At 72.3% G+C, this 56,092-nt stretch carries 55 protein-coding genes (1 of these 55 running past the window's edge); 26 read left to right on the forward strand and 29 right to left on the reverse strand.

Going from position 1 to position 56,092, the window contains the following annotated elements:
• Window positions 1-263 precede the first annotated feature (263 nt).
• A complete protein-coding gene (locus tag ACFY29_RS12595; protein WP_328422894.1) occupies window positions 264-473 on the forward strand; it encodes a PspC domain-containing protein in 210 nt (69 codons plus the stop codon).
• A 293-nt stretch (window positions 474-766) separates the two neighbouring features.
• Here the strand turns inward: ACFY29_RS12595 and ACFY29_RS12600 are convergent, their stop codons facing one another.
• The 7 genes from ACFY29_RS12600 to pdxH all read right to left on the reverse strand — a co-directional run bounded on the left by ACFY29_RS12600 (window position 767) and on the right by pdxH (window position 6,898).
• On the reverse strand, window positions 767-1,558 hold the full coding sequence (locus ACFY29_RS12600; RefSeq protein WP_386986696.1) for a DUF4230 domain-containing protein: 792 nt from the start codon (window positions 1,556-1,558) through the stop codon (window positions 767-769).
• Window positions 1,559-1,654: 96 nt separating this feature from the next.
• Window positions 1,655-2,818, reverse strand: coding sequence for an acyl-CoA dehydrogenase family protein (locus tag ACFY29_RS12605; RefSeq protein WP_386985539.1), 1,164 nt, complete (start codon window positions 2,816-2,818; stop codon window positions 1,655-1,657).
• Window positions 2,819-2,862: 44 nt separating this feature from the next.
• A complete protein-coding gene (locus ACFY29_RS12610; RefSeq protein ID WP_007454850.1) occupies window positions 2,863-3,168 on the reverse strand; it encodes a type II toxin-antitoxin system VapB family antitoxin in 306 nt (101 codons plus the stop codon).
• A 187-nt stretch (window positions 3,169-3,355) separates the two neighbouring features.
• The gene (locus ACFY29_RS12615) at window positions 3,356-3,958 is read right to left on the reverse strand and encodes a nitroreductase family protein (protein WP_386985541.1); all 603 of its coding nucleotides are present in this window, start codon (window positions 3,956-3,958) and stop codon (window positions 3,356-3,358) included.
• Window positions 3,959-3,980: 22 nt separating this feature from the next.
• Entirely contained in the window at window positions 3,981-4,910 is a 930-nt protein-coding gene (locus ACFY29_RS12620; protein ID WP_386985543.1) for an aldose 1-epimerase family protein, read from the reverse strand.
• Between the two features lie 18 nt (window positions 4,911-4,928).
• Window positions 4,929-6,227, reverse strand: a complete 1,299-nt coding sequence (locus tag ACFY29_RS12625) for an MFS transporter (protein ID WP_386985545.1) — start codon at window positions 6,225-6,227, stop codon at window positions 4,929-4,931.
• Window positions 6,224-6,898: a pyridoxamine 5'-phosphate oxidase gene (pdxH, locus tag ACFY29_RS12630; protein WP_386986699.1), complete on the reverse strand. Its 675-nt coding sequence runs from the start codon at window positions 6,896-6,898 to the stop codon at window positions 6,224-6,226. The genes ACFY29_RS12625 and pdxH overlap by 4 nt, the downstream gene beginning before the upstream one ends.
• Before the next feature lie 280 nt (window positions 6,899-7,178).
• Here pdxH and ACFY29_RS12635 point away from each other — a divergent pair, with 280 nt between their 5' ends.
• The 4 genes from ACFY29_RS12635 (at window position 7,179) to ACFY29_RS12650 (ending at window position 12,006) form a co-directional block, all read left to right on the forward strand.
• A complete protein-coding gene (locus tag ACFY29_RS12635) occupies window positions 7,179-8,285 on the forward strand; it encodes a citrate synthase 2 (protein WP_328422882.1) in 1,107 nt (368 codons plus the stop codon).
• 266 nt (window positions 8,286-8,551) lie between these two features.
• Window positions 8,552-9,679 carry a phosphoserine transaminase gene (gene serC, locus ACFY29_RS12640; RefSeq protein ID WP_386985547.1) on the forward strand — a complete coding sequence of 376 codons (1,128 nt, stop codon included), beginning with the start codon at window positions 8,552-8,554 and terminating at the stop codon, window positions 9,677-9,679.
• A 185-nt stretch (window positions 9,680-9,864) separates the two neighbouring features.
• Window positions 9,865-10,941: a septation protein SepH gene (gene sepH / locus ACFY29_RS12645; protein WP_328422878.1), complete on the forward strand. Its 1,077-nt coding sequence runs from the start codon at window positions 9,865-9,867 to the stop codon at window positions 10,939-10,941.
• Between the two features lie 78 nt (window positions 10,942-11,019).
• Window positions 11,020-12,006, forward strand: coding sequence for an aldo/keto reductase (locus ACFY29_RS12650; RefSeq protein WP_328422876.1), 987 nt, complete (start codon window positions 11,020-11,022; stop codon window positions 12,004-12,006).
• Window positions 12,007-12,028: 22 nt separating this feature from the next.
• Here the strand turns inward: ACFY29_RS12650 and thpR are convergent, their stop codons facing one another.
• The 5 genes from thpR to ACFY29_RS12675 all read right to left on the reverse strand — a co-directional run bounded on the left by thpR (window position 12,029) and on the right by ACFY29_RS12675 (window position 16,678).
• The gene (thpR, locus tag ACFY29_RS12655; RefSeq protein WP_386985550.1) at window positions 12,029-12,607 is read right to left on the reverse strand and encodes an RNA 2',3'-cyclic phosphodiesterase; all 579 of its coding nucleotides are present in this window, start codon (window positions 12,605-12,607) and stop codon (window positions 12,029-12,031) included.
• A 12-nt stretch (window positions 12,608-12,619) separates the two neighbouring features.
• A complete protein-coding gene (locus tag ACFY29_RS12660; RefSeq protein ID WP_328422872.1) occupies window positions 12,620-13,129 on the reverse strand; it encodes a hypothetical protein in 510 nt (169 codons plus the stop codon).
• A 147-nt stretch (window positions 13,130-13,276) separates the two neighbouring features.
• A complete protein-coding gene (locus tag ACFY29_RS12665; protein ID WP_386985552.1) occupies window positions 13,277-14,560 on the reverse strand; it encodes an MFS transporter in 1,284 nt (427 codons plus the stop codon).
• Between the two features lie 73 nt (window positions 14,561-14,633).
• On the reverse strand, window positions 14,634-15,083 hold the full coding sequence (locus ACFY29_RS12670) for a MarR family winged helix-turn-helix transcriptional regulator (RefSeq protein WP_386985554.1): 450 nt from the start codon (window positions 15,081-15,083) through the stop codon (window positions 14,634-14,636).
• Window positions 15,084-15,199: 116 nt separating this feature from the next.
• On the reverse strand, window positions 15,200-16,678 hold the full coding sequence (locus ACFY29_RS12675) for an NCS2 family permease (RefSeq protein ID WP_386985556.1): 1,479 nt from the start codon (window positions 16,676-16,678) through the stop codon (window positions 15,200-15,202).
• 88 nt (window positions 16,679-16,766) lie between these two features.
• On the opposite strand from ACFY29_RS12675, the gene ACFY29_RS12680 reads away from it, so the two are divergent.
• Window positions 16,767-17,012, forward strand: coding sequence for a DUF2530 domain-containing protein (locus ACFY29_RS12680; RefSeq protein WP_328422861.1), 246 nt, complete (start codon window positions 16,767-16,769; stop codon window positions 17,010-17,012).
• Between the two features lie 36 nt (window positions 17,013-17,048).
• On the opposite strand, the gene ACFY29_RS12685 is transcribed toward ACFY29_RS12680, so the two are convergent.
• Complete coding sequence (locus tag ACFY29_RS12685) at window positions 17,049-17,978, reverse strand: DUF3027 domain-containing protein (RefSeq protein ID WP_355600477.1); 930 nt, start codon at window positions 17,976-17,978, stop codon at window positions 17,049-17,051.
• On the opposite strand from ACFY29_RS12685, the gene ACFY29_RS12690 reads away from it, so the two are divergent.
• Together ACFY29_RS12690 and ACFY29_RS12695 are read left to right on the forward strand one after the other, a co-directional pair.
• Window positions 17,977-19,566, forward strand: a complete 1,590-nt coding sequence (locus tag ACFY29_RS12690; protein WP_386985558.1) for an MFS transporter — start codon at window positions 17,977-17,979, stop codon at window positions 19,564-19,566. The genes ACFY29_RS12685 and ACFY29_RS12690 overlap by 2 nt on opposite strands.
• On the forward strand, window positions 19,563-20,213 hold the full coding sequence (locus ACFY29_RS12695) for a futalosine hydrolase (RefSeq protein ID WP_386985560.1): 651 nt from the start codon (window positions 19,563-19,565) through the stop codon (window positions 20,211-20,213). Before ACFY29_RS12690 ends, ACFY29_RS12695 begins: the two co-directional genes overlap by 4 nt.
• 17 nt (window positions 20,214-20,230) lie before the next feature.
• Here the strand turns inward: ACFY29_RS12695 and ACFY29_RS12700 are convergent, their stop codons facing one another.
• Window positions 20,231-21,106, reverse strand: coding sequence for a helix-turn-helix domain-containing protein (locus ACFY29_RS12700; protein ID WP_386985562.1), 876 nt, complete (start codon window positions 21,104-21,106; stop codon window positions 20,231-20,233).
• Window positions 21,107-22,067: 961 nt separating this feature from the next.
• On the opposite strand from ACFY29_RS12700, the gene ACFY29_RS12705 reads away from it, so the two are divergent.
• Complete coding sequence (locus ACFY29_RS12705) at window positions 22,068-22,916, forward strand: 1,4-dihydroxy-6-naphthoate synthase (RefSeq protein ID WP_328422849.1); 849 nt, start codon at window positions 22,068-22,070, stop codon at window positions 22,914-22,916.
• On the opposite strand, the gene ACFY29_RS12710 is transcribed toward ACFY29_RS12705, so the two are convergent.
• Window positions 22,877-23,263, reverse strand: a complete 387-nt coding sequence (locus tag ACFY29_RS12710; RefSeq protein WP_030329652.1) for a cold-shock protein — start codon at window positions 23,261-23,263, stop codon at window positions 22,877-22,879. The genes ACFY29_RS12705 and ACFY29_RS12710 overlap by 40 nt on opposite strands.
• Before the next feature lie 28 nt (window positions 23,264-23,291).
• Window positions 23,292-23,915, reverse strand: coding sequence for an HAD family hydrolase (locus ACFY29_RS12715; RefSeq protein ID WP_386985565.1), 624 nt, complete (start codon window positions 23,913-23,915; stop codon window positions 23,292-23,294).
• Between the two features lie 84 nt (window positions 23,916-23,999).
• Here ACFY29_RS12715 and ACFY29_RS12720 point away from each other — a divergent pair, with 84 nt between their 5' ends.
• The gene (locus ACFY29_RS12720) at window positions 24,000-26,483 is read left to right on the forward strand and encodes a helicase-associated domain-containing protein (protein WP_386985567.1); all 2,484 of its coding nucleotides are present in this window, start codon (window positions 24,000-24,002) and stop codon (window positions 26,481-26,483) included.
• A 36-nt stretch (window positions 26,484-26,519) separates the two neighbouring features.
• Here the strand turns inward: ACFY29_RS12720 and ACFY29_RS12725 are convergent, their stop codons facing one another.
• Window positions 26,520-26,756: a hypothetical protein gene (locus ACFY29_RS12725; protein ID WP_386985569.1), complete on the reverse strand. Its 237-nt coding sequence runs from the start codon at window positions 26,754-26,756 to the stop codon at window positions 26,520-26,522.
• A gap of 96 nt (window positions 26,757-26,852) precedes the next feature.
• The gene (locus tag ACFY29_RS12730; protein WP_386985571.1) at window positions 26,853-27,740 is read right to left on the reverse strand and encodes a L,D-transpeptidase family protein; all 888 of its coding nucleotides are present in this window, start codon (window positions 27,738-27,740) and stop codon (window positions 26,853-26,855) included.
• Window positions 27,741-27,914: 174 nt separating this feature from the next.
• Here ACFY29_RS12730 and ACFY29_RS12735 point away from each other — a divergent pair, with 174 nt between their 5' ends.
• Entirely contained in the window at window positions 27,915-29,594 is a 1,680-nt protein-coding gene (locus ACFY29_RS12735; protein ID WP_386985573.1) for a DNA repair helicase XPB, read from the forward strand.
• Window positions 29,595-29,735: 141 nt separating this feature from the next.
• Here the strand turns inward: ACFY29_RS12735 and ACFY29_RS12740 are convergent, their stop codons facing one another.
• Window positions 29,736-29,963: a winged helix-turn-helix domain-containing protein gene (locus ACFY29_RS12740; RefSeq protein ID WP_355600497.1), complete on the reverse strand. Its 228-nt coding sequence runs from the start codon at window positions 29,961-29,963 to the stop codon at window positions 29,736-29,738.
• 367 nt (window positions 29,964-30,330) lie between these two features.
• On the opposite strand from ACFY29_RS12740, the gene ACFY29_RS12745 reads away from it, so the two are divergent.
• Window positions 30,331-30,606, forward strand: a complete 276-nt coding sequence (locus ACFY29_RS12745) for a DivIVA domain-containing protein (RefSeq protein ID WP_386986701.1) — start codon at window positions 30,331-30,333, stop codon at window positions 30,604-30,606.
• Window positions 30,603-30,866, forward strand: a complete 264-nt coding sequence (locus tag ACFY29_RS12750) for a hypothetical protein (RefSeq protein WP_386985575.1) — start codon at window positions 30,603-30,605, stop codon at window positions 30,864-30,866. The genes ACFY29_RS12745 and ACFY29_RS12750 overlap by 4 nt, the downstream gene beginning before the upstream one ends.
• Before the next feature lie 506 nt (window positions 30,867-31,372).
• Here ACFY29_RS12750 and ACFY29_RS12755 read toward each other — a convergent pair.
• Both ACFY29_RS12755 and ACFY29_RS12760 read right to left on the reverse strand, forming a co-directional pair.
• On the reverse strand, window positions 31,373-32,335 hold the full coding sequence (locus ACFY29_RS12755) for a zinc metalloprotease (protein ID WP_386985577.1): 963 nt from the start codon (window positions 32,333-32,335) through the stop codon (window positions 31,373-31,375).
• A 187-nt stretch (window positions 32,336-32,522) separates the two neighbouring features.
• Window positions 32,523-33,275, reverse strand: coding sequence for a TIGR03089 family protein (locus ACFY29_RS12760; protein ID WP_386985579.1), 753 nt, complete (start codon window positions 33,273-33,275; stop codon window positions 32,523-32,525).
• A gap of 141 nt (window positions 33,276-33,416) precedes the next feature.
• Here ACFY29_RS12760 and ACFY29_RS12765 point away from each other — a divergent pair, with 141 nt between their 5' ends.
• Both ACFY29_RS12765 and ACFY29_RS12770 read left to right on the forward strand, forming a co-directional pair.
• A complete protein-coding gene (locus ACFY29_RS12765) occupies window positions 33,417-34,496 on the forward strand; it encodes a hypothetical protein (protein WP_386985581.1) in 1,080 nt (359 codons plus the stop codon).
• A gap of 60 nt (window positions 34,497-34,556) precedes the next feature.
• A complete protein-coding gene (locus ACFY29_RS12770) occupies window positions 34,557-36,860 on the forward strand; it encodes an esterase-like activity of phytase family protein (protein ID WP_386985583.1) in 2,304 nt (767 codons plus the stop codon).
• Between the two features lie 130 nt (window positions 36,861-36,990).
• Here the strand turns inward: ACFY29_RS12770 and ligD (ACFY29_RS12775) are convergent, their stop codons facing one another.
• Window positions 36,991-37,905 carry a non-homologous end-joining DNA ligase gene (gene ligD, locus ACFY29_RS12775; RefSeq protein ID WP_386985585.1) on the reverse strand — a complete coding sequence of 305 codons (915 nt, stop codon included), beginning with the start codon at window positions 37,903-37,905 and terminating at the stop codon, window positions 36,991-36,993.
• On the reverse strand, window positions 37,895-38,836 hold the full coding sequence (ligD, locus tag ACFY29_RS12780; RefSeq protein ID WP_386985587.1) for a non-homologous end-joining DNA ligase: 942 nt from the start codon (window positions 38,834-38,836) through the stop codon (window positions 37,895-37,897). The genes ligD (ACFY29_RS12775) and ligD (ACFY29_RS12780) overlap by 11 nt, the downstream gene beginning before the upstream one ends.
• An 85-nt stretch (window positions 38,837-38,921) precedes the next feature.
• On the opposite strand from ligD (ACFY29_RS12780), the gene ACFY29_RS12785 reads away from it, so the two are divergent.
• The 6 genes from ACFY29_RS12785 to ACFY29_RS12810 all read left to right on the forward strand — a co-directional run bounded on the left by ACFY29_RS12785 (window position 38,922) and on the right by ACFY29_RS12810 (window position 44,370).
• A complete protein-coding gene (locus tag ACFY29_RS12785; RefSeq protein WP_386985588.1) occupies window positions 38,922-39,956 on the forward strand; it encodes a Ku protein in 1,035 nt (344 codons plus the stop codon).
• Window positions 39,957-40,029: 73 nt separating this feature from the next.
• On the forward strand, window positions 40,030-40,668 hold the full coding sequence (locus ACFY29_RS12790) for a DUF4241 domain-containing protein (RefSeq protein ID WP_355600516.1): 639 nt from the start codon (window positions 40,030-40,032) through the stop codon (window positions 40,666-40,668).
• A 112-nt stretch (window positions 40,669-40,780) separates the two neighbouring features.
• Complete coding sequence (locus tag ACFY29_RS12795; RefSeq protein ID WP_328422809.1) at window positions 40,781-41,491, forward strand: FKBP-type peptidyl-prolyl cis-trans isomerase; 711 nt, start codon at window positions 40,781-40,783, stop codon at window positions 41,489-41,491.
• Between the two features lie 188 nt (window positions 41,492-41,679).
• The gene (locus ACFY29_RS12800) at window positions 41,680-42,504 is read left to right on the forward strand and encodes a hypothetical protein (protein ID WP_386986704.1); all 825 of its coding nucleotides are present in this window, start codon (window positions 41,680-41,682) and stop codon (window positions 42,502-42,504) included.
• A gap of 32 nt (window positions 42,505-42,536) precedes the next feature.
• On the forward strand, window positions 42,537-43,193 hold the full coding sequence (locus tag ACFY29_RS12805) for an HAD family phosphatase (protein WP_328422807.1): 657 nt from the start codon (window positions 42,537-42,539) through the stop codon (window positions 43,191-43,193).
• A gap of 166 nt (window positions 43,194-43,359) precedes the next feature.
• Window positions 43,360-44,370, forward strand: coding sequence for an NADPH:quinone reductase (locus tag ACFY29_RS12810; RefSeq protein WP_386985591.1), 1,011 nt, complete (start codon window positions 43,360-43,362; stop codon window positions 44,368-44,370).
• Between the two features lie 189 nt (window positions 44,371-44,559).
• On the opposite strand, the gene ACFY29_RS12815 is transcribed toward ACFY29_RS12810, so the two are convergent.
• Entirely contained in the window at window positions 44,560-46,209 is a 1,650-nt protein-coding gene (locus ACFY29_RS12815; RefSeq protein ID WP_386985593.1) for a fatty acid--CoA ligase, read from the reverse strand.
• A 56-nt stretch (window positions 46,210-46,265) separates the two neighbouring features.
• On the opposite strand from ACFY29_RS12815, the gene ACFY29_RS12820 reads away from it, so the two are divergent.
• Entirely contained in the window at window positions 46,266-46,757 is a 492-nt protein-coding gene (locus ACFY29_RS12820) for an NUDIX domain-containing protein (RefSeq protein ID WP_386985595.1), read from the forward strand.
• Window positions 46,758-46,810: 53 nt separating this feature from the next.
• Here the strand turns inward: ACFY29_RS12820 and ACFY29_RS12825 are convergent, their stop codons facing one another.
• Window positions 46,811-47,842, reverse strand: a complete 1,032-nt coding sequence (locus tag ACFY29_RS12825; protein ID WP_386985597.1) for an aldo/keto reductase — start codon at window positions 47,840-47,842, stop codon at window positions 46,811-46,813.
• A gap of 118 nt (window positions 47,843-47,960) precedes the next feature.
• On the opposite strand from ACFY29_RS12825, the gene ACFY29_RS12830 reads away from it, so the two are divergent.
• Window positions 47,961-48,593: a TetR/AcrR family transcriptional regulator gene (locus ACFY29_RS12830; RefSeq protein ID WP_386985599.1), complete on the forward strand. Its 633-nt coding sequence runs from the start codon at window positions 47,961-47,963 to the stop codon at window positions 48,591-48,593.
• A gap of 44 nt (window positions 48,594-48,637) precedes the next feature.
• Here the strand turns inward: ACFY29_RS12830 and ACFY29_RS12835 are convergent, their stop codons facing one another.
• The gene (locus ACFY29_RS12835; RefSeq protein WP_386985601.1) at window positions 48,638-50,314 is read right to left on the reverse strand and encodes an MDR family MFS transporter; all 1,677 of its coding nucleotides are present in this window, start codon (window positions 50,312-50,314) and stop codon (window positions 48,638-48,640) included.
• Window positions 50,315-50,559: 245 nt separating this feature from the next.
• Between ACFY29_RS12835 and rfaE2 the strand changes: the two genes are divergently transcribed.
• Window positions 50,560-52,452, forward strand: coding sequence for a D-glycero-beta-D-manno-heptose 1-phosphate adenylyltransferase (gene rfaE2 / locus ACFY29_RS12840; RefSeq protein WP_386985603.1), 1,893 nt, complete (start codon window positions 50,560-50,562; stop codon window positions 52,450-52,452).
• The gene (locus ACFY29_RS12845) at window positions 52,449-53,327 is read left to right on the forward strand and encodes a glycosyltransferase family 2 protein (protein WP_386985604.1); all 879 of its coding nucleotides are present in this window, start codon (window positions 52,449-52,451) and stop codon (window positions 53,325-53,327) included. Before rfaE2 ends, ACFY29_RS12845 begins: the two co-directional genes overlap by 4 nt.
• Before the next feature lie 20 nt (window positions 53,328-53,347).
• Here ACFY29_RS12845 and ACFY29_RS12850 read toward each other — a convergent pair whose 3' ends face one another.
• Genes ACFY29_RS12850 through ACFY29_RS12860 form a run of 3 tightly spaced genes read right to left on the reverse strand, consistent with a single transcriptional unit; the run spans window position 53,348 to window position 55,533 of the window.
• The gene (locus tag ACFY29_RS12850) at window positions 53,348-54,469 is read right to left on the reverse strand and encodes a glycosyltransferase family 9 protein (RefSeq protein WP_386985606.1); all 1,122 of its coding nucleotides are present in this window, start codon (window positions 54,467-54,469) and stop codon (window positions 53,348-53,350) included.
• A 9-nt stretch (window positions 54,470-54,478) separates the two neighbouring features.
• On the reverse strand, window positions 54,479-55,030 hold the full coding sequence (locus ACFY29_RS12855; protein WP_386985608.1) for an Hsp20/alpha crystallin family protein: 552 nt from the start codon (window positions 55,028-55,030) through the stop codon (window positions 54,479-54,481).
• On the reverse strand, window positions 55,030-55,533 hold the full coding sequence (locus tag ACFY29_RS12860) for a DUF2231 domain-containing protein (RefSeq protein WP_386985610.1): 504 nt from the start codon (window positions 55,531-55,533) through the stop codon (window positions 55,030-55,032). Before ACFY29_RS12860 ends, ACFY29_RS12855 begins: the two co-directional genes overlap by 1 nt.
• 184 nt (window positions 55,534-55,717) lie before the next feature.
• Between ACFY29_RS12860 and ACFY29_RS12865 the strand changes: the two genes are divergently transcribed.
• Window positions 55,718-56,092, forward strand: partial view of a pyridoxamine 5'-phosphate oxidase family protein gene (locus tag ACFY29_RS12865; RefSeq protein ID WP_328422782.1) — the 5' portion only. It continues 243 nt past the right edge of the window; only the first 375 of its 618 coding nucleotides appear in the window; it begins with the start codon at window positions 55,718-55,720; its stop codon lies off the right edge, out of view.

The following is a 56,092-nucleotide window of genomic DNA, read 5'->3' on the forward strand; positions in this document are numbered from 1 at the left end:
GCGCGAGGCGCGAGGCGCGAGGCGCGAGGCGCGAGGCGCGAGGCGCGAGGCGCGAGGCGCGAGGCGCGAGGCGCGAGGCGCGAGGCGCGAGGCGCGAGGCGCGGGGCGGGGCGGGGCGCGGGAGGCGTTGGAGCGGGGCCGCACGGGTAAGTACCTACGGGTCCACGGGTTGCCGATCCTCCTCGCGACGGAGGGCAGGGTGGCCGCACTTTTCTACCGTGGATTGCAGACGCGGCGTACCGCCGCAGAGTGGGAGTACGACGATGAGTCGCAAACTGGTCCGGCCCCGCCAGGGGCGCATGCTCGCCGGTGTCTGTGCTGGCCTCGGTCAGCGGTTCGGCATGTCCGCCGGGATGGTTCGGCTGCTGTTCCTGCTGTCGCTGCTGCTGCCCGGCACCCAGGTGATCGTCTACCTGATCCTCTGGATCCTCATGCCGAACGAGGACCGCTACCTCGCGTCGACCCGGCACTGACCCACCCCGCTGCACGCAGCACTGCCCCACCCGCGCCGCACCACCGGGCTGAGACCGCACCGACGGGCTGAGAGGCCACAACATCGGGGATGTTGTCGCTTGCCGAGCGTCGCAGGCAGCAACATCCCCGATGTTGCGCGGATCTTGCGCCCGAGCCCGAGCCCGCGGCGCGAGGCGCGAGGCGCAAGCGATGCGGATCTTGCGCTGAGGCGTTGGCGAGCACCGGTGGGCTCGCACGGAATCGCCCGTCCCGACGAACGTCGGGGCGGGCGATTCGGCGTACGGGGTGGGGGTCAGGGGGCGGTGTAGGTGACCGTGATCCGCTGGTAGCCGAGGGAGCGCAGCAGCCCCTCCAGCATCTTGCGGGTGTTCTCCTCGGCCCGGGCCGAGAGCCCGCTGTCCCGGGCGGCGGCGGTGATCCGTTCCTCGGCGAGCTGGTAAACCTGCTGCTGCCGGTTGGGGTCGTTGCCGACCAGGTCACCGAGCCGGTTGAGCAGGCCGCGCTGCTCGGCGAAGACGTAGCTCTTCTCCAGGTCGAGGTTGGTCTGGCCGAGCTGCGGCGCGGGCAGCTTGATCTCGACCGAGGTGCCGTCGGCGGACTCGACGATCGCACCATCACCGATCTTGGCGAAGTCGACGTACGCCTCGACGCTGCCCGCCCCGACGAACAGGGTGCGCTCGTTGAGCAGGAAGTCCGGAACGTTGCGCCGGTCGTTCTGGGTGTCGACCACGACCTGGAAGTTGCCCTCCGCGGCCACGTAGCGGCTGAGGTCCTGGATGGACTTCAGCAGCGGCGGCTGGCTGCGGTCGGTCTGCTCCTTGGCGAACGGGTTGCGGAACTCCGGCAGGAGGCCGGTCGCCTGGACGCCGAGCAGCACCACCACGGCAAGCGCGGCAGCCCCGAGCAGCAGGAGCAGACCACGTGCCGGCCCACCGTTGCCACCGGTCGTCGGGTCGCCGGAGCCGCCCGGTGTATCCGTGGTCGACTCGGGTGTCACGGCCGACCGCTCCTTGAGGTCGTCGCCGGTCGGGTAACCGGGGAACTCCCTCGTGGGCTCGTTGATGCCAGCGTCGCGGGCCATCACGCTCACCGTCCTCGTCAGACACGTCGTCTGTCAATGACGGTACGGCCCCGGTACGACAGCCGCGCGTCGAGCGACCGGAATGTGCAGACGGGCAGGTCAGGCGAAGGCGGAGAGCCCGGTGAGCCGCTGCCCGACGACCAGTTGGTGGATCTCCGAGGTGCCCTCGTACGTCAGCACGCTCTCCAGGTTGTTCGCGTGCCGCATCACCGGGTACTCACCGGAGACGCCGTTGGCGCCGAGGATGGTGCGGCACTGCCGGGCGATGGCCAGGGCCTCCCGCACGTTGTTCAGTTTGCCCACGCTGACCTGCTCGGGCCGCAGTCGACCAGCGTCGCCGAGCCGGCCCAGGTGCAGAGCGAGCAACTGCCCCTTCACCAACTCGACGGCCATGTCGGCGAGCTTGGCCTGGGTGAGCTGGAAGCCGGCCAGCGGACGACCGAACTGGGTGCGGGTGGTGGCGTACGTCAGGGTGGTTTCCAGGCAGTCCCGGGCTGCGCCGACCGCGCCCCAGACGATGCCGTACCGGGCCTCGGTGAGGCAGCTCAGCGGGGCCTTGAGCCCGACCGCCTCGGGCAGTTGGGCGTCCGCCGGGAGCCGGACGTCGTCGAGCACGATCTCGCCGGTCACCGACGCGCGCAGGGACATCTTGCGGCGGATCTCCCGGGCCGTGACACCGGGGGTGTCCATTGGTACGGCGAAACCCCGCACGCCGGCGTCGGTGCGCGCCCAGATCACCGCGACATCGGCGATCGGCGCGTTGGTGATCCACATCTTGCCGCCGCTGAGCACCCAGTCGTCGCCGTCGCGGCGGGCCCGGGTGGCCATCGAGGCCGGGTCGGAGCCGTGGTCCGGCTCGGTCAGGCCGAAGCAGCCGATCGCCTCGCCGGTCGCCATCGACGGCAGCCAGCGCTGCTTCTGCTCCTCGCTGCCGTAGCGCCAGATGGCGTACATGGCCAGCGACCCCTGCACCGAGACCAGCGAGCGGATGCCCGAGTCGCCGGCCTCCAGTTCCTGGCAGGCCAGCCCGTACGCGACCGCGGAGGCGCCAGCGCAGCCGTAGCCGGTGAGGTGCATGCCGAGCAGCCCGAGCTTGCCGAACTCCCGGGCCAGCTCGCGGGCCGGCACCCGACCCTCCTCGTACCAGTCGGCGACGTGCGGCCGCACCCGGTCGTCGATGAGCTGGCGTACGACGTCGCGGATCTGCCGCTCCTCCTCGGTGAGCGACGGGTCCAGGTCGAGCAGGTCCAGCGGTGCGGTCATGGACGCCACCTTAACGAAGACTCAGGCCAGCGGGTGGGGGCGCGTCACTCGATCGGTTCGGAGAGCACCAGCACGCGAGCGTGGATCTGGTTGCGCTGTTGCAGGGCGGCGCGCAACGCCCGGTGCAGCCCGTCCTCCAGGTAGAGCCCGCCGTTCCACTGCACCACGTGCGGAAACAGGTCGCCGTAGAAGGTGGAGTCCTCGGCGAGGAGCTTGTCGAGCGCCAACTCACGCTTGGTGGTGATCAACTGGTCCAGGCGCAGCGGTCGCGGCGGAATCTCCGCCCACTGCTTGAGCGTCAGGTTGTGCTCCGGATAGGGACGCCCGTCCCGGACCGCTCTGAAGATCACGACGGCACGCTCCCCTCCCCGTGGCCGGGCCGACCGACGGCGCCGAGCCGGGCCGCGGCGGGCACCGCGCGGCGCGGCACCGATGACCGTGCCAGCCTAGCCGCCCGGCGCACACTGCGTTCTGCTCCCTGATGTCAGTTTCGCTACCGCTCGTCCGATCCTTAACGGGATGAACGGGACGCCGCGCTCAACTCCACCGGCCGCGCCGCACCACCTCGTCCACCGGACGACGCCCACGGCGCAACGATGGTGACCGATGGTCGGGTGCTCGGTAACCGATTGTGACGGCACCGATGGGTTGGTACTCCGTCGGCACCCCGAACGCGTCGCGGTAGGCGGCCAGCCGTTGCGGCGGGATGCCGAAGAAACACGCCCCCAGACCCTCGTCCACGGCGGTGAGCAGCATCAGCAGCGCGGCGAAGCCGCTGTCCACGTACCAGTAGGGCACCGGCCAGCGGTCGGTGGACCGGTCCGTCCAGCCCTTGTCCGGCTCCGCGTACCGCTGCAGGTAGGCCGACTCGTTGGCGTGCGGCACCACGATCAGCGGCGCCCGGCGCATCCCGGCCAACCAGCGCTCCCGCCCGCCGGTGTCGGGCGTGGTGGCGGCCCAGAACCGCTCCCGGTCGGCGGCCTCCTCCAGCACCAGGAAGCCCCAGCCCTGGGCGAACCCGGCCGACGGGGCGCGGACCGCGTGGTCGAGCAGCCGGTCGACCACGTCGGGCGGGACCGGGCGGTCCGGGTCGTAGTTGCGCACCATCCGCCGGCGCCGGACGACCTCGGCGAACTCCATTCCGCTCCCCCCGCCGGCTCGGTCAGGCCCCGGGCCGGATGCCCCAGGCACCCCGCCAGGTCGTGCCGGGCTTGAGCGTGAGCAGGTCCTTGCCGGAGCGGAACGCGTCCGGCGGGCAGGTCATCGGCTCGATCGCCACCGAGCGGCGGTGCCGAACGCCCGTGAGCGCGTCCCCGGTGAACACCTGCCACCAGCCGAACTCCTGGTCCGCCCAGATGCTCACCCCGGCCGAGCCGTCCGGCGCCGCCAGGCTCACCGACGAACCGCCGTCGGCGTCGGGGATCACCTGGCCGAAGCAGAGATCCAGCCGGGCAGCGCCGATCCGGCGCGGGCTGGTCCAGTCGTACTCGGTGCCGGCCACCGGGGTCGCCCCGACCGGCAGCAGCCGCCCGTCCACCAGCAGCCGGGTACGGGTCGGCAGCCGCATGACCAGGTCGTCCACCGCGACGCCCGGCAGTTGCAGGTACGGGTGCACGGAGAAGCCGAACGGCGCCAGCTCACCACCGGTGTTGGTCACCTCGTGCTCGGCGCGCAGTCCGTCCGCGCCGATGCTCCACCGGCTGCGCAGCCGCAGCGGCCACGGGTAGCCGGGCTGCGGCGGCAGGTCGTAGCCGACCGTCACCGCGTCCGCCGACTGCTCCAGCAGCCGCCACGGCACCCAGTTGACCAGCCCGTGGATGGCCACGTGCCGCTCCGGCTCGGTCAGCGGGAGCTGGTGGGTCCGATCCCCGAACGGGTAGCGACCATCCCGGATCCGGTTCGGCCAGGGGGCCAGCACCTGCCCGGCGCAGCCGGGGCAGACCTCGTCGACCTGGTACCCGTCGACCAGGTCGACACCGTCATGCCGGTACGTCCGCAACCCGCCGCCGACCTCCACGATGACGGCCTCGTGGCCGGCCGCGGAGATGGTCCACTGAGCGCCGGAGAACGGACGCTGATCGGGGCTTTCCATGCCGGCGACCCTAACCGGTCACGTCCGGTCGCCGCTCGACGCCGTGGCGGCGCGGTAGCGCAGCAGCGCCGGGAAGGCGACCGCGAGCACCACCACGAGCACCGCCGAGGCGAGCCCGCCGGCCACCCAGGCCACCCCGCCACCGAATCCGGCGGCCATGGTGCCGGCCCGCAGGTCACCCAGGCGCGGACCACCGGCCACCACCACCGTGTTGACGCCCTGGAGTCGGCCGCGCATCCGGTCCGGCGCGTACACGAGCAGCATGGACTGACGCAGCACCGCGCTGACCAGGTCGGCGGCACCGGCCACGGCGAGCAGCAGGACCATCAGCCAGAACTGGTGGGCCAGCCCGGCCGCGGCGATCGCGAGCCCCCAGGCGACCACCGCGACCACCAGGCCGAGCCCCTGCCGACGGAGCCGACCGATCCAGCCGGAGGTGAGCCCGCCAATCATCGACCCGATGGCGATGGCGGCGTAGAGCAGGCCGACCGCGCCACCGCCGCCGAACCGCTCATGGGCGATCTCCGGGAAGAGCGCCCGCGGCATGGCCAGGATCATGGCGATCAGGTCCACCCCGAAGGAGAGCAGCAGCACGGGCGTGGTGGCCAGGTAACGGAACCCGTCGATCACGCTGGCCAGCCCGGCGCGGCGGGGCTCGCCGTCGGCGGTCGGCTCGGGGGGCAGTGAGGGCAGGCGCAGGGCGGCCCAGAGCATCGCGGTGAACAGCAGCGCGTCGACCCCGTACGCGATCGGCAGGACCACCGCGGTGTCCGGCGAGGCGGCAAGGATCAGGCCGGCGGCGAGCGGGCCGGCCACCGAGGCGGCGGTGAAGGTGGTGTAGTTCAGGGTGCTGGCGGCTGGCACCAGGTCCGCCGGGACCAGCCGGGGCAACATGGCGCTGCGGGCCGGTGAGCTGATCGCGAACGCCACCGACTGCACCGCCATCAACGCCAGCAGCAGCACTGGGCTGCCCACGTCCAGCAGCGCCTGGACCAGCAGACCGATAGTGGACGCCCAGAGCAGCACCGACCCGCCGAGCAGCACCACCCGGCGGTCGCGGGCGTCGGCGACCGCGCCACCCCAGAGCCCGAAGACCAGCAGCGGCACGAAGGCGGCCACGCCGAGCAGGCCGACCCAGAACGAGTCCCTGGTCAGCGCGTACATCTCCACCGGCACCGCGACGGCCGTGAACTGGAAGCCGAACATGGCCACGGTGTTGCCGAGCCAGAGCCGCCGGTACGCCGGCACGCGAAGCGGACGTACGTCGATCGCCCAGCGGCGCGCTCCGCGCGGCCGGGCCTCCTGCACCCCCGTCACGGCGCCAACCGCTCGACGGTCCAGCTCTCGCCCTCGGTGCCCGGGCCGTCGGGCGGACCGTCGCCGGGTGGGCCGTCGTCAGTGCGGCGGAAGCGGAGCCGGTCGTGCAACCGGCCGGCCCGGCCCTGCCAGAACTCCACCGACTCGGGCCGGACCCGCAACCCACCCCAGTGCGGCGGGGTCGGGATGACGCCCTCGTCGGCGAACCGCTCGGCCGCCGCGCGGTAGCGCTCCTCCAGCGCGGCCCGGTCCGGCACCACCTGCGACTGCGGGCTGGCCCAGGCGCCCAACTGGGAGGCGCGCGGGCGGCTGGCGAAGTACGACTCGACCGCCGCCCGGTCGACCGGCGCGATCCGCCCGGTGACCAGCACCTGACGCTGCATCGGGAACCACGGGAAGACCAGGCTGGCGTACGGATTGGCCGACGCCTCGACGCCCTTGCGGGAGAGGTGGTTGGTGAAGAAGACGAAGCCGTCCGGGTCGTACCCCTTGAGCAGTACGGTCCGCCCGCTCGGCCGGCCGGCGGCGTCGGCGGTGCCGACCACCATCGCGTTCGGTTCGGGTAGCCCGAAGGCCACCGCGTCGGCGAACCAGCGGTCGAACTGGGTGTGCCAGTCGGCGGCCAGGTCAGCTTCGGTCAGGCCCAGGTCCGCGGCGTACTCGTTACGCATCGCGGCCGGGGCGGGTGTGTCGCCCGTCACGTCCCCACTCCTTCTCGGCGGCCTGGTCGGCGCCCTCCCGCGCTGGCCAGCCCGCACCGCCCAGTCTCACTGAGCCGCGCGGAGAATGCGCGTCCGGGGATGTCATGTGCAGCACAGTCGCAGCGGGTCGCGTATCCGGTTACTCACCAGGCAAGATGTTCCGAACACATCCCTGAGGGTCGCCTAAGGCGCTCGGCCGACCGGGCCGGATGAGCTGATCGGGCGCACCGACCAGATCCAGGAGAGCGACATGGCCGATTTCAAACCCGGGCTGGAGGGCGTAGTCGCCTTCGAGACCGAGATCGCCGAACCGGACCGTGAGGGTGGCGCGCTGCGCTATCGCGGGGTCGACATCGAGGATCTGATCGGCCAGGTCTCGTTCGGCAACGTCTGGGCGCTGCTGGTCGACGGCCGGTTCGGGCCGGGCCTGCCGCCGGCGGAGCCGTTCCCGGTGCCGGTGCACTCCGGCGACATCCGCGTCGACGTGCAGTCCGCGGTCGCCATGCTGGCCCCGTACTGGGGGCTCAACCAGCTGCTGGACATCTCCGACGAGCAGGCCCGCGAGGACCTCGCCCGGGTCTCGGTGACCGCGCTCTCCTTCGTCGCCCAGTCCGCCCGGGGCCTCGGCCTGCCGGCGGTGCCGCAGAAGGAGATCGACAAGGCACAGACCATCGTCGAGCGGTTCATGAAGCGCTGGCGGGGCGAGCCCGACCCGCGGCACGTCAAGGCCGTCGACGCGTACTTCATCTCGGCCGCCGAGCACGGCCTGAACGCCTCCACCTTCACCGCCCGCATCGTCGCCTCCACCGGGGCGGACGCGGCGGCCTGCATCTCCTCCGGCATCGGCGCCCTCTCCGGCCCGCTGCACGGCGGGGCCCCGTCCCGGGTGCTCAGCATGCTGGAGGCCGTGGAGCGCAGCGGTGACGCGGAGGGCTACGTCAAGGGCGTGCTGGACCGCGGCGAGCGGCTGATGGGCTTCGGCCACCGGGTCTACCGGGCCGAGGACCCGCGCGCCCGAGTGCTCCGGCGCACCGCCAAGGAGCTGGGCGCGCCGCGCTTCGAGATCGCCGAGGCGCTGGAGAAGGCGGCCCTGGCCGAGTTGCAGGCCCGCCGCCCGGACCGGGTGCTGGCCACCAACGTCGAGTTCTGGTCGGCCGTGGTCCTGGACTTCGCCGAGGTGCCGGCGCACATGTTCACCTCGATGTTCACCTGCGCCCGGATGGGCGGCTGGAGCGCGCACATCCTGGAGCAGAAGCGCCTGCAGCGGCTGGTCCGTCCGTCCGCCCGGTACATCGGCCCGAACACCCGCAAGCCCAGCGAGGTCGAAGGCTGGAGCGCCATCCCGCACGGCGTCTGAGCGGCAAGGAAGGGCCCCTCCTGAACGTCCGTCGTGCAGGAGGGGCTTTTTCCAACCGCCGTCCGGGCGGTCTGCGCCGGGTGTGGCGAAGGACTCAGGCCGTCCCTCGGGACCCCGCCTGCCCCGCGCGGGTCAGGGTGCGAGGATGAGGGTCGGCAGTGTCGCCGGATCGCCGGTCGGATCCCGGCTGCCGTGCGCCCGCGTACGCGCCCGCCGCCGGTCCGCACCGAGCCCGCCCTCGCCCTTGCGGAAGGACCTTCAAGACCGTGGCTGACGCACCGCTCATCCGGATTCCCGACGAGATCAAGCCCGCCGACGGACGCTTCGGCTGCGGCCCGTCCAAGGTCCGGCCGGCGGCCGTGTCCGCCCTCGCCGAGGTGGCGACCAGCTACCTGGGCACCTCGCACCGGCAGAAGACGGTCCGCGACCAGGTGGCCCGGCTGCGCGCCGGCATCGCCGAGTTCTTCTCGCTGCCCGAGGGCTACGAGGTGGTGATCGGCAACGGTGGCACCACCGCGTTCTGGGAGGTCGCCACCTTCGGCCTGATCCGGGACCGGGCGCAGTTCGCCAGCTTCGGCGAGTTCGGCGCCAAGTTCGCCAAGTCGGTCAAGGACGCCCCGTTCCTGGGCGAGCCGACCCTCCGCAAGGCCGACGCGGGCACTGCGCCGACCCTGGTCGCCGAGGCCGGCGTGGACGTCTACGCGACGCCGCAGAACGAGACCTCGACCGGCGTGGCGGTGCCGATCAGCCGGGTGGCCGGGGCGGACGACGACTCGCTCCTGCTGGTCGACGCCACCTCCGGCGCCGGCGGCCTGGAGGTCAACGTCGGCGAGACCGACGTCTACTACTTCGCGCCGCAGAAGTGCTTCGGCTCCGACGGTGGTCTCTGGCTGGCCCTGATGTCGCCGGCCGCGCTGGACCGGGCCGCCGAGATCAAGGCGTCCGGGCGGTACATCCCCGCCTTCCTCGACCTGGTCACCGCGATCGACAACTCGCGGCTGGAGCAGACGTACAACACCCCGGCGCTGGCCACCATCTTCCTGGCCGCCGAGCAGACCGACTGGATGAACGCGCAGGGCGGGCTGGCCTGGGCCGCCAAGCGCACCGCCGAGAGCGCCGCCACGGTGTACGGCTGGGCGGAGCGGTCCACGGTGGCCACCCCGTTCGTCACCGACCCGGCGCTGCGGTCCAACGTGGTCGCCACCATCGACTTCGCCGACGGGGTGGACGCCACCGCGATCGCCAAGGCGCTGCGTGCCAACGGCATCGTGGACACCGAGCCGTACCGCAAGCTCGGTCGCAACCAGCTGCGGGTGGCGTTGTTCCCGGCCATCGAGCCGGCCGACGTCGAGGCGCTGACTGCGTCCATCGACTACGTGGTCGAACGACTCTGAGGATCGTCACGGACGGTGTTCGTCGGGGCCCCGGCGGACACCGACCGTGATCATCGTTGCAGCTCAGTCGCGACATGCGGGGTGTCGCTTCCCCCACCCCGAGACAGATGCGCGTACGGTGGTCCGAGACGCCTGGGTGGCCGACTCGTGGCGTGCGGCCAGCGAAGCGGGACGGAGGCAACGCTATGCGCCCAGTACGCTTCGTCGCCCTCTCCGAGGACGGCCATGCCCTGGTTCTCGCCGACGAGGTCGGGCGGCTGCTCGCCCTGCCGATCGACGAGCGGATCGCCGGCGCGATGCACGCCGAGCCGGGTGCCCCGCCGCTCGCGGCGGCACCGACGGCTGCCGACCCGATCCCGTCACTGTCCCCTCGGGACATCCAGGCCCGCATCCGCTCCGGTGAGTCCGCCGAGGACGTCGCCCGGATCGCCGGGGTGCCGGTCGACCGGGTGCTGCGCTACGCCGGCCCAGTGCTCCAGGAGCGGGCGATGCTCGCCCAGCATGCCCGCCGCACCCGGCTCAAGGGCGCGGAGAAGCCCACCCCGCTCGCCGAGGTGGTCAACGGCCGGCTGAGCCAGCACGGCATCGACACCGAGAAGATCTCCTGGGACGCGTACCGGCGCGACGACGGCACCTGGCGGATCATCGCCACCTGGCCGTCCGGCAAGGCCACCGCGCAGGCGATCTGGGATCTCGACAAGACCCGGCAGGCGGTCACCCCGCACGACGACATGGCGCAGTACCTGTGCGCCGAGCGACCCACGCCGATCCTCGGCCAGGAGCCGGCGCCGGAGCGGGGCGGGCACTCCCTGCCCGGTCCGTCGCGCGGTGAGCCGAGTCGCGGCGGGCACGGGCTGCCGGCGGCGTCCGAGCACCCGCGCACCGGCCGGGACCCGATCCGGGCCGGGCGGGACGCGCTGCTCGCCTCGCTGGACCGCCCGCTCGGCGCCTCGTCGGGCCGCGGCCTGGAGCCGCGTACCCCGGCCGCCCTTGCCGGGTCGGACGCACCCCGGCAGCGGCCGGTCGGCGGTGGTGCCGCGGCACTGCTCGGCGGCGGCCAGGGGTCGGCCTTCGACGACGACTCGGACGCGCCCAAGGAGGTGCCGGCCGTGCCGTCGCTGGCGGTGCTGCGGCCCCGCCGGACTGGCGCGGCGGCGGCCGGTGGCGAGTCCACCGACGCCAACGGCAAGCCGCGCAAGCGGCTGCCGAGCTGGGACGACGTGCTCTTCGGCAGCGGTCCGGCCGCCCGCGAGTCCTCCTGACGCTTCGCGTTGACGGGTGGCGGTTCGCCACCCGTCGGCGCGAGGCACTCGAAGTGCCCCCGTGGCAGTGTGGGCTTCATGGAGTACACGAATCTGGGCCGCACCGGTCTCTCGGTCAGTCGGCTCTGCCTGGGAACGATGAACTTCGGGCCGCAGACGAGCGAGCCGGACAGCTTCGCGATCATGGATCGCGCGCTGGAGCACGGGATCAACTTCTTCGACACCGCCAACGTCTACGGCTGGCAGACCGGGGAGGGGATCACCGAGCAGATCATCGGCCGCTGGTTCGCCCAGGGCGGCGGCCGGCGGGAGAAGGTCGTCCTGGCCACCAAGGTCTACGGCAAGATGGGCACCTGGCCCAACGAGCAGGGCCTCTCCGCCCGGCACATCATCCGGGCCTGCGAGGACTCGCTGCGCCGGTTGCAGACCGACACCATCGACCTCTACCAGATGCACCACATCTCCCGGAGCACGCCATGGGAGGAGATCTGGCAGGCAATGGAGACGCTCGTGGCGCAGGGCAAGGTGCTCTACGTCGGGTCGTCCAACTTCGCCGGTTGGCACATCTCAGTGGCGCAGGAAGCCGCCGGCCGGCGCAACTTCCTCGGGCTCGTCTCCGAACAGTGCATCTACAACCTGCTCACCCGACACGTCGAGTTGGAGGTGGTACCGGCCGCGCAGCACCACGGCCTGGGCATTATCCCCTGGTCGCCGCTGCACGGTGGGCTGCTCGCCGGAGTGCTGCGCAAGATGGCCGAGGGCGTTGCCGCGCGCGGCACCAGCGGCCGCGCGGCCGACTCGCTGGTTGAGCACCGGCCGACCATCGAGGCGTACGAGAAGCTCTGCGCCGATCTCGGCCACGACCCGGCCGACGTGGCGCTCGGCTGGCTGCTGAGCCGGCCGGGGGTGACCGCACCGATCATCGGCCCGCGCACCACCGAGCAGTTGGACCGGTCGCTCGGCGCGCTGGAGGTCACGTTCGACGAGGCGACGCTGGGTCGGCTGGACGAGCTGTTCCCGCCGGTCGGCAAGGGCGGCCCCGGCCCGGAGGCGTGGGCCTGGTGACCATCCGCCACCGTGGGCTGAGTCAGAGCGGCCAGGCGGCGAGGCGGTCGTAGCGTGGCCCGGGGCCGAGGTGGCTGCGTACCAGCAGCAGCTCGGTCGCCGGCCACGGCAGCCCCTGGTAGCGATCCAGGGTGGCCTGGTCGGCCTCGATGTCGGCCGAGTCCACCCGGTCGCCGGGCCGGGCGACGGTCAGGTGCGGGCGGTACGGCTTGTCGTCGTACGGCAGCCGGGCGTGCCGTAGCCGGGACCGGATGAGCCGGGCCAGTGCGTGCAGCGACTCGACGTCGCCCTGGAGGTCCACCCAGAGCACGGTGGACCGACCCTGGCCGAACCGGCCGCCACCGCCGAGGCTCAGTCGGGGCGAGGCGTCCCGGCCGTCGCGGAACCACTCGGCGGCCAGCCCGAGCGCGCTCTCCACCTCGACCAGCCGGGCCGTCTCGACCTCACCGAGGAAGGCCAGGGTGAGGTGCAGTTCGGCCGGGTCGGCGAGCCGGACGTTGGTGCCGGCGGCGGCCGCCGCGCCGATCCGCAGTCGGGCGACCTCTGCGCCGAGGTGGGTAAGGGCCTCGAGAGGCGGGCAGACCGCCACGAAGAGCCGCAACCGTCGGGCCTCTCAGCGGTGCCGTTGCCGGTGCCCGGCCCGGGCCGCCGGCAGGGCCAGCCCGGCGGCGTGCAACACGCCCTCTACCCGGACCCGCTCGATCTCCTGGTCGACGCCGGTCAACTCGGCGAGATGTTCGGTGATGCCGAGGGCGCGGCAAGCCAGCCGGAGCCGGTCGTCGTACGCCTGGAGCACCGCGCCGTGCCACACCATCGACCGGCCGGTCCCGCCGAGCCGTTGGCCGCCGAGGCGACGCAGGTCGGCGGCGAGTTGTTCGAGAGGGCGTCGGTCGATCCGGTCGAACTCGCTGAGGTCGATGTCCCGGGTCAGTGCGTCGGCTTCGATGGCACGGTCGAGACGGGCGATGGTTCGTCGTTCCCGCCGGCGCTCACGCCACTCGGACCAGCCGCAGACCACCCGGTCCAGGATCTCGTCGGCGCAGAAGAGCAGGGCGAAGGCCGCCGGCAGACTGGCCACGGCGAGGAACGCCAGGGCCAGCATCAGCGCGCGTCCGACTCCCACGTATCGACGCTAAGCCCCGTCGTGCCGCCCCGCCACCGAATTGGCCGCATCCGCGCCATCCGCTCAACGGGACCTGCCCTGGCTCGACAGTGCGGAAAGGGCCCCCTGTTACGCGGAATCCGATAACAGGGGGCCCTTCCCCACACCTCAGCAGTCGGTGGAGGTGACGTAGAAGCGGGGCATCGGCAGCACCCGGAAGCGCAGCCGGGCACCCGAGCGGCGCAGCTGCCAGGTGAGCGCGATCAGCGCAGTGGTCAGCGAGATCAGACCACCCATCCAGATACTCGCGCCGGCACCGTAGTGCTCCGCGACCCAGCCGATCAGCGGCGCACCGACCGGGTTGGTACCCAGGAACACCAGCACCCACAGGGCCATCACCCGACCCCGGAAGGCCGCGTCCACACCCAACTGGACCCGCTGGTTGGCGGCCTGAGCGAAGAAGACCATGAAGAAGCCGGTCGGCACCAGCAGCGTCACGACCAGCCAGTACGCCGAGGCGAAGCCGACCATGGTGCCGAAGCTGGCGCAGGCGATCGCGGCACCGAGCACCAGCCAGACCGACGGTCGACTGCGCCGGCTGGTGCCGCTGAGCGCGCCACCCAGCGCGCCGACCGCGAGCGCGGTGCTGAACAGGCCGAAGGAGGCGGCACCGGTGTGGAACACCGTCTTGGCCAGCGCGGCCAGGGTGAGCTGGAAGTTGAACAGCGACATGCCGATCACCGACATCACCGCCATCGGCAGCAGCAGGTCCGGGCGGCGCCACACGTACCGCAGCCCGTCGATCACCCGGGCCGACGCCCGCTCGTCCCGGGGCAGCAGGGCGTCGCGGTGCAGCTCGGCCGTGCGCATCCGGACCACGTTGACCAGCGGCGCGATCGAGCTGAGCGCGGTGAAGAGGAAGACCGGCCCCACGTCGAAGGCGGCGATGGCCAGACCGGCGACGGCCGGGCCGACGATCCGGGCGGAGTTGAACACGGCCGCGTTGAGCGACAGCGCGTTGGGCAGCAGTGGCGTACCGACCAACTCGGAGACGAACGCCTGGCGGACCGGGGTCTCCACGGCATTGGCGGTGCCGAGCAGCGCGGCGAAGGCGAAGACGTGCCAGAGCTGCACCAGGTCGGTGAGGACCAGCACGGCCATGCCGAGCGCCAACACGGTCCAGAAGGCGTTCGCGGCGAAGAGCAGCACCCGCTTGTCGTACCGGTCGGCGAGCCGGCCGGAGAGCAGCGTGAGCAGCAGCACCGGGGTGAACTGGAGTGCGGTGACCACGCCGAGCGCGGTGGCCGAGTTGTCGGAGAGCTCGAGGACGAGCCAGTCCTGGGCGATGAACATCATCCAGACGCCGATCAGCTTGATCAGCTGCCCGGATGCGAAAAGGCGGTAGTTGCGGACCTGTAGGGACTGGAACATCGTGCTCAGCTTGGACTGCACTCTTAGTGCGCCTCCTCCGGGACGTACGCGTCATCGACACGTGACGGCACGGCCCGGTGGCGCGGGCGCGGGCTCAGGCGCGAGCGAGCTGCTGAAGAATCCCGGCGGCCCTGTGCAGGGTCTCCCGTTCGTCCTCGTCGAGCGCGGCCAGCCGGTGGGCCAACCACTCATCGCGGGCCCGCTCGAACTGGTCGAGCACGGCCTGCCCTCCTTCGGTCGCCGCGAGGATGACCTGCCGGCCGTCGGTCGGATGGGGGGTCCGCTGCACGAGGCCGCGGTCCTCCAACTTCGCAACGATCTTGGTCATCGTCGGTGGCTGCACCCGCTCCACGTCGGCCAGTTCCCGGGGCGTCAGCGCGCCAGCCAGCCGCAGGCTGGTGAGCGCAGAGACCTGGGTGACCGTGAGGTCGCCGACCGGTCGGGCCTGGCGGACCCGTCGGTTGAGTCGGGTGATCGCATCACGCAACTGGGGAGCCAGTTGCGCCGGTGGCACGCGTCTCGCCGTCACCGTCCGCTCCGTCACAATAGTTAGCTTAACTAATGAGCCTGGCTAACGACATCCGATATGATCAGGCTCACGAGGAAGTTTGTGCTGGCCCGGGCGGGGAATCCGATTGGGCTCCCCGCCCGGACGTGCGGTCAGCGCACCAGAGACTCGATCGGCCCGCGCAGGAAGTACAGCACGAACAGCGCGGCCACCCCGTACAGCAGCGGGTGGATTTCCCGGGCCTTACCCCTGGCCAGCTTGACCACCACGAAGGTGATCAGGCCAGCGCCGATGCCGTTGGAGATCGAGTAGGTGAACGGCATCAGCACGATGGTGAGGAACGCCGGGATGGCGATCTCGTAGTCGGACCAGTCGATCGTCCGCACGGCGGTCATCATCAGGAAGCCGACCACCACCAGGGCCGTCGAGGCCGCCTCGAACGGCACGACCACCACCAGCGGCGCCAGGAACATCGCCAGTAGGAAGAGCACGCCGGTGACCAGGTTGGCCACCCCGGTCCGGGCGCCCTCCGCGACACCGGCGGCGCTTTCGATGTACGACGTGTTGCTGGACGTGCTGGCCGCGCCGCCGGCCGCCGCGGCGATCGAGTCGACCAGCAGGATCTCCTTGGCCTTCGGCGGGGTGCCCTTCTCGTCGAGCAGGCCGCCTTCCTGGCCCACCGCGACCATCGTGCCCATGGTGTCGAAGAAGTCCGTGATCAGCAGCGTGAAGACGAACATCAGCACGACCAGCCAGCCGGCCCGGCCCCACGAGTCGAGCACGTTGAACTTGCCGAGCAGCGACAGGTCCGGCAGGTCCACCACCGTCTTCGGCAGCTCCGGCACGTTCAGCGACCAGCCCTTCGGGTTGGGCTGACCGTTGACGAACGACGGGCCGATGTTGCCGATGGCCTCCACGATCACCGCCAGCACCGTCGAGGCGAGGATGCCGATCAGGATCGCGCCCTTCACCCGGCGGACCACCAGCACCAGGGTGATCAGCAGACCCACCACGAACACCAGCATCGGCCAGCTCACCAGCTTGCCGCCGATGCCCAGGCCGACCGGGACGGTGGTGTTGGCGGCGTCCGGGATCCGCCGGACGAAGCCGGCGTCCACCAGGCCGATGATGGTCAGGAAGAGGCCGATGCCAACCCCGATCGCGGTCTTCATCTGGGTCGGCACCGAGCGGAACACCGCAGTCCGCAGGCCGGTGAGCACCAGTACCGCGATGATCACACCTTCGATCACCACCAGGCCCATGGCGTCGGCCCAGGTCATCTCGGGGGCGATCTCGTACGCCACCAGCGCGTTGACACCGAGACCGGCGGCGAGCGCCAGCGGGAACCGGCCCACCACACCCATCAGGATGGTCATCAGGCCGGCGACCAGCGCGGTCGCCGCGGCCAGCGCGGGGATCGGGAGGGTCTTGCCATCACCGTCGACGGCACCGCCCAGGATCAGTGGGTTGAGCACTACGATGTACGCCATCGTGAAGAAGGTCGCCAGGCCACCGCGTACCTCACGGCTCACCGTCGAGCCGCGGGCGGAGATCTCGAAGAACCGGTCGAAGCCGTTACGCGGGTGAGCGGGGTCGGGTGGTGTGCCGTTCTCGGGCGGCTCTACTGCCATCAGGTCCTCGCAGGTGATCTTCCGGTTGTCGCGCGCATCGTCCCAGATCGCGGGTCGGCAGGGGAAGTTGATCGCGTACGCTTGCGCGATGCCGAACGAGCAGCCACCGCGGCCCGCGCCGCTGGACCCGCCGATGGTGCCGTTCGCCGTCGCCGGGCTGATCGCGTGGGCAGTGGCCGGGCTGGTCCTGTTGATCTTCTTCCGGGGCTGGCTCACCGAGCACGATCACGAGAACTGGCTGTGGACCTGCCTGGCCGGCTTCCTGTGGGGCTTCCCCGGTCTCGCCGTGATGCTGCGGCACGACGCCAACCGACGCCGCCGCCGCGCGAGCTGACCCGGGCGGGTGCGCCGGGACACCCGGCGCAGACCGTCAGGAGTGCCCGTACGGCTCCGCCGGCTCGGCGGCCTCCACCGAGCCCGGGGCGCGACTGACCGACATGGCCTCCACCGCGCTGTCGTCGTACACCGTGGGCAACTCCTCGACGGCGGTCTCGGCCGCCTCGATCAGCGTCTCGGAGTGGGCGCCGCAACCGTGGTCGGCACTCACCACCCGGCCGTCATCGGGGGCGTAGAAGTTGCCACACGCGCCAAAGGCCTGCCGCATGGCACCGGCCAGCGGCAGGTAGAACCCGCAGGTGCCGCAGCGGGCGGCGGACGGCGCCGAAGCGGAGATGGCTGCGGCGGGGCCGTGGTCACCCTCGTACCAGCGCTGCGCGGCATCGGCGCGGCCCTCCCGGGAGAGCACCCGGGCTCGCCCGAGGCCCAACTCCCAGGCGGTCTCCTCGACCGCCGGGTCGTCGGAGAGCAGGTAGCCGGGGACCAGCCGGTCATCGTCCGGCGAGGTCGGCAGCAGGTCACCCGGGCCCAGGTCGCCCGGCTTGAGCCGCTCCTGCCAGGGCAGCCACCCCGGCGCGAGCAGCGCGTCCGGGCCGGGCAGCAGCACCGTCTCGCAGATGGTCACCGTGCGGCTGCGCGGCACCCGGGTGACGGTGACCGCCCACCGCCAGCCGCGGTAGCCGGCGAGGCGGCATTCGAAGTAATGGGTGACCAGGCGATCACCCTCGGCCACGACCTGCAGGTGGTCGCCGACATCGTCGGCGTCCACCTCGGTGATGCCAGCGCGGGCCACCTCGACGGCAGCGGCGCAGACCTGGTCGAGACGGGCGGCACGGGTGGAGACGGGCCTGGTCACCTCACCATTGTTCCCCATGCGCCCCGCAGGGGTGACAGGGACTCCCGGGGAACCTTTCGCCGCAGTGGTGCGGCGTACCTGGATCAGATGGGCAAGGATGGTGCACATGCCGTCGTACTCCCGCTCCGGGCGATCCGTCCTCGGGCGGACCGTCGGCACCGGCATCCGCGCCGTCCGTCTGCTGCTGCGTGGTTCGGTGGGCAGCGGGCGCTGGATGACCCGCCGAGCCGGCCGGGCCCGGGCCCGGGGCGCCGGCGGCGAAGTCGGCATGGTCCGGCTGTTCGACCTGCACGCCGTCTCCTGCGCTGGCGACACTCTGATCGCCATCGGCCTGGCCGGGACGATCTTCTTCAACGTGCCGCTGGGTGAGGCCCGCAGCAAGGTCGCGCTCTATCTGCTGGTGACCATGGTGCCGTTCGCGATGCTCGCCCCCGTGGTGGGTCCGCTGCTGGACCATTTCCGGCATGGCCGGCGATACGCCCTGGCCGCCACCATGCTCGGCCGGGCGTTCCTGGCCTGGTTGATCTCCGACTACATCCACGGCTTCGGGCTCTATCCGGCCGCGTTCGGGGTGCTCGCGCTCTCCCGGGCGTACGGCGTGGCCCGGTCGGCGGCCGTGCCCCGGCTGTTGCCGGAAGGGCTCGGCCTCTCCCAGGTGGGCGCCCGGGCCAGCGTCTACGGCACGGTGGCGGGCGCACTGGTGGCGCCGATCGGGCTGGCCGCGTTCTGGTTCGGGCCGCAGTGGCCGCTTCGGGTCGCTTCGGTGATCTTCCTGGTCGGCATGGTGATCTCCCTGCGCCTGCCACCGAAAGCCGACTCCGAGCCACCGGAAAGAGTCCCTCGGGCGCTGCGCGCGCTGGGCCGACGCCGGGGCGACCGGCCACTGGGTCGGGGCCGCCCGGCCGGCCGGCTGGTGATCGCCACCCTGATCGGTGCCGCGACCCTGCGCGCGGTCTACGGCTTCCTGCTGCTCTTCCTCGCCTTCGCGATCAAGAAGGGCGACCTGACCACCGTCGTGTTCGGCCGGGACCTGGGTGCCGAGTGGGCGCTCGGGTTGGTCGGCGGCGCGCTGGCGGTCGGCACCTTCCTGGCCACCGCCATCGGCACCCGGCTGCGCATCCATCGGCCGACCGCCATCCAGTCCAGCAGCATGGTCATCGTGGCCGGGGTGGCCGTGCTCGCCGTCATCCAGTTCTCGCTGCCGATGGTCGCCCTGCTCTGCCTGGTCACCGCTCTGGCCAGCGGTGTCTCCAAGCTGGCCGTGGACGCCTCGATCCAGGAGCGCATCCCGGAGCGGCTGCGGGCCAGCTCCTTCGCCCACTCCGAGACGGTGCTGATGCTCGCCTTCGTCGCCGGTGGCGGGCTCGGGCTGGTCCCGTTCGACGGTCGGATGGGCATCGCGGTCGCCGGCGGGGTGGGCGTACTGGCCGCCGTCCGGGGTGTGCTGGTCGCCGCCCGGCTGCGCGGCGAGAAGCTGGCAGGTCGGCCGCTGGGCGACGACGAACTGGCCGACGACGAGCCGACGGACCCCACGCCCACCTCGCCGGCACCCAACCAGGCTGGCTCGCCACAGTTCGACGACCCGGGCCTGGCCCCACCGGGCTACCACATCTACCGCCCCTCGTCGGCGGTCGGCGGACCGGGTGGCGGCGCGGACGACGACACCCGCCGGGAGTCCCCCGGGTCCGTCTCGTGACCGGCCTGCTGGTGGTGACCGCAGTGCCCGCCGAGGCGGACGCGATCCGGGCCGGGCTGACCGACGCCAGTGTGACCGTGGCTCCGGTCGGGGTGGGCCCGGCCGTGGCCGGCGCCGCCACCGCTCGAATGCTGGCGCTGGCCGAGGCGGCCGGCCGGCCGTACCGAGCGGTGGTCAGCGCCGGTGTGGCCGGCGGCTTCGCCGGTCAGGCCGCGGTCGGGGACACGGTGCTCGGCACCGCCAGCATCGCCGCCGACCTGGGCGCCGAGTCACCGGACGGCTTCATCCCCGTCGACGAGCTGGGCATGCCGCCCGCGCTGCTCGGTAGCGGCAGCGTGGTGCCGGCCGACCCGCGGCTGCTGGCGACTCTGCGGGCCGCCCTGCCGGCCGCCACGGCCGGCCCGGTGCTCACGGTCAGCACGGTCACCGGCACCGCCGCCAGCACCGAGGAGCTGCGCCGGCGGCATCCGGAAGCGGTCGCCGAGGCCATGGAGGGGTACGGGGTGGCGGTCGCCGCGGCGCAGGCCGGGGTGCCCTTCGCCGAGTTGCGCACCATCTCCAACCCGATCGGCCCCCGCAATCGGGACGCCTGGCGGCTGCGTGCGGCCCTCACCGCCCTCACCGCGGCAGCCCCGGCCCTGCGTTGACCCGGCGGACGCCGAGATCAGAGCCGTAGGGCCAGCGCCGACGGCCGGGCCGCCTCCAGCTCGAACCCGCAGGCCAGCAGGAAGTCGACGATGCTGTACTCGGCAATGGCGTGGACGGTCCGGATGCTGGTCCCGGTCATCTCCGCCACCAGCAACTCGACCAGGCGGCGCCCGATACCCAGCCATCGCAGCTCGGGCACCACGACCACGCTCTCCAGCACCAGCTCGCGCCGATCACCGAGGTCGTCACCGAGGAGCAGATCAACACTCCGCTCGTGCGCCCGCAGCTCACCGACGATCTCCCCGTCAGACAGTTCGGCGAGGAACCGCCGCGACGTCTCCGGTGCCCCGCCCACGTCGCGCCGGTAGGACACCCGCCCCAACATCCGTTGCCGCCTCCGCTTCTCGTCGCGGCGAGCGCGGTCGAGATCGTAGGTCCACTCCGGCACCGGTAGCGGCCACAGCTCCGGCGGCAGGGTGTACGAGTACGCCCACCAGGCGCCCGGCCAGTCCTTGAGTGTTCGGACCGGTCGCACGTCGAGATGCGCTGGGTAGCGGCGCCCCGCCTCATCCCGTGGCTCGTCCCGTGGCTGGTCCCGTGGCTCGTCCGGCGGCTCGACGTCGCTACGGCGGGGGTTTGGGTGGGCAGCGCTGGGGTGGGCGTTGGCATGGGCATCGCTGGGCACGGCGAAGGCCACCTCACCCCCGGCCGCACGAATCAGCCGCTCCACCGTGCGGAACCCCGGGTCGCCGCCCCGCCCGGCCTCGATCCGCGCCAGCGTGCTCTTCGGCACACCAGATCGTTCGGCCAGCTCTCGTTGGCTCAGATCCGCACGTCGACGCAGCGAACGCAACGCCGCACCCACATTGATGAGCCCGTCCCCGTCAACCACCCGTCCATGCTTTTCAATCGGCCGAGCGCCGTCAACAGCCCCGATCCGTCCTGTGGATAACTCGGTGAACGGGTCTCCCACCACGGCTGACAGAGGTGCGGGCACTGTGCTCCGAGCCTGTCGAGCTGCCCCAGATGTGGGGCAGAGCCGGGTGCCAAGAAAGTGGCCGCAGCGAACCGGCTGGGTGCGCGACCAACCGCCCGACCCCACCCGAACTCGCCCGACCAACCAACTCCGCCCGAACTCCCGCCCGGCCAGCCGGCTCCACCCGACTTCGCCCCACCAACCGACCCCACCCGAACTCGCTCCACCAACCGACTCCGCCCAACTCGCCCGACCAACCGGCTCCGCCCGAACTCGCCCGACCGGCCGACCCCACCCAAACTCGCCCGACCGGCCGGCTCCGCCCGAACTCGCCCCACCAACCGACCCCACCCGAACTCGTCCCACCAACCGACTCCACCCAAACTCGCCCCACCAACCGACCCCACCCAAACTCGCCCGACCGGCCGGCTCCGCCCGAACTCGCCCCACCAACCGACCCCACCCAAACTCGCCCCACCAACCGACCCCACCCAAACTCGCCCGACCGGCCGGCTCCGCCCGAACTCGTCCGACCAGCCGGCGCATCCCGGCCCACCCTCCGGCAGGCCACTGCCCCATATCTGGGGCAGCTCGACAGGCAGCGAGGTGACACGTCTGCCCCTGGTGGCCGCTGCGGAGCACGTCGGGCTGGAATGACCGATAGCGCGGGACGAGCAACCGGGCCAGCAACCAGGCGGGCGACCAGGCGAGCAACCAGGCCGGCGACCAGGCCGCTGACCAGGCCGGCGACCAGGCGAGCAACCAGGCCGGCGACCAGGCGAGCGACCAGGCGAGCGACCAGGCGGGCAACCGGGCCGGGTCACAGCCGGTGGGGTGGGCGCGGGTGGCTGGGCGGGGGCGGGGCTAACGTGGGGGCGTGGCGCTCTCCCTGGCGATCTCGCCCTGCCCCAACGACACGTTCGTCTTCCACGCCCTGGTGCACGGTCGGGTGCCCGGCGCGCCGCCGGTCGAGGTGACGTACGCCGACGTGGACGTCACCAACACGGCGGCCGAGCAGGGCGCGTTCGACCTCGTGAAGGTGAGCTTCGCGGCGCTGCCCTGGCTGCTCGACGACTACCACCTGCTGCCCTGCGGTGGCGCGCTCGGTCGCGGGTGCGGGCCACTGGTGCTCACCCGGGGCGACCGTGCCGGCGGGCCGGACCGCACCGACCTGACCGGTGCCACGGTGGCGGTGCCAGGCGACCGGACCACCGCGTACCTGCTGTTCCGGCTCTGGTCGGCCGGGCGGCCGCCGGCCCGGATCGAAGTGGTCCCGTTCCACGAGATCATGCCGGGCGTCGCGGCCGGCCGCTACGACGCCGGGCTGGTGATCCACGAGGCCCGGTTCACCTACCACCGGCACGGCCTGACCGCGCTGGTCGACCTCGGCGAGTGGTGGGAGGCCGACACCGGCCTGCCCATTCCCCTCGGCGCGATCCTGGCGCGACGCGGCGCGGTGGACCCGCAGGCCGCCGCCGGCTGGGTCCGCGAATCGGTCCGGCAGGCCTGGGCCGACCCGGCGGCCAGTCGGGAGTACGTGCTCGCGCACGCCCAGGAGATGGAGCTCGACGTCGTGGACCGACACATCGGCCTCTACGTCAACGAGTTCACCGCCGACCTCGGCGAGGCCGGTTTCGCAGCGGTCGCGGCGCTGCTAGACCGGGCCGCCGACGCCGGGCTGGTGCCTCAGACCTCCAGCTCGCGCGCGACCGCGTGGACCAGCTGAGCGATCTTCTGCGCGGCCTTCCTGTCCGGGTACCGGCCTCGGCGCAGGTCCGGCTGCACCTTCGCCTCCAGCACCTTGATCATGTCCTCGACGAGGCCGTGCAGCTCCTCGGCCGGCCGGCGGCGCAGCTCCGCCATCGACGGCGGCGCGTCCAGCAGCTTGACGCCCATGGCCTGCGCACCCCGCCGGCTGTCCACCACGCTGAAGTCGACCCGCTGACCGCCCTTGAGGTCGGTGACACCCGCAGGCAGCGCGCCCTTGGGCAGGAAAACGTCGCCGCCCTCGTCACTGGTGACGAAGCCGTATCCCTTGGCCGTGTCGTACCACTTCACTCGACCCGTAGGCACCTGAGATCCCCTGCTTCACTTGAGCCGTCTACTGCTCCAAGGCTAGCTGGATCATGCCGTCGAGCGCCGCTGGGAATCTGGTGAGATCATCCAGCACCACTTCCGCCCCGGCCGCGAGCAGTTCGTCCGGAGAGCACGGCCCGGTCGCGACGCCAATTCCGGGCACCCCGGCCACCCCCGCTGCCACCATGTCCGCCACGTGGTCCCCGACGTAGTGGGTCGCGTCGTGCTCCCGCAGGGCGGTGGCCTTCTCCTCGGCGAACAGGTCGCCAGCCAGCTCGTCGACGACCAGGCCGAGGTGGTCCAGGTGCAGCCGAGCCAGCCGGCCGAGCTTGGAAGTGACGACCAGCACCCGGCCGCCCCGGGCGCGGATCGCGTCGATCGCCGCCTGTGCTCCGGGCAGGGGCACCGTCGGGGTGATCGCGTACGCCGGGTAAAGCTCACGGAACATGTGCACGGCCGACTCGACCTGCTCCGGCGGAAACCAGTGCCCGATCTCGGTGCGCAGCGGTGGGCCGAGCCGGGACACCGCCAGGTCAGCGTCCACCGGCACGCCGGTCCTGGCGGTCAGCGCCCGGAAGGCCGCGGCGATGCCGGGGCGGGAGTCAACCAGGGTCATGTCGAGATCGAATCCGACGGTCAGTGCGGGCATGTCGAGAAACGTACCCGGCGACTCCCGGCCGGGCGGACGTCCGACGGGCGCGACGGGTCGTTGCCGGGCTAGCGTGGGAAGACGATGACCACCTCACTCGCCGACCACCTGCGGTCGCTGCCCGACGAGTCGCTGGCCGCGCTCCTCCAGCTGCGGCCCGACCTCGTCGTGCCCGTACCGGCCGACATCTCCGCCCTGGCCATCCGCGCTCAGTCCCGGGTCTCGGTGGCCCGTGCGCTGGACGGACTGGACCAGTTCACCCTCCAGATCCTCGACGCGGCCCGACTCACCCGGGACCCGGACGAGGGCACCACCGCCACCGACGCGGTGCTCGCCATGGCGACCAGCGGACCGCAACCACCGGCGCCGACGGCCGTCCGGGCCGCCGTCGGCCGGCTGCGCGCGCTCTTCCTGCTGTACGGCCCGGAGCACGCGCTTGAGGTGGTCCCCGCCGTCGACGAGGTCGCCCCGTACCCCGCCGGGCTCGGCCGCCCCGCCGCGGAGCTGGACCCGCGCACGGCCGCGCTCTGCGCGGACCCGGCGAAGCTACGTCGGACGCTGCTCGCCGCGCCCCCCTCTGCCCGGGCGATCCTGGACCGGCTGGCGGCCGGACCACCGGTGGGCAGCGTGCCCCCGGGCGCGTTGCAGGCGCCGCCGCTCGGGGCGGAGGACACCGTGCTCTCGGACCCGACCAACGGCGGCGCCCCGACCGGCTCCCCGGTGCGCTGGCTGGTCGACAACCGGCTGCTCGTTCCCATCTCGAACGGCTCGTCGACGACCAGCGGCACGGTGGAGCTACCCCGCGAGGTCGGCCTGCTGCTGCGCCGCGACAGCGGCCCGCTCGGGCCGCTGCGCACCAGCCCGCCGCCGGTGGCCGCCGCGCCACGCGAGGCGAAGGCGGTCGACTCGGCCGGAGCCGGGCAGACCATGGAGGTGGTCCGGCACACCGAGGGGCTGTTGGAGCAGCTCGCCGCCGAGCCCGCGCCGGTGCTGCGCTCGGGCGGCATTGGCGTCCGGGACCTGCGCCGGCTGGCCCGTACCGCCGGGTTGGACGAGCCGACCACCGCGCTGCTGCTGGAGGTGGCGTACGCGGCAGGGCTCGCCGGCGAGATGGAGCTACCCGGCGTGACCACCACCCGGTACGGCGCGGATCAGCAGGTACTGCCGACCGGCGGGTACGAGGTGTGGCGGGCCGCCTCGCTGGCCCAGCGCTGGGAGCAGTTGGCCCGCGCGTGGCTGACCATGACCCGACAGGTGGGGCTGGTCGGCCGGCGCGACGACCGGGACCGGCCGATCACCGCGCTCTCCGCCGAGGTCGAGCGGGCCGGCGCGCCGCCCACCCGGCGGGGGGTGCTCGGCGTACTCGCCGACCTGGAGCCCGCGACCGCTCCCACCCCGGAAGAGGTGCAGGACCTGCTGGACTGGCGGGCGCCACGGCGCAGCCGAGGCCGGGAGGCCGCCCACCGGGAGGTGCTGACCGAGGCGGCGCAGCTCGGCGTCACCGGCCTGGGGGCGCTCACCTCGTACGGCCGACTGCTGCTGGTCGACCTGACCTCCGCCGACGAGCGGGGCGGCGACCCGCTGGGGCTGCACGCCGATGTCGAGAGCGGCGACCCGTCGGGTGCCGCCCGAGCGCTGGACGCGCTGCTGCCCGCCCCGGTCGACCACTTCCTGGTGCAGGCCGACCTGACCGTGGTGGTGCCCGGGCCGCCCGAGCCGGCGCTCGCCGCCGAGTTGGAGGCGATGACCGAGCTCGAGTCGGCCGGCGGGGCGAGCGTGCACCGGGTCACCACGGCGAGCGTGCGGCGGGCGCTGGACGCCGGCTACTCGGCCGACGACCTGCACGAGGTGTTCCGGCGGCGGTCCCGTACCCCGGTGCCGCAGGGGCTGAGCTACCTGGTGGACGACGTGGCCCGCAAGCACGGCGGCCTGCGGGTCGGCTCGGCCGGGGCGTACCTGCGCAGCGACGACGAGGCGCTGCTCACCGAGGTGCTGGCCGACCGGCGGTTGGAGTCGCTGAATCTGCGCCGGCTCGCCCCGACGGTGCTGAGCACCCCGTACCAGGTCGGTCGGCTGCTGGGCGCGCTGCGCGACGCCGGGTACGCCCCGGTGCCGGAGGACGCCAGCGGCAGCACCGTGCTGTCCCGGCCAAGGATCCGGCGGGCCCCCGCCCGAGTGCTGTCGACCAGCTGGACGCTGGATCCGGTGGCCACCCAGAAGCTGCCCATGCCGCGGCTGCTCGGCGTGGTGGAGCAGATCCGGCGGGGTGAGGCGGCGGCGCGGGCGGCCCGACGGGCACCGGCGGTGGTGCGCGGCGGGGCGGCGGGGCTCGGTGGCGGCCCGGTGCCGGTGCACACGCACAGCGAGGCGCTGGCCGTCCTCCAGCAGGCGGTCCGGGACCGGGCGTTGGTCTGGGTGGGGTACGTGGACGCGCACGGGGCGACCGCGTCCCGGCTGGTCAAGCCGGTCTCGATCGGCGCCGGCTACCTGCGCGCCGAGGACGAACGGACGGAGATGCTGCACACCTTCGCGCTGCACCGGGTCACCGCGGCGGTGCTGGCGGACTGACCAGCATCGCCGCCGACCGGCCGCCGGGCGCGCCGGTCAGCGTCGGCTGCGGCGTACGGTGCCGACGACCGAGACGACCAGCAGCAGCGCGAAGCCGGCGCCGGCGGACTCCCCGACCGAGTCGACGAAGCCCTGCCGCAGCACCAGCCAGCCGAAGAGGAACCACCCGACGAGGAGCGCCGCCGCGACGGCGTACGCGACCACGGTCGCGCGGGACACCTCGTCGGGTGGTGCCTGCTCGTGCACTTCGATCACGTCACGGTCGACCGTCATGCCAAGCCTCCCCGCCCGGTCCGGCCCTGTACTCCCAGGGTGTCACTCAAGGGACCGGTGGGACAGGGGGTTATCCCCCGCGATTCGCCACGTGGCTCAGGTGCCGGGACGGCGGCCGATCAGCACCACGCGGGTGCCCACCTTCCCCAACTCCCACATCCGGACGGCGTCGACGTGCAGCAGGTTGACGCAGCCGTGTGAGCCGATCGACTTCTCGTGCAGGTACGTGGTGGTCTCGTGGAAGCCCATCCCCTGGGTGAAGTGCTGCCAGTACGGCAGCCACACCTCGTACGGGTCGGACCACTCCTTCGGGTTGCGGTAGTTGACGGTGTACGTGCCGGCCGGGGTGCGGTAGCCGGACATTCCGGTCCGGGTCACCGTCGGCGCCATGATCACCTTGCCGCCCCGGAGAGCCCAGACGGTCTGCCGGGTGAGATCCACGCAGAACGTGGTGCCGGTGCCGGCCTTGCAGCGCGCCGTCTCGGTGGTGGCGAGCCGCTGGGCCACGTCGTGTGTGGTCGGCCCTGCGCGACCCTCGACGGGGCGGATGCCGTACCGCCGCTGGAACTTCTTGATCGCGGCGCAGTCGGCGGCGGACTGCCGGCCGTCGACGGTCACCGACCCGAACCCACCCAACCGGGCCAGGTACGTCTCCACCGCGCGCTGGTGCTCGCCCTGCGGGCAGCCGGCGGCCGGCGCGGCGGTGCTGGTGGCCGGTGCCGGCGTGCTGCGGGTCGGCTTGGGCGTGGGCTTCGGCGTGGCGCTCCGGGTCGGCGTCGGCGCCGGCGCGGCCGGCGTGGGCCGGCCGCGCTGGTCCGGCCCGGACGTGCCGCTCGCCCCCGTTGCCTGTTCCGCCGCGCCCGCCGGTGCGGCTCCCCCGCCGCCACCCCCGCCCGCCTGCGGATCGAACGCGCACGCACCGGCGCCGACCAACGTGACCACCATCAGGGCGACCAGCCGGGAAATGATCCGGACACGCTTCATGGGACCTCCCCTGGACAGTCGTCCCTTTCCTAGACGTTCGTCACTGCCGTGACGGTTGCGTCTGGTGAGCATCTTTCTTGCGACACCCCGCACCGTGCAACACTGGATGGTCGGTCAGCGGCGGGTATTCAGCCCCGTCCCGGCCGGACGGCCAACCGAGGAGAGGACGCTGGCGTGAGCGGTGGACCACTGATCGTGCAGTCGGACAAGACCCTGCTGCTGGAGATCGACCACCCGGACGCGCAGGCCTGTCGGATGGCGATCGCGCCCTTCGCCGAGCTGGAGCGCTCTCCCGAGCACGTGCACACCTACCGGCTGACCCCGCTCGGGCTGTGGAACGCCCGAGCCGCGGGTCACGACGCCGAGGGCGTGGTCGACTCCCTGATCAAGTACTCGCGCTACCCGGTGCCGCACGCGCTGCTGGTGGACGTGGCCGAGACGATGGATCGCTACGGCCGGCTCCAGCTCGCCAACGACCCGGCGTACGGGCTGGTGCTGCGGGCGCTGGACCGGCTGGTGCTGATCGAGGTCGCCAAGAGCAAGAAGCTCGCCGGCATGCTCGGCGACAAGATCGACGATGACACCCTCCGGGTGCACCCGTCCGAGCGCGGCCGGCTCAAGCAGGCACTGCTCAAGCTGGGTTGGCCGGCGGAGGACCTGGCCGGTTACGTCGACGGCGAGGCGCACCCGATCGAGCTGGCCGAGGCCGGCAAGGACGGCCGCAAGCCGTGGACGCTGCGGTCGTACCAGCGGGAAGCTGTCGAGGCGTTCTGGGCCGGCGGGTCGGGCGTCGTGGTGCTGCCCTGCGGCGCCGGCAAGACCCTGGTCGGCGCGGCGGCGATGGCCGAGGCGAAGGCGACCACGCTGATCCTGGTCACCAACACCGTCGCCGGCCGGCAGTGGAAGCGGGAGCTGATCGCGCGCACCTCGCTGACCGAGGAGGAGATCGGGGAGTACTCCGGCGAGCGCAAGGAGATCCGCCCGGTCACCATCGCCACGTACCAGGTGCTCACCGCGCGGCGCGGCGGCACGTTCACCCACCTGGACCTGTTCGGGGCCCGCGACTGGGGCCTGGTCGTCTACGACGAGGTGCACCTGCTGCCCGCGCCGATCTTCCGGTTCACCGCGGACCTCCAGGCCCGCCGCCGGCTGGGCCTGACGGCGACTTTGGTACGCGAGGACGGCCGCGAGGGCGACGTGTTCAGCCTGATCGGCCCGAAGCGGTACGACGCGCCGTGGAAGGACATCGAGTCGCAGGGCTGGATCGCCCCGGCGGAGTGCACCGAGGTTCGGGTGACGCTGACCGACGCGGAGCGCATGACGTACGCGACGGCGGAGGCCGAGGAGCGCTACCGGATGGCGGCGACCGCGCGCACCAAGCTGCCCGTGGTGAAGGCGCTGGTCGACCGGCACCCCGACGACCAGGTGCTGGTGATCGGCGCGTACATCGACCAGCTGCACCAGCTCGGCGAATACCTGGACGCGCCCATCATCCAGGGCTCGACCACGAACAAGGAGCGCGAACGGCTGTTCGACGCGTTCCGGTCCGGGGAGATCCGCACCCTGGTCATCTCCAAGGTCGGCAACTTCTCCATCGACCTGCCCGAGGCGGCGGTGGCGATCCAGGTGTCGGGGACGTTCGGCTCCCGGCAGGAGGAAGCACAGCGGCTCGGACGGGTGCTGCGTCCGAAGGCCGACGGTCGACAGGCGCACTTCTACACGGTGGTCTCCCGGGACACCATCGACACCGAGTACGCGGCGCACCGGCAGAGGTTCCTGGCCGAGCAGGGGTACGCGTACACCATCGTGGACGCCGACGACGTCCTCGGCCCGTCACTGCCGTCGTTCGACTGAGCCCGACGGCCCTTGATCGACTCCGTATCCCCGACATGGGGGTGTCCGAGGCACCCCGACACCCCCATATCGCCGATACGGAGTTGGTCATCGTGCGGGCCGTCAGCCCGGCCCTGACGCCGAGCGGCCAGAGCATTCTGCCTAGCGTCGGCGGGACTCCGCGACGAAGACGCCGCGACCCGGGCGACCGACCAGCACACCCTCGCCTCGCAGCCTCGCCACCGCGCGATGGATGGTCGACACCGACACGTCGTAGTGATCGGACAGCTCCTGGGTGGACGGTATCTGCGACCCAGGCTCGAATTCGCCGACCTTGATCCGCCTCAGCAGATCGTCGATCAACTCGTCCATGGTTGGCGGAATCGGCACGTGGTGGCCCCTTGCAGTCGGTTGGCCCGCCCAGTATCGAGCACCAGGTGAGAGAGCGGCAACAACTGGAAGCGAAGCGGCAGCCAGTGCATCAGCGAGGTTTGGCAGGTACGAGAGCGTTGACAGAGGTGAGAGGTATCGGTAGCGTCGCTCTCGGTGATGCGATGCTGCTGCGGTCGGTTGGCGCCTCTCGTACTGGTCTCGCATCGCCGCCGAGACCTCACCCTCCGCGCTCCCCCGGCGCGGCCCTGCTGCCGTACCTCCGGAACGGCCGCGGGGCGGGGCGGTCTTCGCCGACCGCAACCGGCGGAGACCGCCCCTTCACGTCGACTCCATCCGACGAAGGGCAGTCACCGTGCGCAACCTGATCCGTCGGCTGGCGAGCCGACGCGACGCAACACGTCCGACGAGAGAAATCCAGCGAGGGACGCCGCTGCGGCCGTGGCAGATCCGCGAGCGATGTTTCAACGTCCGCCGACAGGGCCTCGATCCCGTCGAGATCCGGGCCTTCCTGCACCGGGTGGCCGACGAACTCACCGTCGCGCAGACCGCCCTGGTCGCGGTGCAGGAGGAGAACGTACGGATCAAGAACGCCCTGCGTACGTGGCAGAGCGCCCAGTCGGCGAACCACCGCTACCGATGAGCGAGCGTTGGGTGATCCACCTGCCGATCACCGCGCCGGACCTGCTCCGCGCCCGGATCTTCGCGCGTACCGCCGCCCGGGTGCTGGTCCGGCTCAACGCGCGGGTCGAGCCGGGCGGGGTCACCGTCTCGGCCGAGGACCAGCAGGGCGTACGCCATTGGGTCTTCTGCGACCGACCACTTCCCGGCGGGGCGCGGTGTGCGTTGCCCACCGATCACCTGTCGCCCTGCTCAAGCCGGGCGCGGCCGAGTGGTCGTTGATCGACTCCGCTTCGGCGATGTGGCGGCATCAAGGCACTTTGATGCCCCGATATCGCCGACACCGAGTCGATCAAGGCGAGCGGCGCGCGCTCAGCCCACGGCACGTCGATGCCGAGGTCGCGGACGATGTACCGGCCTGTGCCCTGGAAATCCGCCGGAAGCTGCGGGGGACGCGGCACTTTCGGGCTGGGCGAGTCGACCGCACCGTCGACCTGGACCGCACGGGGAAGCGGCGGGGCGCCAGCCGGCCCTGGTGCCAGCACACCGAGGGCGACCAGGCCGCCGGCCACCACTGAAACCACTGTCCGACGTGCACGGATCGACGCCATATCCCCTCCGCCGCTGTGGGAAGTGGCCGGCGCTCCGACAGCGCACGTGCCTTCGGCGAAGCGTATGAGCAGGAAAAATGTGAGAGATGGCGGAACGCGTCGGCTCCACCGGAAGGGTGAGGCGACGGGGTCGACGAGCCGCCACGCGGCTGCCCGTCGACCCCGACACGTGCCGATCTAGCCGGCGCCGCCGGCCCGGAATGCCACCCAGGCGTCGCTCATCCGGTCCGCCTGTCCGGCGGTGAACATGTCCATGCAGGAGTCCTGCGTGTAGTCCATGAAGTTGTGGATCGGGTCCAGCCCGGGTGCGGTGCAGGTGTCCGCGCCCACCGGGCAGTCGAACTGCGGCGCCGCCTCGCGCGGAGTGTCCGCGACGAAGTCGCCGGAGGCGGAGCAGCCGTGCGCAAAGGTGTGCTCCAGCATCAGCCAGTGCCCGACCTCGTGCGTCAGCGTGTCACCGAGGGAGTACTTGCCGGCCGTGCCGCCCGGCATCGACTCGTCGAGCATCACCACGCCGTCGATGTAGTCGCGGCCGTTGTTGTAACCCTTCGGGAAGTACGCCCAGCCGAGGAGCCCGCCGCCGATGTTGGCCGCGTACACGTTCAGGGTGCGGGAGTCGCCGGTGTACAGCGCCTTCTTCATGTCCCGCTCGTTCTTGCCCGGCTCGACGGTGTACCAGTTGCTGTTCACCGTCCACGTGGTGTCGATGAGCGAGAACCGGAACGGCGTGTTGGAGGCGCTCGTCGCCGTGCGGCCCGCGAACGAGTCGTTGAGCACGGTCATCTGCGCCGCGATCAGGGTGTTCCACCTGTTGGTCTCGGCCGCGCTGAGGGGATGGTCGGAGACCATGTGGAAGACCGTCGGCACGGTGACGCTGCCGTTGGCCAGGCGCGGGGCATCCTTGATCACCCCGTAGGCGTTCGCCTCGTTCTTGGAATACAGCTCCGGCTCGTGCGCCGTGGCGCCCTCGGCGACCCGAGCCACGCTGTGTGCCTCGGCGCCCGGCTCACACGCCGCGACACCCGGAGAGACGGGCGCGGGCGCGGCCACGCCCACCGCGCCGTAGGCGCCCCCGGAAGTCAGGAACGTCGCAGCGGTGGCGGTGAGGAGGGCCAGTCGGAAAGTCGATCTCCTGTGCATCGGTGCACCTTTCAGGGAGGCGGTGCGGGTCGACGCGGTGTTGTCATGACCGGGTCAATGACGTCGTCGTTCGGGTATGACACCACGTCGACGGCATCGAAAAAAGACCCTCTGAGCAGGGCAGACGTCGATGTAACGGAAGAAGATCGCGGAGCGCTGTTTGGTTTCGCCGGCCGAATGACGGGACTCAGAGGACCCGGGTTATCTGCTCGGCGGCGACCACCGCGTCCCGCCGCGCCGGGTCGAGGTTGGCGCTGATGACCACGGACGCGCCGGCGGAGAGCGGAGCCAGCAACCACTTCAGCGGCTGCTCGTGCTCGGCGGCGTCGACCAGCAGCCGGTCACCGGCACGCAGGTCGAGCATCTCGGCGATCCCCTGGGCGATCGCGCCCCACTGGCCGTAGGTGGTGCCGTCCGCGCTGGCCGGGTCCGACGGGTGGATGGCGGTGTGGTCGGGTGTGGCGTCCGGGTACCGGAGCACCTCGGCGGACCAGTCGAACCAGCCCAGCGGCACGTCGGCCAGCGGCCCCGGCCCGGTGCCGACGAGGTAGCGGTGCGGTGCCTCCGGGACGTCCTCCAGCCAGTCGTCCTGCCGTTCGGGGGTCACGAAGACCGCGTCGAACGGCCGGTCGCCGCCCGGTTCGATGACCGGCAGGCCCGCGGTGGCGCGCGGCCGGAACGACACCGCCAGGCCGGAGGCCCAGGCCCCCAACAACACCGCGGCGGTACGCCAGTGCGGCGGCAGCAGCACCGCGACCCGGCTGCCCGGGCCGAGCCCGCAGCCGTCCCGCAGCAGAGCCGCGCTACGCGCCGCCCAGGAACCGACCTGGTGCGCGGTCAGGTCGACCCGTTCGCCGGTTGTCTCGTCGCGGTAGCTGAGCAGTGGGTGCTCGGCGTCGGCGGGCCGCGCCGCCAGGTCGGCCGTGACGGTTGGCTGCATCTCCACGCTCCCCGGTGACGACGTCGGAACCACCCTACTCAACGACTTTGGTCGCGCCAGCCGTCGGCCGATGGCGGTAGCGGCCGGCCGGGTGGCTGGCGCACGGTACGGGTGACCCCGAAGCGTCGCCGAGGAGCGCCCATGCCGGCCGAGCCCCGCCCCGCCACCGCCGACCGTCTCCCATTGCGCCGCCGGCTCGTGCCGGTGGTCGCGTTGCTGCTGCTCGCGCCCTGGGCCGCCGAGTGCTCCTGGGGCGGCTTCACCCTCGCCGACTTCCTCCCGGTGCTGATCTTCCTCGGCCCGATGTACGGCGGGGCGGCCATCCTGATCCGGGAGACCGCCCGGCACCTCGGCGCGGGATGGCCGGCGATCGTGCTGCTCGCCGCCGCGTTCGGCGTGCTTCAGGCCGGCCTGGTCGACCAGTCGCTGTTCAACCCCGGCTACCTGGATGACACGGAGTACGCCGACACTCGGGCCGCCGCCGAGGCGACGCTGGTGCCAGGGCTCGGGTTCAGCGTCCGGCAGGCCTTCGACTACGTGGGCAACCACATCACGTTGACCATCTGCGCGCCGATCGTGATCATCGAGTCGTTCCTCGGGCGGGGCCGCCGGCTGCGGCCGTGGCTCGGCCGGCCGGGGCTCGTCGTGGTCGGCGTGATCTACCTGCTCGGCAGTCTGCTGATCTTCTCGGACAGCGGCCGGAAGGGCTTCCTGGCCAGCCCGCTCCAGCTGACCTTCGCCGCCGCGGTGGTGCTCGCCCTCATCGCGACGGCCCTGCTGCCCCGCTGGCGACGTCCTCGCCCGCGACCCACCGACACACCGGCCGTCGAGACGGGCACGGCGACGGCGCGACGCGTCCGTCGAGCGCCGCACCCACTCTGGGTGGGCCTGGTGGTCGTCCTCGTCCACCTCGGCACCGATCTGGCGCCCGGCTGGCCGGGGGTGGCCATCGCGCTGGCGATCGCCGCCGGCACCGGGGGCCTGATCGCATACTGGTCGTCCCGCGCCGGCTGGCGGCAGCGACACGTGCTCGCCGCCGGCTCGGCGAGCCTGGTCAGCGCCGCCGCGTTCGCGTACCTGGTGCCGCCGTACTCCCCGGCGAGCCCGGCAGCGGCGCTGGCCGGCGACGTCGCGGTCACCGTGGTCACCGTGGTCCTGATCGGTGCCGCCTGGTGGCGGCTGCGCCGCACTTCGCCGGCTGTTCATGTCCGCGCAAGCTGATGCTCCTTCTCGGGTGTCAGCCTCCGTCCGGGTATCAGCAGACGGAGGAACTCCTTGTCAGTGAGAAGAGCAATCACCGCGCTCACCGCAGCCGGGGTCGCGATCGCCACCATCACCGGCGCCACCTCGGCGAGTGCCGGCGAGCGGCACCACCAGGGCGGGCCGATGGCCTTCGACCGGGTTGCCACGTACCCGGTCTTCCAGAACCGTCCGGCCGGTGAGGACCCGGCGACCCCGACGGTCGCCGAGATCTCGGCGGTCAGTCCGGACGGCCGCACCCTGATCCACACCGACGCACTGGCCCGGCGGATCGGCTTCCTCGACATCTCCCGGGCCGACCGCCCACGCGGCCTCGGCACCCTCTCCCTCGCCCAACTCGGCAACGCCGAGGACGAGCCCACGTCGGTCGCCGTGGTCGGCAAGTACGTGCTGGTGGTGGTGAACACCAGCAGCAGCTACACCGAGCCGTCCGGCCGGCTGGACGTGATCGAGCTGGCCAGCCGCAAGCGGGTCGCCAGCTTCGACCTCGCCGGCCAGCCCGACTCAATCGCGATCAGCAAGGACCAGCGGTACGCCGCGATCGCCATCGAGAACGAGCGCGACGAGGAGGCCACCCCGCCCGGCGGCGAGGAGGGCGACCTGCCCCAGCTCCCGGCCGGCTTCGTGCAGATCGTCGACCTCACCGGCAAGACCCCGGCCGGCTGGCGGCTGCGGCCCGTCCCGCTGACCGGCGCGAACGGGCAGGCACTGCCCGCGCTGGTCCAGGCCGGTCTCGCCGAGCCGACCGACCCGGAGCCCGAGTACGTCTCGATCAACAGCCACAACCAGCTGGCGGTGACCCTCCAGGAGAACAACGGCGTCGCCCTGATCGACCTGCCCACCGGCCGGATCACCCGGGTGTTCAGCGCGGGCACGGCGACCATCAGCGGGATCGACACCGTCAAGGACGGCACGATCAACCTGACCGGCACCATCACCGATGTGCCGCGCGAGCCGGACGCGGTCGCCTGGATCGACGACCGCTACCTCGCCACGGCCAACGAGGGCGACTGGCGGGGCGGCACCCGCGGCTGGTCCGTCTTCGACAGCCGCAACGGGCGGGTCGCCTGGGACGCCGGCAACAGCTTCGAGCGGCTCGCCGTCACCTACGGGCTGCACAACGAGGACCGTGCCGGGAAGAAGGGCACCGAGCCGGAGGGCGTCGCCATCGCCGAGTACGACGGCGTGCGGTACGCGTTCGTCGGCTCGGAGCGCAGCAACTTCGTCGCCGTCTACGACCTGGGCAACCCCACCAAGCCGGTCTTCAAGCAGGTGCTGCCGGCCACCAACGGGCCGGAAGGGCTGCTGCCCATCCCGTCGCGAGGGCTGCTCGCTGTCTCCAGCGAGGAGGACGACGCCTCGGTCAACGTCCGGGCCTCGGTGTCGCTGTTCCAGCTCGGCAAGGGCACCCCGGCGTTTCCGAGCATCGTCTCCGACACGGACCAGGCCGGCACGCCGATCGGCTGGGGTGCCCTCGGCGCGCTGACGGCGGTGCCCGGCAAGCGGGACCAGCTCTACAGCGTCACCGACGCGGCATACAGCCAGACCCGGATCCTCACCATCGACGCGAAGCGGACGCCGGCCGTGATCACCGGTGCGCTGCCGGTGAAGGACGCGACCGGCGTGCCGGTCGGGTACGACGCGGAGGGCATCTTCGCCCGCCCGCAGGGCGGCTTCTGGCTCGCCGTGGAGGGCGCCAAGGGCCCGGAGAACAAGCTGGTCCGGCTGGACGCCTCCGGGGTCACCCGGCAGACCGTCCCGCTGCCCACGGAGGTCGCCGCCGGCCTGGCCAAGCAGGGCCTGGAGGGGGTCACCGCCACCACCGACCGGCAGGGTCGGGAGATCGTCTGGGTGGCCGTGCAGCGGGAGCTGAGCACCGATCCGGCCGGTGTGGTCCGGCTGGGCCGCTACGACGTCGCGGCGGGCACCTGGAGCTGGTTCGGTTACCAGTTGGGCAGCACCAGCGTGCCGGGTGACTGGATGGGCCTCTCCGAGATCACCGTTGTCGGCGACCGGCTCGCGGTCATCGAGCGGGACAAGCTGAACGGCCCGGCCGCCACGGTGAAGCGCGTCTACACGGTGCCGCTGCCGGGTGCGGCGGCACCGGCCGGTCCGCTGACGGTGCTGCCGAAGACGCTCGCCGTCGACGTGCTGCCCGCACTGCGCGCCACCAACGGGTGGACGCAGGAGAAGCTGGAGGGTCTGACCGTGGCCGGCAACGGCGACGTGTACGCGATCACCGACAACGACGCGGTGCAGGACGCCACCGGCGAGACGGTCCTCCTACGGCTCGGCTCCAGCCGCAAGGTCTTCGGACACCGCTGATCCGGTATCGCCGGTGGGGCTGTCCGCCCGCTCCGGCACCGGCCGGATGAGCCGCCGAGGCCCGGCGTCCACCAACGTGGGCGCCGGGCCTCGTCGCCTCTGCGGGCGGGCGCGGATGTTTCTCGCACCGTCAGCGGGTGGGCAGCTCCGGGCCTCCGTCGAGCAGTGCCGCGAGCAGGTCGCCGTACTCGTCGACCCGGGCCAGGACCTCGGCGGCGGTGAACTGGCGGACGGCCGGCTTCCGGCCGCGGGCGCCGGCCTCGACCTCGTCCCAGGTCAGCGGCGTGGACACCGACGGCACCGACTGGGCCCGCAGCGAGTACGGCGCCACCGTGGTCTTCGCCGCGTTGTTCTGGCTCCAGTCGATGAAGACCTTCCCGGGGCGCAGGTTCTTCGCCATCTTCGAAACGACCAGCTTGGGATGCGCCTGCTCCAACTCCTGCGCAATGCGCTTGGCGTAGTCGGAAACGAGATCGGAGGACTGGGTGCCGGCGATCGGGCAGCAGAGCTGCATGCCCTTCTTGCCCGACGTCTTCGGGTACGAGTCGATGCCGTCGTCGGCGAGCCGGTCGCGCATCAGCACCGCCACCGGGCAGCACTCGGCGAGCCCGGCCGGCGGCCCCGGGTCCAGGTCCACCACCATCATGTCCGGGTGCGTGCCGACCCTCCACTGCGGCGTGTGCAGCTCCAGTGCGGCCAGGTTGGCCAGCCAGACGAGGGTGGGCAGGTCGTCGGCGACCACGTAGTCGATGGTCTCCCTGCCCTTGGTCGACCCGGGCGCGGGCAACGTCTCCACCCGCACCCAGTCCGGAGTCGCCGCCGGCTTGTTCTTCTCGAAGAACGACTTGTCGTCCACCCCGTTGGGGAACCGGATCCGGGTCACCGGCCGGTCCCGCAGGTGCGGCAGCAGCACCGCCGAGATCCGGGTGTAGTAGTCGATCACCTCACCCTTGGTGAAGCCGGCCGCCGGATAGAGCACCTTGTCCAGGTTGGACAGCTCCAGCGGGCGACCCTCGACATCCACGCGCAGCCGGTCAGCCGGCATCGTCGACCTCCTCCGGTGGCTTGTCCGGGCGCAACCGCAGCACCCGGGGGAAGCGCAGCCGACCGTCGGGGGTGCGTTGGCCGTACTTCACCTCCACCACCACCCGGGGGGCTACCCAGATGGCGCCCCGGGCATCCTCGCGCGGCACGCCCGGCGCGAACGGTGACACGCCGGAGCGCAGCGGCTCCAGCTCGGCGAGGAGTTGCCGTTCGATGGCCGCGCCGATCCCGCCGCCGACCCGGCCCCGGTAGATCAGCCGGCCGTCCGGACCAGGCACCCCGACCAGCAGTCCGCCGATCCGGCGCGCGCCCGGTCGCCAGCCGCCGATCACGAAGTCGCCGGTGATCTCCAGCTTGACCTTCACCCAGTCGGGCGAGCGCACTCCGGGGCGGTAGACGGAGCCCACCCGCTTGGCCATCACCCCTTCCAGGCCGTGCTCGGCGGCGGCCTCATAGGTGGCCGGGCCGTCGGCGAACACCGGTGGCACCGCCCATCGGGCGCCGCCGAGGGTGAGCTGGTCCAGGGCCTCCCGGCGGCGCTCGTACGGCCAGCCGGTCAGGTCGTCGCCGTTGAGGCGGAGCAGGTCGAAGATCATGTAAGTCACCGGGAGGACCGCCGCCAACCGGGCCGCCTTGTTCCGGTCCCGGACGTGCATCCGTTCGGCCAACGCGGTGAACGAGGGCTGCCCACCCTCGCCCAGCAACACCACCTCGCCGTCGAGCAGCGCGTCGTCGACCTGCTCGGACAGGGTGGCCAGTTCGGGGTACGCGGCGGTGATCTGCACGCCGGAGCGGGCGTACAGGTGCTGGCCGCCGCCGGAGATGTCGGCGAGCGCGCGCACCCCGTCCCACTTGAACTCGTACGCCCAGCCGGCACCCGCCGGGAGCGGCCCGGTCATCGCGAGCATCGGCTTGAGCGGCGCGCCGGGCACGACCCGACTGTAGTAGCAGGCCGAACACCTCGCGCCAGGTTCGATCGGATGCGAGCATGGTCGATACCGGGGAAGGGAGCGCAGGATGCGGGCCATCTGGAAGGGAGCCGTGTCGTTCGGGCTCGTCTCGATCGGGGTGAAGCTCTACTCCGCGACCGAGGAGAAGGACATCCGGTTCCACCAGGTACACCGCGAGGACGGTGGCCGGATCCGCTACAAGCGCACCTGCTCGGTCTGCGGCGAGGAGGTTACCTACGACGACATCGCCAAGGGCTACGACATCGGCGGCGGCGAGATGGTGATCCTCACCGATGAGGACTTCGCCGAGTTGCCGCTGACCAGCTCACGCGCGATCGACGTGCTGGAGTTCGTGCCGGCCGAGCAGGTCGACCCGATCCTCTACAACAAGGCGTACTTCCTGGAGCCGGAGGGCGCGGCGACCAAGCCGTACGTGCTGCTGCGCGACGCGCTGATCGACTCCGAGCGGGTGGCCATCGTCAAGGTGGCGCTGCGCCAGCGGGAGCAGCTTGCCACGCTGCGGGTCCGCGAGGGCGTACTGCTGCTCAACACCATGCTCTGGCCGGACGAGATCCGTAACCCGGACTTCGGTTTCCTCGACGAGGACCTGAAGGTGCGCCCGCCGGAGCTGGCAATGGCCAGCTCCCTGATCGACTCGATGACCGGCGAGTTCGAGCCGGACGTCTTCACCGACGACTACCGGGCGGCGTTGCAGGAGGTCATCGACGCCAAGGTGGAGGGTCGGGAGGTCGTCCAGCCGGAGGAGGTCGAGGAGGCCCCGGCCGCGGCGGTGGACCTGATGGCCGCGCTGAAGGCGTCGGTGGAGCGCGCCAAGTCGGCCCGCGGCGAGGCTGCCCGCGGCGGCGGTGGCGGCGAGCCGACGCCCATCTCGTCGGCGCGTTCGGCGCAGAAGGCGGCCGAGAAGAAGGCCGCCAAGGCACCGGCCAAGAAGACGGCGGCGAAGAAGACCGCCGAGAAGAAGGCGGCTGCGGCCAAGGCCGAGCCGGCGAAGAAGACCGCCGCGAAGAAGACCCCGGCCAAGAAGGCGGAGCCGGCGAAGAAGACGGCGGCCAGGAAGGCCGCACCCCGCAAGACCGCCTGACCGCACGGCAGCGCCGACGGCGTCTGCCGCACCGGGTACGCTCCGCCGGCCGTTGGCCACCGGAGGAGACCCCATGCCGTACACCCCTGACCTGGACCGGTTGTTGACGCCCGGTGCCCGCTTCACCGACGAGCACGGGGCGTACCTGATCGAGGTCCACCCGGTGGGCGACATCGTGCTGCCGACCGGCCGGGTGGTCGGGTGTGACCCGCTGGTCTGCCCGGAGGCCGAGCCGTTCACGGTCACCGTGCCGCCGGGCCGGCATCCCGCCCGGGCCTGGGTGGCGGTGGTGCTCCGAGAGGACGCCGAGGTGGACCGGCGGGTGGCCGCGCTGGAGCTGGTGATCCACGACGAACCGACGGTCCGCTGGGAGCTGGCCGTCGCCGGCGACCAGGACGTCGCGACCCTCGGCGCGGACGACTACTTTGGGTACGGGGTGGACGCCGGCGCCGGCACCTTCGCCGACCCGACGGCGCTCAGCGCCCTGGAAGGCTGGGACGAGGACCAGGTCGAGGAGGTCTTCATCCCCGCCGAACTGCCCGCCTCGCCGGTCCCGGGGCTGATCACCGCGGTCCTGGACGAACCCACCGGCGCGAACGTCGTCACCGTCGCCACGGGGTGGGGCGACGGCTGCTACGGCACCTGGATCGGGCGTGCCCCCGACGGTCGGGTCACCTCGTTCGTGACCGACTTCATGGTGGTCCCGGAATAACCGCCCGGATGGCCCGGGAACGATGCCGCAGGGCGATTCGGCCGGTCCGGGGCGGGCACGGGGGGCCGACAGGCGGGTACCGTGTGCGTCGGCCTTCCCCCCGGCACCGGGTGTGCCGGCCACACCTTCGCAGCAGGGAGTCGACGACGTGAGCGAGCGCACGCAGCAGAACCGGTCGGAGGGCCAGGGCCCGGCAACCAAGGCGGGGCGCCGTCTGGCCGCCCAGCTGGCGGCGCAGAAGGCGGCCGAGGCGAAGCGGCGTCGCCAGGCGTGGGCCGGCGGGCTCGCCGGTGTCGCCGTGGTGGCGGTGCTGATCACCGTCTTCGTGCTGGTCGGCGGGGGCGACGACAAGCCCGCGAACCAGGCCGGCGCGACCCCGTCCGCCTCCGCCCCGGCCCCGGATGCCGCCGGCGCGCCCCCCGCACCGCAGCTGCCGGAGGGCACCGACCCGGCGCTCGGCACCAAGCCGACCGTCGAGGCGGGCAAGGGCGAGCTGAAGAAGCTCACCGTGACGCCGCTGATCAAGGGCACCGGCCCGGCGGTCACGAAGGGCCAGACCATCACCACGAACTACGTGGGCGTCTTCTACAAGGACGGCCAGGAGTTCGACGCGTCCTGGAAGACCGGCCAGCCGGCTACCTTCCCGATCGGCGTGGGTCAGGTCATTCCCGGCTGGGACCAGGGCCTGGTCGGCGTGACCGTGGGCAGCCGGGTGCAGCTCGACATCCCGGGCGAGCTGGCGTACGGCAACGACGAGGCTGCCGCAGGAGGCCGGCCGACCGGCCCGCTGCGCTTCGTGGTGGACGTGCTCGCCGCCCAGTGACCCGTCCGGATCGCCCCGGTTGTCGCCCGAGGGCGATGCAGTTGTTCACATGGGGCTTCCGGCCCGTCACCCACCGGCAGTAGGTTCGGCGTCACCCCGGGCGGCTCGCCGCCCGGGGTGAGCATCCGGGACGGGACGCGGAGGTGCACGTGACGGCGCTGGACGAGCCTGGGCGGACCGCCCGGTTGATGTGGGCGCACTTCGAGCCGGTGCACGCGGTCACCTACTTTCACCCCCGGGCCCGCGCCGCGTACGAGGCGGTGGGGTTGCGCGGCTACTGGCGGGGCTACTTCGCCGGCCGCGCGGCGCCGCTCGGCCCCACCGAGGCGGCCCCGGTGATCGCCGTCTTCTTCAGTTTCGCGCCCCCGATGGTGAGCCGGGCGCTGCCGGCGGTGTGGCGGTTGGCCACCCCCGCGGAGGCGCTGCGCGCCCGGCTGACCGGCGCGGTGCAGGCGCTCGCGGAGCTGACCTACGAACTGCCGGAGGCGCACCTGGCGGAGGCCGCCGACCTGCTGGAGCGGGCCGCCTCGGCGGTGCAGACCGCCGGCCGGGTGCTCGGCGCGGTCAACGCGGCGCTGCCGGTCGGCGAGTACCCGCTGGCCCGGCTCTGGCAGGCCGCCACGACGCTGCGCGAGCACCGGGGCGACGGGCACGTGGCGGCGCTGGTGGCCGCCGGCCTGGACCCGGTGGAGACGCTGGCCTGGCGGGTCGCCGTGGACATGTCGCCGCAGAACCTGCTCGGCCGGGGCTGGTCCGAGGAGCAGTGGCGGGCCGCCCGCGAGCGGCTGGCGCAGCGGGGCTGGCTGACCCCGGACGGCGCGGCCACCGACCACGGTCGGGTCGGTTTCCAGGCGGTCGAGGACGCCACCGACCGTGCCGCCGCACACCCGTGGGAGGCGCTCGGCCAGGACGGCACGGATCGTCTGCGGGAGTTGCTGGAGCCGATGGCCCGGGCCTGCCACACAGTGATCCCGGTAGGCAGCCCGATCGGGCTGCCCGCACTGCCCGCCTGACCGGGGACCCGCCGGTCGGGCAGGATGGGCCCGTGGTGGATGCGGTGGTCTTCGACCTGGACGGCGTGATCGTGGATTCCGAACCGGTGTGGGAGGAGGTCCGGCGGGCGTACGTGGCGGCGCACGGCGGGACCTGGCAGCCGGACACCCAGCGCCGGCTGATGGGCATGAGCACCGGCGAGTGGGCCCACTACCTCAGCGGCGAGTTGGGCGTGGCACGCACCGCCCAGCAGGTCGCCGACGAGGTGGTCGAGGAGATGACCCGGCGCTACCGGGAGCACGTACCGCTGATCGATGACGCCGACCAGGTCGTGCGCCGGCTCGCCGCGCGGTGGCCGCTCGGGTTGGCCAGTTCGTCGCCGACCCGGCTGATCGCGGCGGCGTTGGCCGCCACCGACCTGACCGACGCGTTCGCGGCCACCCTGTCCACCGAGGAGACCGAGCGGGGCAAGCCGGCACCGGACGTGTACCTGGCTGTCGCGCGCCGCCTGGGCGTCGACCCGGCCCGCTGCGTGGCGGTGGAGGACTCGTCCAACGGGGTGCGGTCGGCCGCATCGGCGGGGATGCGGGTGGTGGCGGTGCCGCACGGCGCGTACCCGCTGGATCCGGACGCCGCCCGGCTGGCCGCGGTGACGCTGGGCGGGATCGACGAGCTGAGCGCGGAGACGATCGACGCGCTCGCCGACTGACCCGGCCGGGTGCGCGGCGTCACGGCCGTCCGGTCCCTGCCGACCTGCGTACGGTTATACGGTTTTCGGGGGCCGGCGGGATCGGCATGACGGGGACTGAGCGGGGTACCGCAGCCGGCGGTGCTCGACCCGGGTGCTGCGCGCCGGACGGGTGAGGAGACGACGGATGAAAGCCATCGTGTACGAGCGCACCGGCGACCCTTCGGTGCTGGAGTTGGTCGACCGGCCGGTGCCGGAGCCGGCTGCGGGCGAGGTCCTGGTCCGGGTGGCGGTGTCGGGGGTGAACCCGACGGACTGGAAGGCTCGCCGCTCCTCTCCGTTGCCGGCGGGGTGGCAGATCCCCGGGCAGGACGGCGCGGGAGTGGTGGAGGCGGTCGGCACGGGGGTGGACCAGGAGCTGATCGGCGAGCGGGTCTGGATCTGGGAGGCGGCCTGGCAGCGGCCATGGGGCACCTCGGCGGAGTACACGCTGGTGCCGGTCCGGCAGGTGGTCCGCCTCGGCGACGCCTCGTTCGACCTGGGGGCCAGCCTGGGCATCCCGTTCCTCACCGCGCACCGTTGCCTGACCGCCGGCGAGTTCATGCCGGACTCGCTGCGCCCCGGCGCGCTGGCCGACCACACCGTGCTGGTCCAGGGCGGGGCGGGTGCGGTCGGGAACGCCGCGATCCAGCTCGCCCGCTGGTCCGACGCCACGGTGATCACCACGGTGAGCAGCGCGGAGAAGGCGCAGCTCGCGGCGGCGGCGGGCGCCTCCTTCGTGATCAACTACCGGGAACAGGACGTGGTCGAGGAGATCCGCAAGATCGCTCCCGACGGGGTGCACACGATCGTCGAGGTGTCCCCGTCCCGTAACGCCGCGACGGACGTGCAGGTGCTCCGAAACGCTGGCGCGGTCTGCGTCTACGCCGACGACGAGCCCGAAGTGGGCATCCCGGTCCGGCCGTCGATGATGCGGAACGTCCGGTGGCAGTTCGTGCTGGTCTACACGGAGCCGACGGTGGCCAAGGCCCATGCCGTACGGGACGTGGCGGCGGCGGCGGACCAGGGCGGCATCCGGGTTGGTGTGGACGCCGGCCTGCCGCTGCACTACCACCCGCTGGCCGAGACGGCGGCGGCGCACCAGGCGGTGGAGAACTCGGCGGTGGGCAAGGTGCTGATCATGACGAGCGACGCCTGATCGAGGCGCTGACTACGCGATTTCCCCATCATCAGGACAGAGGCGAACAACTTTCGCAACAATGACGGTGCGGGTCGCCCCGCAAGTAAAGGGCGGCCCCGGCGCGGTGCGAACGCCGGGGCCGCCCTCCTGGGGAGGAATGTTCAGGAGAATCCTCTGCCTCAACAGGCGACGGCGCCCGGTAAAACGTTACGGGGCTGTCAGCTCCCGGACAGTCAGCTCGCCCCCCGCGTACCGCGATCGGACGACCTTCTTGTCGAACTTGCCCACGCTGGTCTTCGGCACGGTGTCGATGAACGCCCACCGCTCGGGCAACTGCCAGCGGGCCACCGAGCCGGCCAGGAAGTCGCGCAGCTCCTCGGCGGTCACCGAGGCACCCTCCCGGACCACCACGGTGGCCAACGGTCGCTCGTCCCACCGCTCGTCCGGCACGCCCACCACGCACGCCTCCAGCACCGCCGGGTGGGCCATCAGCGCGTTCTCCAGCTCCACCGACGAGATCCACTCACCGCCGGACTTGATGACGTCCTTGGCCCGGTCCGTCAGGGTCAGGTAGCCGTCCGGAGAGAGGTTGCCCACGTCGCCGGTGCGCAGCCAGCCGTCCCGGAACTTCTCCTCGTCCGGGGCGTCGTCGCCGACGTACCGGGCGGTCACCCACGGCCCGCGGACCTCCAGCTCACCCACGGCCCTGCCATCGGCGGGCAGCGGCTCACCCAGCGCGCCGACGATCCTCGCCTGCACCCCGGCCGGCACCCGGCCCTGCGTGTAGCGGTAGCGCCACGCCTCATCACCGGTCGCGCCGGCCGGTGGACGGGAGACCGAGCCCAGCGGGGACATCTCGGTCATACCCCAGGCGTGGATGACGTCGATCCCGTGCCGCTCGTCGAACGCGTGCATCAGCGCCGGCGGACAGGCCGAGCCACCGACGATCACCTCCTTGAGCGAGGAGGTGTCCACGTCGTGGCCGTCCAGATAGGTCAGCAGATCGGTCCAGATGGTCGGCACCGCGCCAGCCAAGGTGGGTCGCTCGGCGGCGATCATCTCGGCGATCGGCGCGGCCTGGAGGAACCGGTCCGGCATGATCAGCGATGCGCCGGAGAGGAACGCGGCGTACGGCAGCCCCCACGACATGGCGTGGAACATCGGCACGATGGCCAACTCCCGGTCGGTCGGCGCGAGGCCGAAGCCCTCCGGCATGCAGACCTGCAACGAGTGCAGATAGATCGACCGGTGCGAGTAGGCGACGCCCTTCGGGTTGCCGGTGGTGCCGGAGGTGTAGCAGAGGGCTGCCGCGTCGCGCTCGTCCACCTCGGGCCAGTCGAACACCTCCGGCCGGTCCGCGAGCAGCGCGTCCCAGTGGTGCACGGTGATCCGGTCACCGGCCGCCGCCACCAGCGGCGCCGGGTCGCCACCGCCGACCACCACGACGTGCCGCACCGTGGCCAGCTCGCCGATCACCCGGGCCAGCAGCGGGATGAGCGTGCTGTCGACCAGCACCACCCGGTCCTCGGCGTGGTTGGCGATGTAGGCGACCTGGTCGGGAAAGAGCCGGATGTTGAGGGTGTGCAGGACCGCGCCCATGCTCGGCACCGCGAAGTAGGCCACCAGGTGCTCGTTGTTGTTCCACATGAAGGTGGCGACGCGCTCGTCGCCGGTCACCCCGCACTCGTCACGCAGCGCGTGTGCCAGCCGGGCAGCCGACCGCCCCACCTCGGCGTACGTCATTCGGCGGGGTTCCGCGCCCGTCCAGGTGACCACCTCGGCCGTGCCGTGCACGGTGGCGCCGTGGTCGAGGATCCGGGAGATCTGCAGAGGGGCGTCCATCATCGTGCTACGCATGGGTAACAAGTTAGTGTCGCCGGTCACAGCTTGGGAACCCCCGTAAATTGTCGCAGGTGAGCATCTCCTGGGCCGACTCATACGTAGGGCAGTTGCGTGCGCTCGCCGGGGACCGGACGCTGATGTTCGTGGGCGCCCGCGCCGTGGTCCGCGACAACGCCGGGCGCATCCTGCTGATCCAACGCTCAGACAACGGCCAGTGGGCCATGCCGGCCGGGGCGATGGAGCTGGGCGAGTCGATCGCGGACTGCGCGGTACGGGAGGTCCGCGAGGAGACTGGGCTACGGGCGCTGCGCGTCTGCGCGTTCGCCCTCTACACCGGCCCGGACCGGACCAGCACCAACATGTACGGGCACACGTACCAGGTCTTCACCGCGGCGTTCCGGGTCGAGGAGTGGGACGGCCAGCTGGCCCGGGTCACCGACGAGACCACCGACGCCGGTTTCTTCCCCCGGGACCGGTTTCCCGACCCGCTCTCCGCCTCGGTCAACGAGACCCTGGCCGACCTGGACGTCTTCGAGCAGACCAACCGGCTGATCCTCAAGTAGGTCGGCCCCGCCGCGCCCGGTCCGGCGGGTGAGCGCCGGACCGGGCGAACGCCTCACTGCGGCAAGCGGGTCCCCGCGAACGCGTCCTGGATCCAGTTCGGGTACGCGACCGGCATCTTGGAGACCTCGTCCAGCTCGCTGAGATCCTGGGCGGTCAGCGTGAGGTCGGTGGCGGCGATGTTGTCCACCAACTGCTCCTGCTTGCGGGCACCGACGATCACGCTGGTCACGGCCGGCCGGGACAGCAGCCAGGCGACTGCCACCCGGGCCGGGCTGACCCCGTGCCGCTCGGCGATGACCTTGAGTACGTCGACGACCGTGAAGGCATGCTCCGGGTCAAACGGCGTGAAGCTGGTGAAGCCGGGCTGGGCGCTGCGCGAGCCACTGTCGGCGACCACGCTGTCCCGGCCGACCTTGCCGGAGAGGAAGCCGCCGGCCAGCGGGCTCCACACGGTCAGCCCGACACCCTCGTCGAGCGCCATCGGCACCACGTCGCGCTCCACGTCCCGGCCGAGCAGGGAGTAGTACGACTGCACCGAGACGAAGCCGGCCAGCTTCTCCCGGGCTGAGATGCCCAGCGCCTTGGAGATCTGCCAGGCGGCGAAGTTCGCGCAGCCGACGTAGCGGACCTTGCCCTGCCGGACCGCGTCGTCCAGCGCGCGCAGCGTCTCCTCCATCGGGGTGACGTGGTCGAAGTTGTGGATCTGGTAAAGATCGATGTGATCGGTGCGCAGTCGCCGCAGGCTGTCCTCCAACGCCTGCATGATGTGCAACCGCGAGGTGCCGACGTCGTTCGGGCCGGGGCCTGTCCGGGCGTGCACCTTGGTAGCGAGCACCACGTCGCGACGCCGCTTGCCGAGCGCCTGGCCGAGCAGTTCCTCGCTCTCGCCATCGCTGTACATGTCGGCGGTGTCGACGAAGTTGACGCCCGCGTCCAGCGCGGTGTCCACCAGCCGCTGGGCGTCGGGCAGCTCCAGCGCCCCCAGACCGCTCCAGATCGGGTGCCCGCTGCCGCCGAAGGTCATCGTGCCGAGCGAGATCTCCGAGACGTACACCCCGGTGCTGCCCAGCAGTCGGTACTTCACGTATTGCTCCTCGCTGGTAGGGGGCCGCCGTCGGCACTCCCTGGTCACTATGTCGGACACTGTGTCCGGCAAAAGCGTACGTCGCCGATCCCGCACCCGGCCACCTAGGATTTCGACCATGCCCTCGATCACCCGACGCCGCCCGCGCAACCCCGAAGGTCGGGCCGCCGTCGAAGCGCGGGTGCTGGCCGCCACCGAGCGGCTGCTCCAGCAGGGGGTCCGGTTCACCGACCTCGGCGTCCAGCGGATCGCCGCCGAGGCGGGGGTCGCCCGGTCGACCTTCTACACCCACTTCCGGGACAAGAGCGAACTGCTCATGCGCCTCGCCGGCACCATGCAGGAAACCTCCTTCGACCGGATCCGCGGGTGGGATCCGGCCGGACCCCGCGACCCGCTCGACACGCTCACCGAGGTCTTCGCCGACGTGATCCGGATCTACCGGACGTACGCGCCGGTGCTGGCCGCGATCACCGAGGTCGCCGCGTACGACGAGGTGGTCCGGGAGTACTGGGCGGCCGGGTTCGAGCAGTTCGTGGCGCGTACCGAGGAGGTGCTCCGGGCCGAGCAACGAGCCGGACGCACCCCGGCGGACCTGGACCCGGCAGCCGCGACCCGGCTGGTCGTGCTCGGCGGTGACCGGTTCCTCGCCCACCACGTCGGCCTGATCCCGGCCGACCCCGACGCCGACGCCGCGGCCGCCCGGGAGTTGGCCGCGACCTGGTGGTACGGCGTCTACCACCGCCCCGCCTGACCGCTGACCGCCCCGGAGGGGTCCGGGGCGGTCGGTCGACGCGGTCAGATCATCGTCTGGGACTTGGCCTCCATGTCGGCGGCCGCCTCCTCCTTGGATTCGCGGGTCAGCGGCTTGCCGCCCGGTGCCGGGGCCTCACCGCCGAGCGGGTCGGCACCGCCCTTGGCGCCCTGCGGACCGGCGCCCCGGAGCTGCTCGTTCGGCAGCGCCACGGTGACCAGCACCGCCACGATCGCGATCAGACCGGCGGTCAGGAAGACCATGTCCAGCGCGTCGACGAACGCGCCCTGGATCGCCGCCCGCACCGGCCCGGGCAGGGCCAAGATGGTCGCCGGATCGTTGATCGAGATGTCCGCTCCGCCGCTTGCCGCCACCTCGGCCTGCTGCTGCGGCGGAAGCTGGGCGATCGCGCCGGGCAGCCGGTCGGCCAGTCCTCCGGTGAGCCGGGAGGAGAGCACCGCGCCGAGGATCGCCACCCCGAACGAACCGCCCAACGACCGGAAGAAGGTCGCCGAGGATGTGCCGGCGCCCAGGTCGCGCACGGAGACCGCGTTCTGCACCGCGAGGACCAGCGACTGCATGCAGAGGCCCAGGCCGACGCCGATCACCACCATGAAGCCGAAGGCGATCCAGAGCGAGGTGGCCACCTCCAGTCGGGTGAACAGCAACATGCCGACCAGCAGGGTCACCGACCCGGCCACCGGGAACCATTTGTACCGACCGATCCGGCTCATCGCCCGACCGGTGAGGATCGAGGTGACGATGATGCCGGCCATCATCGGCAGCATCAGCAGACCGCTTCGGGTCGGCGAGGCGCCCTTGACGATCTGCAGGTACAGCGGAATGAAGATGATCGACCCGAACATCACCAGGCCGAGCACGAAACCGGCCGAGTTGGCGAGCGCGAAGGTCGCGCTGCGGAACAGCCGCAGCGGCAGGATGGGTTCGGCGACCCGGGCCTCCTGGAGCACGAAGAGCACGGCGAGCACCGCGCCCGCGGCGAGGAGGCCGATGATCACGCCGGAGCCCCAGGGGTACTCGCTGCCACCCCAGCTCAGCGCGAGCAGCAGGCAGCTCACCCCGGCGACCAGCAGGCCGGCGCCGAGCCAGTCGATCGCGTGGTCCCGGCGCTCGAACGGGATCAGCCGCATCACGTGGTAGCAGACGATGATGGCGAGGATCGCCAGCGGCACGTTGATGTAGAAGATCCACCGCCAGTCGGTCTCCGCGAAGTAACCACCCACCAGTGGGCCGGCGACCGACGAGATCCCGAAGACGGCACCGAAGAGACCCTGGTAGCGGCCTCGCTCTCGGGGTGAGACCACGTCCGAGATGATGGTGAACGCCAGCGTCAACAGACCACCCGCACCGACGCCCTGGATGCCCCGGGTGATGATCAGCTGGGTCATGTTCTGCGACAGGCCGGCCAGCAACGACCCGACCAGGAACGTGCCGATCGAGAAGAGGAAGACCGGGCGGCGCCCGTACAGGTCGGCCATCTTGCCGTACAGCGGCGTCGACGCGGTCGAGGCGAGCAGGTACGCGGTGACCACCCACGAGTAGTGGTTGATCCCGCCCAACTCGCCGACGATGGTCGGCAGGGCCGTACCGACGATGGTCTGGTCAAGGGCGGCCAGCAGCATGCCGGTCATCAGACCGATCATGAGCAGCCGGATCTGCTGACGGTTCAGCACCGGCGCGGCGGAGGCTTCGGTGGTCATCTCGCCTTCTTTCCCGACCGACAAGGAACATGCGCCGGACCGGGAAAGGACTTCGACCTCACCCCCGTTGATCATGAGGTTGGCAGCGCCGCCACCGGCGTGTCGCGCCGCCAACTTCATGATCAACGGGGGGGGAGGGGTGGTTCGGGCACTGATGTGCTGGGGCGGGGCTGGAAGGCCCGTGGGTCGGGCTGGGTCGATCACCGCGAGGTTTGACCTCCAGGGCGGTGGGGACCCGGGGAGGCATGGCAGGAGCAGCAGCGGAACAGCGCCGGCTCGCGACCGTCGTGGAGAGCTGGCTCGGGCGCCCGGTCCTGATCGTCGGCGACGCCATGTTGGACGAATGGCGGTTCGCCGACTCCGACCGGCTCTGCCGGGAGGCACCCGCCCCGGTCCTCACCCTGCGCCGGCGGATCTCCGCCGCCGGTGGAGCCGCCAACACCGCGGTCAACGTCGCCACCCTCGGCGGCCGGGCCGTGCTGGTGGCACCCGTCGGCGCCGACGTCGCCGGCGACGAGCTACACGACTGTCTGGACCGCGCCGGAGTCTGGGACCGCACGGTCAACCAGGCCGGACGGCCCACCCCGGTGAAGCGGCGGATGCTGGCCGGCAACCAGATCCTGCTCCGGGAGGACTCCGGCGACCCGGACGACGCGCTCGACCCGGACGGGGTGACCCGGCTGCTCACCGCCCTGAACTGCGCCACCGAGGAGCTGCGCGCCGCCGCCGGTGGAGAGGCGCCGACCCTGGTGGTCTGCGACTACGGCCTGGGCGCCCTGCCCGCGCCCGTCCGCGCCTGGCTGGTCGAGCAGCGGGAACGGTACGCCACGGTCGCGCTGGATGCCCACGACCTGGCCGACTGGCGGGGCCTCGCGCCGACCGTGGTCACCCCCAGCTTCGCCGAGGCGACCCGACTGCTGGCCCGGGCCGGCGGTGCGACCCGTCCGCCCTCCGGCGCCGGACTGCACCTGGAGCACCCCGACAGCGACCCGGCCGACGGACCGTCCGAACTGACCGTCGGCGCCGCCCCGGGCGGGGCCCACGCGGACGACGTCAGCGCCGAGACCACCCCGGACCCGGTGCGGGCCGACCGCCCGGGGCCCGTCGGCGAGCCCACCCCGAGCGAGGGCCGGGTGGCCCTCACCGGCGACGGACTCAGCGTCACCGGCACCGGCGTGACCGTGAACTCCGAGGCCGGCGAGGGCGTCGACCGGGCCGTACTGGCCGAGTCGCGCCTGGCCGAGTTGCGCGCGCACACCGGTGCCGACGTGGTCGCGGTGACCCTGGACACCGAGGGCGCGGTGGTCGGCGGCGCCGACGGGGAGCCTCGGCGCAGCCACAGCACACCGGTCCCGGCGAGCCACGCCGTGGGTGCCGGCGACGCGTACCTGGCGGCGATGACGCTGGCCCTGGCCGCCGACGCGCCGCTGCCCACCGCCGCCCAGCTCGCCCAACTGGCGGCCACCATCACCGTGTCCGACACCGGCACCTGCGTGTGCCGGCGCGAGGACCTGCTCACCGCACTCGACCAGCCGTCGGTGACCAGCGGGCATCCGTCGCTGGTCGGCACCGACGAGTTGGACGCGATCGTCGCCGAGCATCGCGAAGCGGGGCGGTCGGTGGTGTTCACCAACGGCTGCTTCGACGTCCTGCACCGCGGGCACGTGCGCTACCTGGAGCAGGCCCGCGCCCTGGGCGACCTGCTCATCGTGGCGGTCAACTCGGACGGCAGCGTACGCCGGCTGAAGGGGCCGGACCGGCCGGTCAACCCGGTCGAGGACCGGGGTGCCCTGCTCGCCGCGCTGTCCTGCGTGGACCACATCGTCGTCTTCGAGGAGGACTCACCCGCCGCGCTGATCGAGGCGGTCCGGCCGGACGTCTACGTCAAGGGCGGCGACTACCCGCCGGAGCTGGTGCCGGAGGCTCCGCTGGTGCGCCGACTGGGCGGCCAGGTGCGCACCCTGGGGTACGTGCCGGACCGATCCACCTCGGCGATCATCGAGCGGATCCGGTCGCACAACCAGGACCGGGAACCCGACCCGTCGTCGCACAGCCACCACCGGCAGGCCGACCCGTCGTCGCACAGCCACCACCGGCAGCCCGACCCGTCGCTGAGCACCCGCACCCGCGCGTCGTGAATCGGCCCCTCGATCTCGACACCCCGGCGGCCTTCCGCGCCGACCGGCAGGTCGACGTGCTGATCCCGACCCGTAACCGGCCCGCCGAGCTGGCGGTCACCCTGGCCGGGCTCGCCGCCCAGGAGGGGGTGCCCGGCTTCGGGGTGGTGGTCAGCGACCAGTCCGACGGGGAACCGGCGTACGCCCACCCCGCCGCGGCCACCATGGTCCGGGCGCTGCGCCACCGGGGTCACCCGGTGCTGCTGACCCGCCGGCTACCCCGGCGTGGGCTGGCCGAACACCGGGCGTACCTGCTCGCCGCCTCGGACGCCCGGTACGTGCTCAGCCTCGACGACGACGTCTGGCTGGAGCCGGGGGCACTGCACCGGCTGGTCACCGCGCTCGGCGAGCTGGGCTGCGGGTTCGTCGGCAACGGCGTGCACGGGCTCTCGTACGTCGACGACGTCCGACCGGAGACCCACGGGCACTACGAGGAATGGATCGGCCCACCCGCACCGGAGCGGATCCGGCCGGGCACCCCGGAGTGGAACCGGGCCCGGATCCACTCGGCGGCGAACCTGCTGCACGTCACCGCGCAGTTGGCGCTGCCGCCGGGCGCGTGGCGGGCGTACAAGGTCTCCTGGATCGGCGGGTGCGTGCTATTCGACCGGGCCAAGCTCGTCGACTCCGGTGGCTTCGACTTCTGGCGTCGGTTGCCGGACAAGCACCAGGGCGAGGACGTGGCCGCCCAACTCGCGGTGCTGGCCCGGTACGGCGGGGCCGGCATCCTGCCCAGCGGCGCCCATCACCTGGAGTCCCCCACCACGGTCACCGAGCGGGACGTCGAGGCGTGGGAGGTCGTGCTCGCCGACGAGGACACTCCGCAGCCGGCCTGATCCGCTGGCGGCCGGGGCGGTCAGGGTGCGCCGGGCTCGGGGTTGAGCAGCTCCCGGGCCGCCTCCAGCACCTCCACCATCGGCACGTCCGTCACGAAGGAATCCCGGTGCGGGCACTCGCCGTCGCCGGGCCGGTGCGGGTAGATGCCCGGCGTGCAGTCCACCCCGCAGACCGGGCAGTGCACCGTCCACGAGCTGATCGGCCGGTGCCGACCGCGCAGCGGACTCGCCGTGTTGATCAGGTTGCCGACCCAGTAGATGCCGACCGTGGAGGTACCCACCGCGGCGGCCAGGTGCAGCGGGCCGGTGTCGTTGGAGACGACCAACGCGCAGTCCGTGTAGCAACCGGCCAACCCGCCGAGACTGAGCGTGCCCACCAGCGGCCGGACCGGCACCCCCGCCGCCGCGACCACCCGGTCCACCACCTCCCGCTCGGCGGGCGTACCGGTGACCAGCAGCTCGTAGCCGTCGCGGTGCAGCTCGCGGGCCACCTCGGCGAAGCGCTCGGCGGGCCAACGGCGGCGGGTGTCGGTGGCGCCCGGATGCAGCGCCACCCGGGGTCGGCCCGCCGGGCCGAGCACCTGGGCCGCCTCGGCCCGGTCGGCGTCGGTGACCGCCAGCGCGGGCACGATGGTGGTCGCGGGTGCGCCCACCAGACCCACCACCTCCAGATAGCGGATCACCTCGTGCTGGTAGTAGACGTAGCGAATCCACCGGTCCAGCGGCGGTGCGTCGTCGGCCCGCAGCCCCACGGTGACCCGGGCGCCGAGGCGACTGACCAGCGGATTGGAGTTGGCGCCCCCGCCGTGGATCTGCACCGCCAGGTCGAAGCCCTCGCCAGCGGCCGCCGCCAGGAAGTCGTCCATCGCCGACTCCGGCTCGCCCGGTTCCGGCTCGCGAATGCCGGGTGCCGGCGGCACCACCAGCACCCGGTCCACCGGGCCGGGCCGGTCGCGCCAGAGCTTCGCGTGCCACGGCGCGCCGAGCAGCACGATCTCCGCCCCGGGGTACGCGACTCGCAGCGCCTCCAGCGCCGGCAGGGCGAAGATGAAATCTCCGAGCGCGTTGGCGCGCAGCACCGCGATCCGTCGCACGTCGGGCACGAGCCCGGCCGACGGGCCGAGCAGGGATGCGGTGACCACGCAGTCCCGCTACAGCCGGTCGATCTCGCCGAGGGTGTCCGGGCGGTGCAGCTCCCGGTCCGCGGCGGGATCGGCTGGCATCGGCGTACCACGGGAGAGGCCGCCGGAGCGCGGCCCGGTGCGGCCGACGGTGATGGTGCGCGGCGTGGGCCGGGCGGCGCGGGGCAACCGGACCCGGAGCAGGCCGTGGTCCATCACCGCGTCGATGCCCTCGGGGTCGACGCGGGACGGCAGGTCGACGCGGTACTCGAACCCGCGGGTCTCGAAGCCGCCCGGGATGCCCTGGTCGGCGTTGACCTCCGCCTCGGAGCGGGCCCGCACGCACAGCTCCCGGTCGTCCAGCTCGACCGCCACCTCTTCCGGCGCCACCCCGGGCAGCCGGACGACGACCTCCCAGCCGTCCGAGGTCTCGGTCAGCTCGACGTCGCACGCTCCGGCCCGGCCACCGACCAGCCGGCTCAGCTCGGTGCGCAGCGACTGCAGCTCGCCCATCGGGTCCCAGCCCTGCTGCCGGCCCCGCCATCCCCGGCCGAAGCCGCCGGTCTGCTGTTGCTCACTCATCACACCTCTCCGATCCGGTGGGGGGCCGCGGTCGGCCGCAGTGAGCTCGGGGCGTCGAGGCCGGCGTCGCGGTCGACGCCCACGCCGAGCCGGTCCACCAACTCGCCGCCGAGCCAGGCGCTGATGCCGAGGATGGCCACCGCGACCACCTCGACGACGAGCAACGCTCCGCCGGCGGCGCGGGAGTCGGCGTTGAGCCGGACCACCCAGATCGCGGCGAAGAGCAGGATCACCGCGACGTTGGCCCCGGCGTGCAGCAACGCCACCCGCTTGGCGCGGGTGCCGGTCGGGATGGCCAGCAGGTCGAACGTGCCGGCCGCCGCGGCCAGCAGGCCGCCGATCAGGCCGACGGTGATGTTCCAGTACGCGACCTCGCCGAGGAGGTCGGGCCCGCCGAGGGTGTCCACCAGGTCGAACAGCACCGCGGTGACCAGCAGCGCGACCGGGAACATGACCAGCATCGGATGGACCGGGTGGCCCAGCACCTTGAGTCGGCTCTCCATCTCCCGGCCTCCACTGGTCGGCTTTGCCTGGCGTGACGGTTCGTGCGGCGGAGCGTCCGCGTGAGGCCGTACCCCCGACAACCGGGCGCAAACCTCCCGCTGGCCGCGCGGGCCTAGGCTGGCGACTGACGCCGTTGGGACGGTGGCACCCGCCACCCGGGTCAACGGCTGGGGGGAGGATCACGTGACGGTGGAGATCACCTCGCACGAGGAGCTGCGCGATCTGCTCGGCGTGCCGAACGCGCGGGCCGTGAACAAGGAGCGCACCCGCCTGCACGAGCGGGACCGCGACTGGCTCGCCGCCGCGCCGTTCTGCCTGGTGGCGACGGCCGGCGCGGACGGCAGCTGCGACGTCTCGCCCAAGGGCGACCCGGCCGGGTTCGCCCTGGTGCTGGACGACACGACCATCGCGCTGCCGGAGCGGCCGGGCAACAAGCGCGCCGACGGCTACCGCAACATCCTGGACAACCCGCACGTCGGGTTGCTCTTCATGATCCCGGGGCGAACCGACACGCTGCGGATCAACGGGCGGGCCCGACTGGTACGGGACGCGCCGTGG

Source organism: Micromonospora sp. NPDC000668, from assembly GCF_042897975.1.
Taxonomy (GTDB): domain Bacteria; phylum Actinomycetota; class Actinomycetes; order Mycobacteriales; family Micromonosporaceae; genus Micromonospora.

Excerpts from the sequence above, each read along its gene's own strand:
- ACFY29_RS12595 (WP_328422894.1), top strand. The coding sequence starts at position 264 with ATGAGTCGCAAACTGGTCCGGCCCCGCCAGGGGCGCATGCTCGCCGGT.
- ACFY29_RS12650 (WP_328422876.1), top strand. The coding sequence starts at position 11,020 with ATGGAGTACACGAATCTGGGCCGCACCGGTCTCTCGGTCAGTCGGCTC.
- ACFY29_RS12720 (WP_386985567.1), top strand. The coding sequence starts at position 24,000 with ATGACCACCTCACTCGCCGACCACCTGCGGTCGCTGCCCGACGAGTCG.
- ACFY29_RS12835 (WP_386985601.1), bottom strand. The coding sequence starts at position 50,314 with ATGACCACCGAAGCCTCCGCCGCGCCGGTGCTGAACCGTCAGCAGATC.
- ACFY29_RS12760 (WP_386985579.1), bottom strand. The coding sequence starts at position 33,275 with ATGCAGCCAACCGTCACGGCCGACCTGGCGGCGCGGCCCGCCGACGCC.
- ACFY29_RS12815 (WP_386985593.1), bottom strand. The coding sequence starts at position 46,209 with ATGCGTAGCACGATGATGGACGCCCCTCTGCAGATCTCCCGGATCCTC.
- ACFY29_RS12680 (WP_328422861.1), top strand. The coding sequence starts at position 16,767 with ATGCCGAACGAGCAGCCACCGCGGCCCGCGCCGCTGGACCCGCCGATG.
- ACFY29_RS12685 (WP_355600477.1), bottom strand. The coding sequence starts at position 17,978 with ATGTGCACCATCCTTGCCCATCTGATCCAGGTACGCCGCACCACTGCG.
- ACFY29_RS12715 (WP_386985565.1), bottom strand. The coding sequence starts at position 23,915 with ATGCCCGCACTGACCGTCGGATTCGATCTCGACATGACCCTGGTTGAC.
- ACFY29_RS12790 (WP_355600516.1), top strand. The coding sequence starts at position 40,030 with ATGCCGTACACCCCTGACCTGGACCGGTTGTTGACGCCCGGTGCCCGC.
- rfaE2 (WP_386985603.1), top strand. The coding sequence starts at position 50,560 with ATGGCAGGAGCAGCAGCGGAACAGCGCCGGCTCGCGACCGTCGTGGAG.
- ACFY29_RS12730 (WP_386985571.1), bottom strand. The coding sequence starts at position 27,740 with ATGAAGCGTGTCCGGATCATTTCCCGGCTGGTCGCCCTGATGGTGGTC.
- ACFY29_RS12800 (WP_386986704.1), top strand. The coding sequence starts at position 41,680 with ATGTGGGCGCACTTCGAGCCGGTGCACGCGGTCACCTACTTTCACCCC.
- ACFY29_RS12755 (WP_386985577.1), bottom strand. The coding sequence starts at position 32,335 with ATGCACAGGAGATCGACTTTCCGACTGGCCCTCCTCACCGCCACCGCT.
- pdxH (WP_386986699.1), bottom strand. The coding sequence starts at position 6,898 with ATGCGTAACGAGTACGCCGCGGACCTGGGCCTGACCGAAGCTGACCTG.
- ACFY29_RS12765 (WP_386985581.1), top strand. The coding sequence starts at position 33,417 with ATGCCGGCCGAGCCCCGCCCCGCCACCGCCGACCGTCTCCCATTGCGC.
- ACFY29_RS12785 (WP_386985588.1), top strand. The coding sequence starts at position 38,922 with ATGCGGGCCATCTGGAAGGGAGCCGTGTCGTTCGGGCTCGTCTCGATC.
- sepH (WP_328422878.1), top strand. The coding sequence starts at position 9,865 with ATGCGCCCAGTACGCTTCGTCGCCCTCTCCGAGGACGGCCATGCCCTG.
- ACFY29_RS12690 (WP_386985558.1), top strand. The coding sequence starts at position 17,977 with ATGCCGTCGTACTCCCGCTCCGGGCGATCCGTCCTCGGGCGGACCGTC.
- ACFY29_RS12810 (WP_386985591.1), top strand. The coding sequence starts at position 43,360 with ATGAAAGCCATCGTGTACGAGCGCACCGGCGACCCTTCGGTGCTGGAG.
- ACFY29_RS12725 (WP_386985569.1), bottom strand. The coding sequence starts at position 26,756 with ATGACGGTCGACCGTGACGTGATCGAAGTGCACGAGCAGGCACCACCC.
- ACFY29_RS12860 (WP_386985610.1), bottom strand. The coding sequence starts at position 55,533 with ATGGAGAGCCGACTCAAGGTGCTGGGCCACCCGGTCCATCCGATGCTG.
- ACFY29_RS12605 (WP_386985539.1), bottom strand. The coding sequence starts at position 2,818 with ATGACCGCACCGCTGGACCTGCTCGACCTGGACCCGTCGCTCACCGAG.
- ACFY29_RS12830 (WP_386985599.1), top strand. The coding sequence starts at position 47,961 with ATGCCCTCGATCACCCGACGCCGCCCGCGCAACCCCGAAGGTCGGGCC.
- ACFY29_RS12635 (WP_328422882.1), top strand. The coding sequence starts at position 7,179 with ATGGCCGATTTCAAACCCGGGCTGGAGGGCGTAGTCGCCTTCGAGACC.
- ACFY29_RS12620 (WP_386985543.1), bottom strand. The coding sequence starts at position 4,910 with ATGGAAAGCCCCGATCAGCGTCCGTTCTCCGGCGCTCAGTGGACCATC.
- ACFY29_RS12750 (WP_386985575.1), top strand. The coding sequence starts at position 30,603 with ATGAGCGAGCGTTGGGTGATCCACCTGCCGATCACCGCGCCGGACCTG.
- ACFY29_RS12855 (WP_386985608.1), bottom strand. The coding sequence starts at position 55,030 with ATGAGTGAGCAACAGCAGACCGGCGGCTTCGGCCGGGGATGGCGGGGC.
- ligD (WP_386985585.1), bottom strand. The coding sequence starts at position 37,905 with ATGCCGGCTGACCGGCTGCGCGTGGATGTCGAGGGTCGCCCGCTGGAG.
- ACFY29_RS12615 (WP_386985541.1), bottom strand. The coding sequence starts at position 3,958 with ATGGAGTTCGCCGAGGTCGTCCGGCGCCGGCGGATGGTGCGCAACTAC.
- ACFY29_RS12675 (WP_386985556.1), bottom strand. The coding sequence starts at position 16,678 with ATGGCAGTAGAGCCGCCCGAGAACGGCACACCACCCGACCCCGCTCAC.